Source organism: Stenotrophomonas sp. I18B00994 (assembly GCF_014145825.1).
Lineage (GTDB): Bacteria > Pseudomonadota > Gammaproteobacteria > Xanthomonadales > Xanthomonadaceae > Stenotrophomonas > Stenotrophomonas maltophilia.
The window spans coordinates 113,844-171,514 of record NZ_JACIUW010000011.1; the positions used below are offsets into that span (position 1 = coordinate 113,844).

48 protein-coding genes and 1 pseudogene (1 of these 49 only partly in view) are annotated in these 57,671 nt (G+C 66.7%); 22 read left to right on the forward strand and 27 right to left on the reverse strand.

The window, feature by feature from the left end:
- Positions 1-35, forward strand: the final stretch of a protein-coding gene (locus tag H4O10_RS13925; protein ID WP_049453350.1) for an NAD(P)-dependent alcohol dehydrogenase. The gene continues 1,024 nt to the left of window position 1, outside the view; only the last 35 of its 1,059 coding nucleotides appear in the window; its start codon lies beyond the left edge, outside the window; the stop codon is at positions 33-35.
- A 91-nt stretch (positions 36-126) separates the two neighbouring features.
- On the opposite strand, the gene H4O10_RS13930 is transcribed toward H4O10_RS13925, so the two are convergent.
- Positions 127-1,491, reverse strand: a complete 1,365-nt coding sequence (locus tag H4O10_RS13930) for a glutamate--cysteine ligase (protein ID WP_033835224.1) — start codon at positions 1,489-1,491, stop codon at positions 127-129.
- 152 nt (positions 1,492-1,643) lie between these two features.
- Here H4O10_RS13930 and H4O10_RS13935 point away from each other — a divergent pair, with 152 nt between their 5' ends.
- The 3 genes from H4O10_RS13935 to H4O10_RS13945 all read left to right on the forward strand — a co-directional run bounded on the left by H4O10_RS13935 (position 1,644) and on the right by H4O10_RS13945 (position 4,898).
- Complete coding sequence (locus H4O10_RS13935; RefSeq protein WP_033835225.1) at positions 1,644-2,348, forward strand: VIT family protein; 705 nt, start codon at positions 1,644-1,646, stop codon at positions 2,346-2,348.
- Positions 2,345-3,169 (forward strand): helix-turn-helix transcriptional regulator, encoded by an 825-nt coding sequence (locus tag H4O10_RS13940; protein ID WP_005411020.1) that lies wholly within the window; start codon positions 2,345-2,347, stop codon positions 3,167-3,169. The genes H4O10_RS13935 and H4O10_RS13940 overlap by 4 nt, the downstream gene beginning before the upstream one ends.
- Positions 3,170-3,926: 757 nt before the next feature.
- Positions 3,927-4,898: an MBL fold metallo-hydrolase gene (locus H4O10_RS13945; RefSeq protein ID WP_049453370.1), complete on the forward strand. Its 972-nt coding sequence runs from the start codon at positions 3,927-3,929 to the stop codon at positions 4,896-4,898.
- Positions 4,899-4,970: 72 nt separating this feature from the next.
- On the opposite strand, the gene yihA is transcribed toward H4O10_RS13945, so the two are convergent.
- Entirely contained in the window at positions 4,971-5,573 is a 603-nt protein-coding gene (gene yihA, locus H4O10_RS13950; protein ID WP_005411022.1) for a ribosome biogenesis GTP-binding protein YihA/YsxC, read from the reverse strand.
- A gap of 156 nt (positions 5,574-5,729) precedes the next feature.
- Here yihA and H4O10_RS13955 point away from each other — a divergent pair, with 156 nt between their 5' ends.
- From H4O10_RS13955 to H4O10_RS13970, 4 genes are all read left to right on the forward strand, one after another.
- A complete protein-coding gene (locus tag H4O10_RS13955) occupies positions 5,730-6,530 on the forward strand; it encodes a c-type cytochrome (RefSeq protein WP_033835228.1) in 801 nt (266 codons plus the stop codon).
- Positions 6,531-6,636: 106 nt separating this feature from the next.
- Positions 6,637-7,287 carry a thiol:disulfide interchange protein DsbA/DsbL gene (locus H4O10_RS13960; RefSeq protein WP_005411024.1) on the forward strand — a complete coding sequence of 217 codons (651 nt, stop codon included), beginning with the start codon at positions 6,637-6,639 and terminating at the stop codon, positions 7,285-7,287.
- Between the two features lie 106 nt (positions 7,288-7,393).
- Positions 7,394-8,230 (forward strand): thiol:disulfide interchange protein DsbA/DsbL, encoded by an 837-nt coding sequence (locus H4O10_RS13965; RefSeq protein WP_005414471.1) that lies wholly within the window; start codon positions 7,394-7,396, stop codon positions 8,228-8,230.
- Between the two features lie 53 nt (positions 8,231-8,283).
- Positions 8,284-9,021, forward strand: coding sequence for an endonuclease/exonuclease/phosphatase family protein (locus H4O10_RS13970; protein WP_176425407.1), 738 nt, complete (start codon positions 8,284-8,286; stop codon positions 9,019-9,021).
- A 111-nt stretch (positions 9,022-9,132) separates the two neighbouring features.
- Here H4O10_RS13970 and H4O10_RS13975 read toward each other — a convergent pair whose 3' ends face one another.
- Complete coding sequence (locus H4O10_RS13975; RefSeq protein ID WP_049453373.1) at positions 9,133-10,002, reverse strand: EamA family transporter; 870 nt, start codon at positions 10,000-10,002, stop codon at positions 9,133-9,135.
- Positions 10,003-10,074: 72 nt separating this feature from the next.
- Here H4O10_RS13975 and H4O10_RS13980 point away from each other — a divergent pair, with 72 nt between their 5' ends.
- The 3 genes from H4O10_RS13980 to fhuE all read left to right on the forward strand — a co-directional run bounded on the left by H4O10_RS13980 (position 10,075) and on the right by fhuE (position 13,449).
- The gene (locus H4O10_RS13980; protein WP_033835230.1) at positions 10,075-10,557 is read left to right on the forward strand and encodes an Lrp/AsnC family transcriptional regulator; all 483 of its coding nucleotides are present in this window, start codon (positions 10,075-10,077) and stop codon (positions 10,555-10,557) included.
- Positions 10,558-10,566: 9 nt separating this feature from the next.
- Positions 10,567-11,118, forward strand: a complete 552-nt coding sequence (locus tag H4O10_RS13985; protein ID WP_033835231.1) for a M23 family metallopeptidase — start codon at positions 10,567-10,569, stop codon at positions 11,116-11,118.
- Positions 11,119-11,289: 171 nt separating this feature from the next.
- A complete protein-coding gene (fhuE, locus tag H4O10_RS13990; protein ID WP_049432115.1) occupies positions 11,290-13,449 on the forward strand; it encodes a ferric-rhodotorulic acid/ferric-coprogen receptor FhuE in 2,160 nt (719 codons plus the stop codon).
- A gap of 108 nt (positions 13,450-13,557) precedes the next feature.
- On the opposite strand, the gene H4O10_RS13995 is transcribed toward fhuE, so the two are convergent.
- Complete coding sequence (locus tag H4O10_RS13995) at positions 13,558-16,419, reverse strand: TonB-dependent receptor (protein ID WP_049453375.1); 2,862 nt, start codon at positions 16,417-16,419, stop codon at positions 13,558-13,560.
- Between the two features lie 624 nt (positions 16,420-17,043).
- On the opposite strand from H4O10_RS13995, the gene H4O10_RS14000 reads away from it, so the two are divergent.
- Positions 17,044-17,931 (forward strand): hypothetical protein, encoded by an 888-nt coding sequence (locus tag H4O10_RS14000; protein ID WP_141097836.1) that lies wholly within the window; start codon positions 17,044-17,046, stop codon positions 17,929-17,931.
- Between the two features lie 55 nt (positions 17,932-17,986).
- Here H4O10_RS14000 and H4O10_RS14005 read toward each other — a convergent pair whose 3' ends face one another.
- Complete coding sequence (locus H4O10_RS14005; RefSeq protein ID WP_088470300.1) at positions 17,987-18,394, reverse strand: biopolymer transporter ExbD; 408 nt, start codon at positions 18,392-18,394, stop codon at positions 17,987-17,989.
- A 151-nt stretch (positions 18,395-18,545) separates the two neighbouring features.
- On the opposite strand from H4O10_RS14005, the gene H4O10_RS14010 reads away from it, so the two are divergent.
- Together H4O10_RS14010 and H4O10_RS14015 are read left to right on the forward strand one after the other, a co-directional pair.
- Positions 18,546-20,531: a transglycosylase SLT domain-containing protein gene (locus H4O10_RS14010; RefSeq protein ID WP_049453377.1), complete on the forward strand. Its 1,986-nt coding sequence runs from the start codon at positions 18,546-18,548 to the stop codon at positions 20,529-20,531.
- Positions 20,532-20,735: 204 nt separating this feature from the next.
- A complete protein-coding gene (locus tag H4O10_RS14015) occupies positions 20,736-21,956 on the forward strand; it encodes a multifunctional CCA addition/repair protein (protein ID WP_049453379.1) in 1,221 nt (406 codons plus the stop codon).
- A gap of 85 nt (positions 21,957-22,041) precedes the next feature.
- Here the strand turns inward: H4O10_RS14015 and H4O10_RS14020 are convergent, their stop codons facing one another.
- From H4O10_RS14020 to H4O10_RS14040, 5 genes are all read right to left on the reverse strand, one after another.
- A complete protein-coding gene (locus H4O10_RS14020) occupies positions 22,042-22,449 on the reverse strand; it encodes a hypothetical protein (protein ID WP_024957023.1) in 408 nt (135 codons plus the stop codon).
- Positions 22,446-23,399 (reverse strand): RHS repeat-associated core domain-containing protein, encoded by a 954-nt coding sequence (locus H4O10_RS22335; RefSeq protein WP_024957024.1) that lies wholly within the window; start codon positions 23,397-23,399, stop codon positions 22,446-22,448. The genes H4O10_RS14020 and H4O10_RS22335 overlap by 4 nt, the downstream gene beginning before the upstream one ends.
- 137 nt (positions 23,400-23,536) lie before the next feature.
- On the reverse strand, positions 23,537-23,971 hold the full coding sequence (locus H4O10_RS14030; RefSeq protein ID WP_005411035.1) for an SseB family protein: 435 nt from the start codon (positions 23,969-23,971) through the stop codon (positions 23,537-23,539).
- A gap of 49 nt (positions 23,972-24,020) precedes the next feature.
- Entirely contained in the window at positions 24,021-24,356 is a 336-nt protein-coding gene (locus H4O10_RS14035) for a hypothetical protein (RefSeq protein ID WP_049453382.1), read from the reverse strand.
- Between the two features lie 3 nt (positions 24,357-24,359).
- A complete protein-coding gene (locus H4O10_RS14040; protein ID WP_049453384.1) occupies positions 24,360-25,397 on the reverse strand; it encodes a S41 family peptidase in 1,038 nt (345 codons plus the stop codon).
- Positions 25,398-25,812: 415 nt separating this feature from the next.
- On the opposite strand from H4O10_RS14040, the pseudogene H4O10_RS14045 reads away from it, so the two are divergent.
- Positions 25,813-26,246 (forward strand): annotated as a pseudogene (locus tag H4O10_RS14045) (hypothetical protein).
- 209 nt (positions 26,247-26,455) lie between these two features.
- On the opposite strand, the gene H4O10_RS14050 reads toward H4O10_RS14045, so the two are convergent.
- The 6 genes from H4O10_RS14050 to H4O10_RS14075 form a co-directional block, all read right to left on the reverse strand.
- Entirely contained in the window at positions 26,456-29,497 is a 3,042-nt protein-coding gene (locus tag H4O10_RS14050) for an autotransporter outer membrane beta-barrel domain-containing protein (protein WP_180845695.1), read from the reverse strand.
- A gap of 299 nt (positions 29,498-29,796) precedes the next feature.
- Positions 29,797-30,864 (reverse strand): heparan-alpha-glucosaminide N-acetyltransferase domain-containing protein, encoded by a 1,068-nt coding sequence (locus H4O10_RS14055; protein ID WP_049453386.1) that lies wholly within the window; start codon positions 30,862-30,864, stop codon positions 29,797-29,799.
- Positions 30,864-32,012 carry an N-acetylglucosamine-6-phosphate deacetylase gene (gene nagA, locus H4O10_RS14060; RefSeq protein WP_005414488.1) on the reverse strand — a complete coding sequence of 383 codons (1,149 nt, stop codon included), beginning with the start codon at positions 32,010-32,012 and terminating at the stop codon, positions 30,864-30,866. Before nagA ends, H4O10_RS14055 begins: the two co-directional genes overlap by 1 nt.
- Positions 32,012-33,040, reverse strand: a complete 1,029-nt coding sequence (locus H4O10_RS14065; protein WP_005411044.1) for an SIS domain-containing protein — start codon at positions 33,038-33,040, stop codon at positions 32,012-32,014. Before H4O10_RS14065 ends, nagA begins: the two co-directional genes overlap by 1 nt.
- A gap of 7 nt (positions 33,041-33,047) precedes the next feature.
- Positions 33,048-34,115, reverse strand: coding sequence for a LacI family DNA-binding transcriptional regulator (locus tag H4O10_RS14070; protein WP_005411045.1), 1,068 nt, complete (start codon positions 34,113-34,115; stop codon positions 33,048-33,050).
- Positions 34,116-34,154: 39 nt separating this feature from the next.
- Positions 34,155-35,444: a sugar MFS transporter gene (locus H4O10_RS14075; protein WP_049453388.1), complete on the reverse strand. Its 1,290-nt coding sequence runs from the start codon at positions 35,442-35,444 to the stop codon at positions 34,155-34,157.
- 378 nt (positions 35,445-35,822) lie between these two features.
- On the opposite strand from H4O10_RS14075, the gene H4O10_RS14080 reads away from it, so the two are divergent.
- The 3 genes from H4O10_RS14080 (at position 35,823) to H4O10_RS14090 (ending at position 42,163) form a co-directional block, all read left to right on the forward strand.
- Positions 35,823-36,842 (forward strand): glucokinase family protein, encoded by a 1,020-nt coding sequence (locus H4O10_RS14080; RefSeq protein WP_033835241.1) that lies wholly within the window; start codon positions 35,823-35,825, stop codon positions 36,840-36,842.
- A gap of 143 nt (positions 36,843-36,985) precedes the next feature.
- Positions 36,986-39,694, forward strand: coding sequence for a TonB-dependent receptor (locus H4O10_RS14085; protein ID WP_049402427.1), 2,709 nt, complete (start codon positions 36,986-36,988; stop codon positions 39,692-39,694).
- 111 nt (positions 39,695-39,805) lie between these two features.
- A complete protein-coding gene (locus H4O10_RS14090) occupies positions 39,806-42,163 on the forward strand; it encodes a family 20 glycosylhydrolase (RefSeq protein WP_049453391.1) in 2,358 nt (785 codons plus the stop codon).
- A gap of 105 nt (positions 42,164-42,268) precedes the next feature.
- Here H4O10_RS14090 and H4O10_RS14095 read toward each other — a convergent pair whose 3' ends face one another.
- Together H4O10_RS14095 and H4O10_RS14100 are read right to left on the reverse strand one after the other, a co-directional pair.
- A complete protein-coding gene (locus H4O10_RS14095; protein ID WP_049402429.1) occupies positions 42,269-42,661 on the reverse strand; it encodes a membrane protein in 393 nt (130 codons plus the stop codon).
- On the reverse strand, positions 42,658-43,842 hold the full coding sequence (locus H4O10_RS14100) for an SAM-dependent methyltransferase (protein ID WP_033835245.1): 1,185 nt from the start codon (positions 43,840-43,842) through the stop codon (positions 42,658-42,660). Before H4O10_RS14100 ends, H4O10_RS14095 begins: the two co-directional genes overlap by 4 nt.
- Positions 43,843-43,901: 59 nt before the next feature.
- On the opposite strand from H4O10_RS14100, the gene H4O10_RS14105 reads away from it, so the two are divergent.
- On the forward strand, positions 43,902-44,639 hold the full coding sequence (locus tag H4O10_RS14105) for a pteridine reductase (protein WP_005411052.1): 738 nt from the start codon (positions 43,902-43,904) through the stop codon (positions 44,637-44,639).
- Positions 44,640-44,670: 31 nt separating this feature from the next.
- Here H4O10_RS14105 and folK read toward each other — a convergent pair whose 3' ends face one another.
- Entirely contained in the window at positions 44,671-45,156 is a 486-nt protein-coding gene (gene folK, locus H4O10_RS14110; protein WP_012481279.1) for a 2-amino-4-hydroxy-6-hydroxymethyldihydropteridine diphosphokinase, read from the reverse strand.
- Positions 45,157-45,248: 92 nt separating this feature from the next.
- On the opposite strand from folK, the gene H4O10_RS14115 reads away from it, so the two are divergent.
- Both H4O10_RS14115 and H4O10_RS14120 read left to right on the forward strand, forming a co-directional pair.
- Positions 45,249-45,992 (forward strand): hypothetical protein, encoded by a 744-nt coding sequence (locus tag H4O10_RS14115; protein WP_012481280.1) that lies wholly within the window; start codon positions 45,249-45,251, stop codon positions 45,990-45,992.
- 227 nt (positions 45,993-46,219) lie between these two features.
- Positions 46,220-46,357: a hypothetical protein gene (locus H4O10_RS14120; RefSeq protein ID WP_154213983.1), complete on the forward strand. Its 138-nt coding sequence runs from the start codon at positions 46,220-46,222 to the stop codon at positions 46,355-46,357.
- Positions 46,358-46,432: 75 nt separating this feature from the next.
- Here the strand turns inward: H4O10_RS14120 and H4O10_RS14125 are convergent, their stop codons facing one another.
- From H4O10_RS14125 to H4O10_RS14140, 4 genes are all read right to left on the reverse strand, one after another.
- On the reverse strand, positions 46,433-47,944 hold the full coding sequence (locus H4O10_RS14125) for a hybrid sensor histidine kinase/response regulator (RefSeq protein ID WP_033834543.1): 1,512 nt from the start codon (positions 47,942-47,944) through the stop codon (positions 46,433-46,435).
- Between the two features lie 4 nt (positions 47,945-47,948).
- Positions 47,949-48,389, reverse strand: a complete 441-nt coding sequence (locus H4O10_RS14130; protein ID WP_005411057.1) for a response regulator — start codon at positions 48,387-48,389, stop codon at positions 47,949-47,951.
- On the reverse strand, positions 48,386-50,203 hold the full coding sequence (locus tag H4O10_RS14135) for an ATP-binding protein (RefSeq protein WP_005411058.1): 1,818 nt from the start codon (positions 50,201-50,203) through the stop codon (positions 48,386-48,388). The genes H4O10_RS14130 and H4O10_RS14135 overlap by 4 nt, the downstream gene beginning before the upstream one ends.
- Before the next feature lie 234 nt (positions 50,204-50,437).
- Positions 50,438-50,821: a BON domain-containing protein gene (locus H4O10_RS14140; protein WP_005411059.1), complete on the reverse strand. Its 384-nt coding sequence runs from the start codon at positions 50,819-50,821 to the stop codon at positions 50,438-50,440.
- A gap of 170 nt (positions 50,822-50,991) precedes the next feature.
- Here H4O10_RS14140 and H4O10_RS14145 point away from each other — a divergent pair, with 170 nt between their 5' ends.
- Positions 50,992-52,035: an oxidoreductase gene (locus H4O10_RS14145; RefSeq protein WP_049452319.1), complete on the forward strand. Its 1,044-nt coding sequence runs from the start codon at positions 50,992-50,994 to the stop codon at positions 52,033-52,035.
- 289 nt (positions 52,036-52,324) lie between these two features.
- On the opposite strand, the gene gnd is transcribed toward H4O10_RS14145, so the two are convergent.
- The 4 genes from gnd to H4O10_RS14165 form a co-directional block, all read right to left on the reverse strand.
- A complete protein-coding gene (gene gnd, locus H4O10_RS14150; protein ID WP_033834559.1) occupies positions 52,325-53,230 on the reverse strand; it encodes a phosphogluconate dehydrogenase (NAD(+)-dependent, decarboxylating) in 906 nt (301 codons plus the stop codon).
- Positions 53,231-53,240: 10 nt separating this feature from the next.
- Positions 53,241-54,476 carry a hypothetical protein gene (locus H4O10_RS14155; protein ID WP_049453852.1) on the reverse strand — a complete coding sequence of 412 codons (1,236 nt, stop codon included), beginning with the start codon at positions 54,474-54,476 and terminating at the stop codon, positions 53,241-53,243.
- 17 nt (positions 54,477-54,493) lie between these two features.
- Entirely contained in the window at positions 54,494-55,084 is a 591-nt protein-coding gene (locus H4O10_RS14160; RefSeq protein ID WP_049453854.1) for a DUF2242 domain-containing protein, read from the reverse strand.
- A 244-nt stretch (positions 55,085-55,328) separates the two neighbouring features.
- Positions 55,329-57,506 (reverse strand): carboxy terminal-processing peptidase, encoded by a 2,178-nt coding sequence (locus H4O10_RS14165; RefSeq protein ID WP_033834547.1) that lies wholly within the window; start codon positions 57,504-57,506, stop codon positions 55,329-55,331.
- Positions 57,507-57,671 lie beyond the last annotated feature (165 nt).

Genomic DNA, 57,671 nt, shown 5'->3' on the forward strand with positions numbered 1-57,671 from the left:
TGATCGACATGGCGACGATGAAGGAAGCCGCCTGATCCAACGCAGATGTGGAAATGAAAAACCCCGGCAATGCCGGGGTTTTTCTTCTGGTAGTGCCGGCCGCTGGCCGGCACCCCCGCATGGCGATCAGTACGCGAATTCGCGGAACACCGGATCGACGTCGCCGTGCCAGCGGCCATGGAACAGCGCCAGCTTGCGCTCGGCCGGGGTCAGCCCGGATTCGACGATCTCCTGCAGCACGTCCAGGAACTTGCTCTCGTCCTGGCCGTCGGCATTGCGCGCCGCGCGGCGCTTGAGGCCTTCGACGGAAATCCTCACGGCTTCGCGGGCCAGGTCGCGCACCGTGCCATTGCGGAACGGCAGGCTCATCGCATGCTTCGGCACGCCGTCGCGCAGTGCATGGCGCTCGGCCAGGGTGAAGTCACGCACCAGGTCCCACGCAGCGTCCAGCGCAGCGTCGTCGTACAGCAGGCCGACCCAGAACGCCGGCAGCGCACACAGGCGGCTCCACGGACCACCATCGGCGCCGCGCATTTCCAGGTACTTCTTCAGGCGCACTTCCGGGAACGCGGTGGTCATGTGGTCCGACCAGTCGCGCAGCGTCGGCAACGCGCCCGGCAGCACCGGCAGCTTGCCCTGCAGGAAGTCGCGGAAACTCTGCCCGCTGGCGTCGTGGTAGATGCCATCGCGGTAGGAGAAGTACATCGGCACGTCGAGCAGGTAATCGACATAGCGCTCGTAACCGAAGCCACCCTCGAACACGAAGTCGAGCATGCCGGTGCGGTCAGCGTCGGTGTCGGTCCAGATGTGCGAGCGGTAGCTCAGGTAGCCGTTGGGCTTGCCTTCGGTGAACGGCGAATCGGCGAACAGCGCGGTGGCGATCGGCTGCAGCGCCAGCGATACGCGGAACTTCTTCACCATGTCCGCTTCGGTGGCGTAGTCCAGGTTCACCTGTACCGTGCAGGTGCGGGTCATCATGTCCAGGCCGAGCGAACCGACCTTGGGCATGTACGAACGCATGATCTTGTAGCGGCCCTTGGGCATCCAGGGCATCTCGTCGCGCTTCCACTTCGGCTGGAAGCCCATGCCGAGGAAACCCAGCTGCAGTTCGCCGGCCACCTGTGCCACTTCGTTGAGGTGGGTGCCGGTCTCCACGCAGGTCTGGTGGATGGTCTCCAGCGCCGCGCCGGACAGTTCCAGCTGACCGGCCGGTTCCAGCGTCACCGAGGCGCCATCGCGCAGCAGGGCGATCGTGTTGCCGTTCTCCTGCACCGGCTCCCAGCCGAAGCGGACCAAGCCGTTGAGCAGCGCTTCGATGCCGCGCTCGCCTTCGAAGGTCGGCGGGCGCAGGTCATCCAGGCGGAACCCGAACTTCTCGTGCTCGGTGCCGATGCGCCACTGCGCGCGGGGCTTCTCGCCGGAGGCGATCACCTCCACCAGCTGCGAGCGGTCGGTAATGGGGGTATCGGCGACGTGGCTGGGGCTCGACAAGGGAAAGGCTCGCTGGACGGTGGCGGGGGATGTGGGGCTCGCGGCCTTCCATCGCAAGGGCGCACTATAGCGTGGCACCCCGTTGCGTCATGCGACGGTGACGGGTTTCAGCATCCTACCGACGCCCTCTTGACCCTCGTACACTCAGAGCCATGAGCCGCCATTCACGACACCCCGAACTGCATCGCTCCGAGCGCGTCGGCTGGCTGCGAGCCGCCGTGCTGGGCGCCAACGATGGCATCGTCTCGGTGGCTGGCCTGGTGGTCGGCGTGGCCGCCAGCGGCGCCTCGGCTGCGACCATCCTGGCCACCGGCGTGGCAGGTACCGTGGCCGGCGCGATGTCGATGGCGGCGGGCGAATATGTCTCGGTGCAGACCCAGGCCGACACCGAAGAGGCCGATCTGGCAATGGAAAAGCGCGAGCTGCGCGACGATCCGCACAGCGAATTGGAGGAGCTGGCCGCGATCTACCGCCACCGCGGCCTGGAGCCTGCGCTGGCGCGGCAGGTGGCCGAACAGCTCACCGCCCACGATGCGCTGGGTGCCCACGCCCGCGACGAACTGGGCATCACCGATACCCTGCGCGCCCGCCCGCTGCAGGCAGCGCTGGCCTCGGCCGGTGCGTTCACCTGCGGTGCGGCGCTGCCAGTGCTGACCGCCCTGCTGGCGCCGGTCGACAAGGTCGCACTGATGACCACGGCCAGTACCCTGCTTGGCCTGTGCCTGACCGGCGCGGTGGCAGCCCAGGCCGGCGGCGCCCCGCCGGTACGCGGCGCAATGCGGGTGATGTTCTGGGGTGCACTGGCAATGGCCGCCGCTGCAGGCGTCGGTCGCCTGTTCGGCGCCCAGGTGACATGACCGGCATGCTGCCGCCAGTTACCGCACTGCTGGCCGAGATGGCCAGCCTGGCCGGCTGCGCACGCGCCGAAGGTTATGCGTGCATCACCGCTCGGCGCGAACATGGCGCCAGCTCGGTGGAGATTCCGCAACCGCAGTTCGCGATCCTGCTGGAAGGCCGCAAGCAGGTGCGTACCGCGCACCAGTCGCTGGAGTTCATCCCCGGCGACATCCTGCTGCTGACCCAGCGCTGCCGCATCGATGTGGTCAACACCCCCGACCCACGCAGTGGCCGCTACCTCAGTGCCATCGTGCCGCTGTGTGCCGAAGTGCTGGCGGCCGCACGCACGCTGTGGAGCGAGGAGCTTCCCGCGCCAGGCCAGGCGATGGCGCGACTGCCGTTGATCGATCATGGCGCGGTGCTGCGCCAGTGGCGGCAATCGCTGCAGGACGGTCGTTACAGCGAAGCGCGGCTGGCCCTGGCCTCGCTGGTACTGACCTTGTGCCGGCAGGGCCACGGCAACCTGCTGCTGCCGCAGGCACCGAGCCTGGGCGAACAGATCCGCGACCGCATCGCCGCCGAACCGGCCCGCGACTGGCAATCGCGCGATGTGGAAGAACAGTTCGCGTTGAGCGGCGCGACACTGCGCCGCCGTCTTGCCGCCGAAGACACCAGCCTGCGCCAGCTGCTCACCGAGGCGCGGCTGGCGCATGGCATGCAGCTGCTCTACACCACGGACCTGCCGTTGAAGACCGTGGCAGCGCGCGCGGGCTACCGGTCTGCGGCGAGTTTCAGCAAGCGCTTCGCCGAGCAGTACGGACTGGCTCCCACAGACATTTGAGGGGGTTCGGCAGGGCTGCGCCCTGCACCCGCCGAAGCGAGAGCAAGAGCCGGAGCAACAGCAACAGCAACAGCAACAGCGACAGCGTGCATTCCGTGGGATGGCGGGGCGGTGTGGGTGGGCAGGACACGCCGTAAACCCGTCCCTGGGGGCTCGATGGCGCCATCCATGGCGCCAACGGTCCTGCCCACCCACACCGCCCCGCCTTCGACAGGTTCACTCGGCTGTTGGCAACTGCGGCTTTGTTCCGCGCGGCTGTTGGTAGGTGTCGACCTTGGTCGACACATCTGTCAGATATCGAATGAAACTCTGGGGTCAGATCCGTTTTCCTGCGGAAAACGGATCTGACCCCACGAGCTGACAGATCTCGGAGATCTGTCGAAGGCGGGGCGGGTCCGGTTGCGGGAGTGTCCGCGGCATGGATGCCGCGGCCAAGCCCCCATGGGTGAGGGCGCTTTGCTTGCGAAGCACTGCTTCGCAAGCGCCCGAACGCCCAGCCGCCAGCGACTGGGCCGGACCGCGGAGCGGGGTTTACGGCGTCTCCCGCAACCGGACCCACCCCGCCATCCCACGGATAGCCCGCTGTCGCTGTTGCTGTTGCTTCGGCCGTTGCCCTGGCTCGTAGCGGGTGCAGGGCGCAGCCCTGCAGACAACACCCCTTCCCTGAGCATTCCGCGCAGTGGTTTGAGCGCCGTGCACACACCGGCCACGGCACTCTGGGCACAACGGAACCGCCCGTCATCCACCGAGAACCGCCATGACCCTGCGTCCCCTGCCGCTGCGCGGCGCCCTGCTGCTGGCCCTGTCGTCCCTGCCGCTGGTCGCGCTGGCCGAGGCCACTTCGCCCGCCCCCACCCAGCAGGTCCCTGGTGTCTATCACCAGCGCATCGGTGCGCTGCAGGTCACCGCCCTGTTCGACGGCGTGGTCGCGCTCGGCCGGCAGGAAGTGGTGGACGTGCCGCCGACGCTGGTCAGCCGCCTGCTGGAAGGCCGTTACGTGCCGGAAGACAAGAAGGGCCTGCAGACCGCGATCAATGCGTTCCTGATCCGCCAGGGCAACCACCTGACCCTGGTCGACACCGGCACCGCGCAGTGCTTCGGCCCCGGCCTGGGCCAGGTGCTGGGCAATCTGCGCGCCTCCGGCGTGGACCCGGCCGAGGTGGATGAGGTGCTGCTGACCCACGCCCATCCGGACCACCTGTGCGGCGTACTCGACGCGCAGGGCAAGCCGGCCTATCCCAATGCCACGGTGTGGCTGTCCAAGGCGGATGCCGATTACTGGCTCAACCCAGCCAGCGAGGCCACCGCGCCGACGGGCGTGCGCTTCGCCTTCCCGCTGGCACGCAATGCGGTCGCGCCATACCAGGCCAGCGGCCACCTGCGCACCTTCAGCCCCGGCGACGCCCTGCCCGGCGGCGCGGTGGCGATGGACACCCATGGCCATACGCCCGGCCATGTCTCTTACCGGTTCGACAGCCAGGGCCAGTCACTGCTGGTATGGGGTGATGTGCTGCACTTCCATGCGGTGCAGTTCGCGCACCCGGAGGCGGCATTCGAGGCCGATTCGGACCGCACAGCGGCCATCGCCAGCCGTCGCGGGCTGCTGCAGCAGGCCACCGCCAACGGCTGGTGGGTAGCCGGTGCGCACCTGCCCTTCCCAGGCCTGGGCCATGTGCGTGGCGAGGGCAAGGCCTATGCGTGGGTGCCGGCGGAGTATTCGCCGTTGTGAGGGTGTGCCGACCAAGGTCGGCACCCACCGATCGGGTAGCGCCCGGCTGCCAGCCGGGCGACCGGAAATGCCTTACTCCAGCCCCAGCCAGCCGCCGATCACGCCGCGGGCTTCGTCCACGCCGGTACGGTCTTCGCCGGAGAACACCTGCACGCTGACGCTGTCGCCGTAGGCCGATTGCAGTTCCTTGCGCACCTTCTGCAGGGACTGCATCTGCTGGCTGCGGCTGAGCTTGTCGGCCTTGGTCAGCAGGGCGTGCGCCGGCAGGCCGCGCTGCACGGCGTAGGACAGCATCTGCCGGTCGTAGTCCTTCAGCGGATGGCGGATGTCCATCACCACCACCAGCCCCTTCAGGGCTTCGCGGGTGCGGAAATACTTGTCGATGAAGGCCTGCCAGTGCGCCTGCAGGTCCAGCGGCACCTTTGCATAGCCATAACCTGGCAGGTCGACCAGATGCGCTTCCGGGGTGACCTGGAAGAACACCAGCTGCTGGGTACGGCCAGGGGTCTTGGAGACACGGGCCAGGGCGTTCTGGCGGGTCAGCGCGTTGAGCGCACTGGACTTGCCGGCGTTGGAGCGGCCGGCGAAGGCCACTTCGGCCCCTTCGTCGGGCGGCAGCTGCCGCACGTTGTGGGCCGAAAGGTGGTAACGGGCGCGTTCGATGAGCAATGACATGTGCCTAGGATCGCATGTTGCGGCGCCGCGCGCCCGTGCCGGCGGCCTCTGCGGGCATTTTGCTGCACTGCTGCGTTGACCGTGCGCGGAAACGGCGTTGATAATCCGGGCGATGCCGGCGGCCACCGCCCGGCCCGGTCCATACGGAGCTTCAGCATGCGCCACGCTCGCGTTCTTGCCGTATCCGCCCTTGCCACTGCTGTAGTCGTTGCCGCTGCTGCGTTCGCGCAGACCACGTTGACCCCGCTGCCCGACAACGGGCCGATCAACACCGCCTCGCTGGAGGTGGATTTCAGCAAGACCCACTGGGGCGATGCCAAGGCCGGCCAGACCAAGGCCTCGGCCTGCGCGGCCTGCCATGGCGCCGACGGCAATTCCACGGTGGAGATGTACCCGTCCATCGCCGGCCAGAGCGAACGCTACGTCGCCCAGCAGATGGCCCTGATCGCCAATGGGCAGCGCAGTTCCGGCGCGGCGGTGGCGATGGTGCCGTTCGTGCAGAACCTCACCCCGCAGGACATGCGCGATATCGGCGCGTTCTTCGCCACGCAGAAGGCCACCGCCGGCATCGCCGATGACACGGCAGTCGCTGACGGCCCTTACAAGGGCATGAAGTTCTACGAGATCGGCCAGCAGCTGTACCGTGGCGGCGACGCCAAGCGCGGCCTGCCGGCCTGCATGGCGTGCCACGGCCCCAGCGGTGCCGGTAATCCGGGTCCGGCCTATCCGCACATCGGTGGTCAGCACGCCAGCTATGTCGCGCGCCGCCTGCAGGAATACCAGGCCGGCCAGACCAACGAGACCGACAAGGCCCACTTCCAGATCATGGCGACCGTCGCGCAGAAGCTGAGCGAGCAGGAGGTGCAGGCGCTGTCGAGCTACCTGCAGGGCCTGCACAACAAGGCCGACGATGTGGCCACTGCCCCCCCGTCGGCGCAACCGGCTGCCGCCCCCTGACCACCACTGGTCGGCCCGGGCCGCCACCACGGCCCGCGCCTGCGGTATGTTTCCTTCACGCCGGCGACCGCGCCGGCGTTGCTTTTTTCAACGGAGATGCGTGTCGATGAGGTTGATTTCCCGCCTGCTGTTGTCCGTGCTGGTGCTGCTGCCGCTGGCAGCCTGCGCCGCTACCCCCGCCAATGCCCCGCTGGTCGAGGGCAAAGACTACGAGCGCATCGCCCAGCCGGGCCCGTTCCAGCCGCTGGCCGGCAAGATCGAGGTGGTCGAGGTCTTCGGCTACACCTGCCCGCATTGCGCCCACTTCGAACCGCAGCTGGAAGCCTGGGCGGCCAAGCTGCCGGCCGACGTGCGCTTCACCCCGGTCCCGGCTGCCTTCGGTGGCGCCTGGGATGCCTGGGCACTGGCCTACTACGCCGCCGACGAGGTCGGCGTGGCCAAGCGCAGCCACGCTGCCGTGTTCAAGGCCCTGCACGAGCAGGGATCGCTGCCGATGCAGAACGTCTCGGCCGATGAGCTCGCCACCTTCTACAAGGCGTATGGCGTGACCCCGGACCGTTACCTCCAGGCCCTGCGCGGCGACGCCGTACAGAAGAAGGTCGATGCCGCGCGCGCGTTCGCCCAGCGCACCAGGATCCCGGGGACCCCGGCGCTGATCATCAACGGCCAGTACCTGGTGCGTGGTAACAGCTTCGACGACCAGCTGCGCATCGCCTCGGCGCTGATCGCCCAGGCCCGCGCTGCCCGCGGCCGCTGAACCAACACCCACCACCGACACGGCGCTGTCGCCGCCGCATGTCATCATTTCCCTCTGGCCGGCGCCTGGCGCCGGCCCCACCATTCCAGATGCTGGAGACGTTTCCATGAAGATCCGTTACGCCCTCGCCCTCGCAGCGCTGCTGCCGATCCTGGCTGCCTGCAAGGCTGATGACGGCAGCACCAACACCACCGCGGCCCCGGCCGAACCGGCTGCAGCCCCGGCAGCCACCACCGAACCGGCTGCTGCGCCGGCGGCGGGCAGCGAAGGCGCCGCGCCGGCTGCCGCTGAAGGCGAGAAAGCCCCGGCCGAAGCGGCTCCGGCCACCGCACCGGCCCCGACCACCGCCGCACTGACCGGCCCGGCCCCGGTGGAAGGTGCCGACTACCAGGTGATCCCGAACGGCCAGCCGTTCCAGCCGGCCACCGGCAAGATCGAAGTGACCGAGATCTTCGGCTACGTCTGCCCGGCCTGCGCCGCATTCCAGCCGCTGGTCGGCCCGTGGAAGGCCGGCCTGCCGAGCGACGTGAACTTCGTCTACGTGCCGGCCATGTTCGGCGGCACCTGGGATGACTACGCCCGTGCCTTCTACGCCGCGCAGACCCTGGGCGTGCAGGAGAAGACCCACGAAGCGCTGTACGCCGCCATCCACTCGCAGAAGACCCTGAAGGGCGAGCGCGGCCGTGATTCGGTGGAAGACATCGCCAAGTTCTACGGTGCCTACGGCGTGGATCCGAAGCAGTTCGCCGCCACCATGGGCAGCTTCGCGGTGAATGCCAAGACCAACTCGGCCAAGCAGTTCGCGCAGCGCAGCCAGATCAGCGGCACCCCGTCGATCATCGTCAACGGCAAGTACCTGGTGAAGGGCAAGAGCTTCCCGGACATGCTGCGCATCGCCGACCACCTGATCGCCCGCGAACGCGGTGCGGCCCAGGCTCACTGATCCAAGAGAAGCGTTTCCCGGCCGTGAATTCCCCCCGTACACGGACCCTGCGCTTGCTGACGGCCAACATCCAGGCCGGCTCAAGTACCCGCCGCTACAGCGACTATGTGACCCGCAGCTGGTCACATGCGCTGCCGGCGGGTCGCAAGCGCAGCAGTCTTGACGCGATCGCCACCTTGGCGCGCGACCATGACATCGTCGGCCTGCAGGAGGCCGACCCGGGCAGCCTGCGCTCGGGCTTCACCAACCAGACCCACTATTTGGCCCAGCGCGCCGGCTTCAATTACTGGAGCCACCAGCCGAACCGGCGCATGGGTGGGGTCGCCTCCAGCGCCAACGGCCTGTTGAGCAAACTGGAACCGGTTGAAGTGCAGGATCACGCCCTGCCCGGCCGCATCGGCGGGCGCGGCGTGCTGCTGGCCAAGTTCGGCGATGGTGCTGATGGCCTGGCGGTGGCGGTGGCCCATCTGTCGCTGGGCGCGGGCTCGCGGATGTCGCAGCTGGGCTTCATCGCCGAGCTGCTGTCCGACCACCCGAACGCGGTGTTGATGGGTGACTTCAACTGCCTGGCCGAACGCCCGGAAATGCAGGTGCTGTACCAGAAGACCCGGCTGCAGCCCCCGGGCCGCATCGTGCCAACCTTCCCCAGCTGGCGCCCCGACCGCGCCATCGACCACATCCTGGTCAGCAGTGGCCTGCAGACTCGTACCGTGGAAGCCGTACCAGCCGCGTTCTCCGATCACCTCGCCCTGGCGATGCAGATCGACGTCCCGGCCGACGCCCTGCGCTGACTCGCCGTTACGGTAGGTGCGGACCGTTGGTCCGCACGCTCTGCGCCGGGCGCCGCCCGGCGCCCCCTAAATCGGGGCATAAACGACTTAATCCCCTCCGTCCCCTTTTTTTCAGGCGGTGACGGGTACCTTCAACCGCCGCGCGGTCATCGTGCTGCCCACCGAGGCCAACACCGTGCAGCCGATCGCCAGCCACTGCAGCCCGTGCAGGTGCTCGTGCAGCAACAGCATCGCCCACAGCGCGGCCACCGCCGGCTCCATGCTGATCAGGATGCCGAAGGTCTCCTTCGGCAGGCGCTTGAGCGCCATCATTTCCAGCGACATCGGGATCGCGCTGGACACCAGTGCCACCAGCAGGCCGGCCGCCAGGATCTTCGGATCGAGCAGCGCGGCACCGGCATGCACCACGCCCACCGGTACCACCACCAGCGAGGCCGCCAGCAGCCCCAGCGAGACCGAGTGCCCGGCATGCAGATGACCGGCACGCTTGCCGAACACGATGTACAGGCCCCAGCAGGCCGCAGCGCCCATCGCGTACAGCACACCGGCCGGGTCCAGCGCGGGGCCACCGCCGATCGGCAGGAGCAACAGCAGCCCCACCGCCGCGCAGCCTACCCAGAGGAAATCGATCGGGCGTCGTGATGACAGCATCGCCACCGTCAGCGGCCCGGTGAACTCGATGGCCACCGCGATGCCGAAGGGAATGGTGCGCAGGGCCATGTAGAACAGCAGGTTCATCAGCCCCAGAGTGAGCCCGTAGCGCAGGATGGTGATCGCATCCACGCGGCTGGTCTTCCAGCGCCATGGCCGCCAGAACAGCAGCAGCAACAGCGCTGAAAAGCCCACGCGCAGCGCGCTGGTGCCCTGCGCACCGATCAGCGGTAACAGGTGTTTTGCGTAGGAAGTGCCGATGGCCAGCGAGGTGACCGAGCCGAGCACCGCCAGCGCCGGCAACATCGGCGCAAGTCGTGAGGTCTGCATCCGCAAAGTCTATTGCGTCGGCGCCGAGCACTTGGCTCAATTGACAGCCTGTTCGTGCAACTTCTGCTCGCCATGGCCATCGCTCCCGTGCTCGACAGTTTCGACCGCGCCATCCTCGACCTCCTGCAGCGGGACAACACCCTGCCGCAGCGCGAAATCGCCGAGTCCGTGCACCTGTCCACCCCGGCCGTGCAACGGCGCATCAAGCGCCTGCAGGACAGTGGCGTGATCGCGGCCAACGTGGCGGTGGTCGCCGCAGCCAAGATCGGTCGGCCGCTGACCATCATCGTCGAGGTGCGCGTGGTCAGCGAGCAGTGCGACCGCGTGGCGCCGTTCAGGCGCCGCGTGCAGGACGACCCTGCGGTGCAGCAGTGCTACTCCATCACCGGCGATGGCGATTTCCTGCTGCTGCTTTCGGCGGCGTCGATGGAAGAGTACGAGGCCATCACCGAGCGGTTGTTCGGCGGCGATGACAACATCGAGCGCTTCCGCACCTCGGTGGCGCTGGGCACGTTGAAGCGGAGTTTCGAGGTCCCGCTGGCACCGGTTCTGTAGCGTCGAGCCATGAATACACCGTCCTCCCACGCCCACCGCCTTCGCCGCTGGTTGCTGCGTGGCCTGTGGCTGGCCATTGCGCTCGTCGCGGCGATGACGCTGTGGAACAGCCCATGGGCGGTCGCACCGAAGATGCTGTGGGCGCTCTCGCGGATGCCGCCGGCCACGCAACTACCGGTGCCGGTGGACGGCGTGCGGCCACGCCAGATCGCCGATACCTTCGGCGCGCCACGTGGCCGTGACCGCTCCCACGCCGGCATCGACATCTTCGCCAAACGCGGCACCCCAGTGCGCAGCGCCACGGCCGGTGTCGTCGCGGATGTCAGCGAACGCGGGCTCGGCGGGCGTCAGGTCTGGGTGATCGGGCCTGGGCGCGAACGCTACTACTACGCGCATCTGGAGGACTGGGCCGACGGCCTGGCACGCGGCCAGGTGGTGCAACCCGGCGATCTGCTCGGCCATGTCGGCGACAGCGGCAACGCCAAGGGCACGCCGCCGCACCTGCACTGGGGCGTCTACGGCACCGACGGCGCGCGCGACCCGCTGCCATTGCTGCGCTGACTGCCACTGCGCACCCGCAGACCGATCTGTTCAAGGTTTGTAAATAGGAATAGTTCGTATTACCATTTCTTTCGTTTCCGGTGGTGCCAGGACGGCCTGCCCGTCCGTTTCCCACCCGTAGCGCCTCGCCTCTGGATGCCGGCCGGGCGCGCGTGCTCGTCCAGGACCCCCATGACCCGTTCCGTCTTCCGTACGCCGCAGCCACAACGGCTGTCCGTTGCCGTGCTCGCCGTTCTCTGCGCCGTGGCCCCGGCCGCCTTCGCCGAAACCGCCGCCGATCCGACCAACCTCGACAAGGTGGTGGTGAAGGGTGAACGCGCCGAAGGCTATTCGGTGCGCCGCACCTCGGCCGGTACCCGCTTCGACCTGGCCCCGCGCGAGATCCCGCAGTCGATCAGCATCATCAGCCACCAGCGCATCGAAGATCAGAACCTGGACGACATCATCGACGTGCTGGCCAACACCACCGGCGTGACCAGCACCCAGTCCGACAGCGAACGCACCGAGTTCTACGCGCGCGGTTTCTACATCGATGCCTACCAGTTCGATGGCCTGCCGACGCAGATGGTGCAGAACTGGAGCTACGGTGATTCCGGCCTGGACCTGGCGCTGTACGACCGCGTGGAAGTGGTGCGTGGTGCCACCGGCCTGCTCAGTGGTGCCGGCAATCCGTCCGCGTCGGTGAACCTGATCCGCAAGCATGCCGACAGCGCCGAACTGAACGGCAGCGTCTCGGTGAACGTCGGCAACTGGGGCCGCACCCGCACCACCGTGGACGTGGGCAGTGCGCTGAACGCCAGCGGCACCGTGCGCGGCCGCGTGATCGGCAGCTACCTGGACACCGACGGCCAGATGGATCGCTACAACCAGCGCAAGACGCTGGGCTATGCGGTCATCGACGCCGACCTGACCCCGGACACCCAGCTGAGCGTGGGCTACGACTACCAGCAGAAGCGCGCCAACGGCGCGACCTGGGGCGGCTTCCCGATGCTGTACTCCGATGGCTCGCGCACCGGCTATGACGAATCGTTCAACGCCAGCCCGAACTGGACCTACTGGGACACCACCAGCAAGCGCGCGTTCGCCACCCTGCAGCACGCCTTCAGCAATGGCTGGAAGTTCAAGGTCGGTGCCACGCACGATGAGACCAAGGCCGACGACAAGCTGTTCTACCCGGCATACAACGACTGGACCACGGGCGCGTCGAACTTCGACAGAACCAACGGCACGGGCATCTCGCCTTCCGCGGGTTTCTACAACACCGAGCGCAAAGTCACCGGTGTTGATGGCTACGTTGACGGTCCGTTCCAGCTGTTCGGCCGCGAGCACCAGTTCATGGCCGGACTGAGCTACAACAAGCGCGACTATGCCAACTACGGCGACTACCAGGTCGGTGGCGCCGGCAAGACCTGGGACCCGTTCACCAGCTACCTGCACTGGACCGGCAACATCAGCGAGCCGAACTGGAACCCGCTGGCACTGGCCAGCCAGGGCACCATCACCCAGAAGGCCGGTTACGCCGCCGTACGCCTGTCACTGGCCGATCCGTTGAAGCTGATCATCGGCGCCCGCTACACCGACTGGAAGAGCGAAGGCGAGAACGACGACCGCGAACACAAGGTGACCACCCCGTACGCCGGCCTGGTGTATGACATCAACGACACCTACTCCGCGTACGCCAGCTACACCGAGATCTTCCAGCCGCAGACCGCCCGCGACCGCAACGACCGTTATCTCGACCCGGTCGACGGCAAGAGCTACGAGGTCGGCGTCAAGGGGGCTTGGTTCGACAACCGCCTGAATGCCTCGCTGGCGGTGTTCCGCATCGAGCAGGACAACGTCTCCCAGGTCACCAGCGAGCCGATCATCGGCCGCCCGGGTGAGTTCGCCTCGATCGCCGCACGCGGCACCGTCAGCCGTGGCTTCGAGTTCGAGGTGAACGGTGAACTGGCACCGGGCTGGAATGCCACCTTCGGCGCCTCGCGCTACGTGGCCAAGGACATCAACGACGCCGACATCAACACCAACCTGCCGCAGACCGCCCTGAAGCTTTTCACCAGCTACACCCCGCAGTCGCTGCAGGAACTGACCGTCGGTGGCGGTGCCAACTGGCAGAACCGCATCTACTACGCGGTGCCTGCCTACGGCCGCATCGAGCAGAGTGGCTATGCACTGGTCAGCGCCTTCGTGCGCTACCGCATCTCGCCGGAGTTCAGCGTGCAGGCCAACCTCAACAACCTGCTGGACAAGAAGTACCTGTCGCAGATCAACGGCTACGGTGCGTATGGCGATGGCCGCAACGGCTCGCTGACGTTCACCTGGTCGTTCTGATCCAACCGGCGTTGTAGCGTCGAGCCATGCTCGACTCGATCATCCAGGACAGTCGAGCATGGCTCGACGCTGCAACGGCGCCGGGCTGAGCCCGGCGCCGCTCTCACATCAGAACCGCAGATCCGCGCGCAGGTACCAGTAGCGGCCACGCGGGATGTCGTAGGTCGAAGCGTCGTAGCCGTTCAACGAGCACGACAGGCAGATCGGCGGATCCTTGTCGAACACGTTGTTCAGGCCGGCGGTCAGCTGCAACCCCTTCATCCAGTCGATCTTGTAGCCCACCTGCATGTCGTGGAAGGTGGTGGCCGACAGCGTGTTGGTGCCCGCTGCCTGGTTGCTGCACACCGGGAAGGCCGCGGCATCGCCACAGTTCTCGGTCAGCTCGGAGATGTGCCGCACCGTCCAGTTGGCGCTCCAGCGGTCCATCGTCCAGCCGATGCTGGCATTGCTGGTCCACTCCGGAATCGAGCTGTCGGCCACTTCCACGCCCGGCTTCTGCGGCTGCTTCTGCCCGGCCGCGCCGGTGGCCTCGTAACGGCCGACGAAGGTGTTCTTCCACGCCAGCTTGAACTGGCCGATGGAGGTCTGCGGCAGGGTCCAGAACAGATCCACGTCCCAGCCGTCGGTCTTGATCGACCCCAGGTTGGTCAGGCGGTTGTTGAAGCTGCTGACCGCACCGGTGCTGGCACGGGTGATGCCATCGCAGTAGACCGGGTCCAGCGTATCCACGCACAGGTCCAGCTGGGTCTGTGCGTTGATCGCCTGGATCGCACCATCGATGGCATGGCGGTAGAAGGTCACCTCCACATCGAAGCGCTCCGACCACGACGCATTGTTGCCGAACCACGGGCTCCACACGAAGCCGGCGCTGAAGCTGCGCGAGCGTTCCGGCTCCAGCTCGCGGTTGCCGCCGGTGGTCACCGAGATCTGCGAGTTGGCCTGCTGGAAGCCGGCCGGCACGCCCAGCGCGGCACAGTTGGCGGCGCTGCCACGTGGCGGAGTGCCGCCCAGACCCACCGAGCACGGGTCGAACAGCTGCAGGTCGGCACGCGCCGCCGAGCCGTACAGTTCACCGATCGACGGTGCGCGGAAGCCCTCGGCGTAGGTGGTGCGCAGGACGAAGTCATCGGTCACCTGCCAGCGCAGGCCGTACTTGGGCGTGAACTCGCCACCGAAGGTGGAGTAGTCCGAATAGCGGCCGGCCAGGCTCAGGTCCAGCTTCTTGCCGAACGAGGAATCGGCGAAGATCGGCACGCTCAACTCCAGGTAGGCCTCGTTGACGTCGTAGGAACCGGAGGTCGGCTGCGACGGCACGCCGTTGTAGTGGCCGATCACCGTCAGCGGATCGGGCTGGTAGGAGCCCTTGTACTTGCGGTACTCGAAGCCGGTGGCGAAGGATACCGGACCGGCCGGCAGCGAGAACAGCTCGCTGGACAGGTTGGCGGTGAACAGGCTCAGTTCGTTCTGGCTGCGGTCGCGCACCACCGGCTGGATCCACTTCAGCATGTCCGGGGTGATCGAACCGACGCCGCCGAAGATGTTCAACGGCACGCAGCCCGGCGTGGCCGCACAGACGGACGGATCGCCCAGCGCCATGTTCACCTTGTAGATGTCATAGCTGCCGTAGTTGGTCTGTTCGGCCTTGTTCTTGCTGTACATGCCGTTGACGTCCCAGTACCAGCTGCGGTCGGCGGCATGGAAATCACCGACCAGGCCGGTGGCGAAGTAAGTGGTGTCCACTTTCTGCTTGAACACGCGCGCACCGCCTTCCACCGGGCGACGACCGATCAGGCTCATGTTGTCGCCGGAAACCAGATCGAAGCCGAACGGGTTGTACGGATTCAGGCGCGAGACCACGATGTTGTCGGCCAGCGGATTGCCGGTGGCGCCATCGGGGCCGAAGAACAGCGGCTCCGGGCCGGCCTGGTTGGTCGACTCACGACGGTTGCCCAGTGCCTTGACGTACCACTGCACGTTGTCGGTGATGTCGAAGCGGAACTGACCGAACAGGCCTTTGCGCTCCGACGGCGTCAGCACCATGTTGTATTCGGCGAAGTTGAAGCGGTCGGCGGTGGTGAAGCAGTGGTAGTCATCCGTGCGGCTGCAGCCGGCGCTGCCGTCGTAGCGCGGATTGCTCACGCCGGTATTGGGCACGATGTTCTGCACCGCACCGGTGTTCGGGTCGGTGAACATGAAACGGCCCTGCGGAATGCCACCGCTGCCGAACGCCAGGCCGGTGCCGGGAATCGGGAAGCGCGACTGCTCGCGGTCCTTGGCAAATACCGGATCCTGCTTGGTCCAGCTGGCGCCCAGGAACAGGCTGAAGCGGTCGCCACTCTTGCCCCAGGCCAGGTCCACGCCCTTCTGCGTGCCGTCGCCCTTGCTGTACTCGCCGTAGTTCAGCGTCACCTGCGCACCATCGAAGTCACGGCGGGTGATGATGTTGACCACGCCGGCAATGGCATCGGAGCCGTACAGCGACGACGCGCCATCTTCCAGCACCTCGATGCGCTCGACGATGGCCAGCGGAATGGTATTGAGATCGGTAGCCGAGCCGACGCCGGAGGCGGACGACTCATTGACCCAGCGGATGCCATCGACCAGCACCAGCACGCGCTTGGCCCCCAGGTGGCGCAGATCGACCTGCGCCGAGCCGGCACCCACGCCACTGCCATCGGGCGGGAAACCGAAGTTGCCGGACGAGTTGAACTTGGCGTTGAGCGCCGAACCGGAACCGGTGAGCTGCTGCAGCACTTCGCCGATCGAGGTCAGGCCGGTGCGTTCGATGTCACCGCGCGTCAATGTCTGGATCGGCACCTGGCCTTCGACTTCAGCGCGCTTGATGCGGGTACCGGTGACTTCCACCGCATCGAGGTTGGTGGTGGATTGCGCAGCGGCACCCAACGGTGCCAGGGCCGTCACGCACAGCGCAACGGCAACCGCCAACGGGCGGTGATGCAGGTGAATCATTCGCTCTCTCTCCAAAGGAATGTCGGGACATGGGCTGCCGCGCTCCCCCTGCATGGCGGCAGCGTCTCCTTTGTAAACAAGTGGTAAAAATCACGGCGTGATGACCGGCACTCTTTCACGCGGAATTGACGCAAATGACGGTCATTTGCGTCAGATCGCTACACATGAAGACCGGACGATACTGTTCGCCGCGCGTCGTTGATGCCGGGTGCGACAGCGGTTTCCCGGCTTTCCCGCAATTGGGCAAGTGCTCTTGCCGATCCGTCCAACGACAATGCGCCTGCGCCATCGGCAGCATGATGATCGCCGTTGCCGTCGGTCGACGGTGTCGATCAGATCGCTTTCGAGCTGGAACTCATACCAAGATGGTGAGTAACCCGTATGGAGGAGCTCCTGCAATGACGGACTGCAGATCGCCGGGATCACCGTGCGAACGTGAGGCACTCAATGGCTGCTCTTTCGGCTCCTGCCATCTCGATGACAGAGCCATGCATCGACTAACTTTAATCTACGAAGCAAATTCAGACAACATTTAGGAATAGTTTGAAAACTGCCCGTCAAACGAATTTCCGAGGCCAACCAAGGTGAGACTGAGAGCCCCAGTCATTCTCATGAGGCTCAATTGTGAAAACAATCACCGTCATGATCCATGTCGCGATTGTCACGGCATTGCTTCTGTTCCCTGCAAGCGAATCGAGAGCGGGGGGCCTGATTGAATGCAACAACTGTGCCTCTCCCAAAGATGCAGCCCTGATGTCAGGCTCCGGGTTGGCGGTTGTAATGGACTTCGAAAAAGCCCGACTGAGCGCCTTCGAAGTTGAATATGATCGCGAGATCAGAAAGTGGCGCGCACTTTCGACACCGGTTCCCGCACAGATTCAAATGGCTTTCCTACGGATTCTGGATGCGACCTCAGCCTTTCGAGGGCCACCTGAAGGGGCCCACGCGATGGCAGGAGGCGGATCAGTGGTCGTGCTGCATCCAGACAATCCTGGAAACTCCAATGGAGTGAGGTTCCCCGAGTCTTACAAGTCCTCCAATACCTTTGACATCGTCGCCTCAGCCACACTGCGAACCCGACTTGGCCAGTATCTAGCCACAGAACTGGCAGGAGCCAATACGGGAAGCCCAACCTGGAACAGCATTGCGCTCTCGATTCAACAAGCGGCCCTGAACTGGGCAGGCCTCAAAGGTGGCGGATCCATAACAATAATGATCACATGGCGTGACGGATCGAAGACGCTTTATCGAGTAACACCGGACAACGTTGCCGAAGCGAAGTATCAGAAGGGCGAAAGTCGCGACAGCACAGGCAACAAGGTTCCTGACGAATCCATCGCCGACCCGATCTCCGCCCCTTCGTACGCCGGACAATACTATTTCGGCCAGCATGGCGACCTGGACAACTGGGTCAGATCCGCACAGATGTATGGAGTCCCCGTCCAGCGCGGAAGCAGCAGCCGCATCTCGTGCAGTTGGGATGGTCGCACAGTCTACTGCCAGCAATACTGACACCCTCATCCGCCGCTCATGTCGCAATCTCCCCCTGAGCGGCGGTTTAGATACGCTATCGCACGAAGGCGATGCGCTCTATGCCGGTAGCCTCGGCGGCGGCCAGGATCCGCGCCATGCCTTCGTACTCGGCCGACGGATCGGTGGCGATGCGCAGCTCCGGCAGGTTGCCCGCATGTTCGCCCGCCTGTGCCTGCAGGCGCGCCTGCAGCTCACTGATCGCCATCGGCTGGCCATTCCAGCTGAGCTGGTTGCCAGCGTCCAGGCGCAGCTCGATCGGCGGTGGCGGTTCGGGGCGATCGATCGTGCGATCGGTGGCCTGTGGCAGCTGCACGGCAATCGGCCGGGCCACGATCGGCGCGGTCACGATGAAGATGATCAACAGCACCAGCATCACATCCACCAGTGGCGTGACATTGATGTCCGCCAGCGGGCCGCTTCTTCCTGCGCTACTGAACGCCATGTGCCGCTCCGTGCAGCCGGGCCGTTCGCCCAAGGCCGACAGTACGTCGCCTTCCGTCACCTGCGGCAGTGGCCTGTACGGGTTCATTCAGCTGTCGTTGCCAACGCCCGGCGTGCACACAATGCGAAACTGAATTCAGCCAGCCCCCGCTATGCTGGGCGCCATGACCCGACGCTCCTCGACCACCCTGTCCCTGCTGCCCTTGGCCACCACGCTGCTGATCGGCTGCGCCAATGCCCAGTCCCTCGACGCCCAGAACGCGCAGCTGAAGGCCGCGATCGCTGCCGCCGAACGCGGCCAGTTCGATCCCGGCCAGGCCGCCGCACTCAGCCACCATCCGGCTTACGGCTGGCTGGAGTACGCCAACCTGCGCCGCAACATCGACAACGTCGATACCGCGCAGGCGCAGGCCTTCCTCAAGCGCTATGACGGCCAGGCCGTGGCCAACACGTTCCGCAGCGTGTGGTTGCCCTCGGTCGCACGCCGCCAGGACTGGCCCACCCTGCTCGCCAACTGGGCGCCCACCGACAACGCAGGCCTGCGCTGCGCGCAGCTGACCGCGCGCCAGGTGACCGGCAAGGTCGATCCGCAGTGGATCAGCGAGGCACAGGACCTGTGGCGCAAGAACGGCAAGTCGCTGCCGGACGGCTGCGACGCGGTATTCGCAGTGCTGCAGGCACAAGGCGGCCTGAGCGACGCCCTGCGCTGGGAGCGTATCGATGCCGCCGCCGACGCCCAGCAGCCGGCCGTGATGCGCAGCGCCGCACGCGGCCTGCCCGCCGCGGACCTGGCGCAGGCCAACAGCTACGCCGCCTTCGTCGACAAGCCCAATGCCAGCGCGTTGAACTGGCCGCGCAACGAGCGCAGCCGGCGCATCGCCACCGACGGCCTGGCCAAGCTGGCCAAGGCCGACCCGGCCGCCACCGAACAGCAGTTGCCGCAGTACGCCCAGGCGCTCGGCCTGAGTGCCGAGCAGCAGGGCCAGGTGCTGTACCAGATCGCGCTGTGGACGGTGGCTTCCTACCTGCCCGATTCGGCACGCCGCCTCAACGCAGTGCCGGAATCGGCGTATGACGAACGCCTGCACGAATGGCGCGTGCGCGAGGCGATGTCGCGCGGTGACTGGCCGGCGGCACTGACCGCGATCCGCAAGATGGCCAGCAAGCAGCGCAGCGACCCGCGCTGGCGCTACTTCGAAGGCCGCATGCTGGAGAAGACCGGCCAGGCCCAGCAGGCGCAGCCGTTGTTCCGCGATGCGGCGCGCGCACCGACCTTCCACGGTTTCCTGGCTGCCGACAAGCTGCAGCAGGGCTATACCCTGTGCCCCTGGAAGCCGAACGACAGCGCGCAGGCACAGGCGGTGATCGCGCGCGACCCGGCCATCCAGCGCGCGATGGCGCTGTACCAGATCGACCGCACCGGCTGGGCTGTGGCCGAATGGAACAGCGCGCTGTCGCGCTTCGATGACACCCAGCGCCGCCTCGCGGTACGCGTCGCGCAGGACAACGGCTGGTTCGACCGCGCCGTGTTCGCGCTCGGCAAGCAGCCGCAGGAACAGCGCCTGTACGACCTGCGCTTCCCGCTGCACCACGACGCCACCATCCGCCGCGAATCGGCACGCAACGCGATCGATCCGGCCTGGGTGGCGGCGGAAATCCGCGCCGAGAGCACGTTCACCCCGCGTGCGCGCTCGCCTGCAAACGCCATGGGCCTGATGCAGGTGCTGCCGGCCACCGGTGCCGGTGTGGCCAAGTCGATCGGCCTGACCGGCTACGGCGGCGCCGACAGCCTCTACGACCCGGACACCAACATCGCCATCGGCACCGCCTACCTGCGCCAGCTGATGAACAAGTACGACGGCCTGCCGTACGTGACCATCGCCGCCTACAACGCCGGCCCGACCCCGACCGCGCGCTGGCAGAGCCAGCGCCCGGGCTTTGACCCGGACCTGTGGATCGAGACCATCAGCTACAAGGAAACCCGCGAGTACGTGGCGCGCGTGCTGGCCTTCAGCGTGATCTACGACTGGCGCCTCAATGGTGATGCGCTGCCGCTGAGCGACCGCCTGATGGGCCGCCTGGTGGACAAGCGCAAGAACTTCAGCTGCGCCGCCAACGCCGAGCAGGGCGGGGATTGATCGCACTGCGGTAGTGCCGGCCGCTGGCCGGCATTCCCCGGTATCCACGCCCAGGAGTGAAACGATGAGCCTGCTGGCCTGGATCAGGCTGGCCGCTGTATCGGTAGTGCCGGCCGCTGGCCGGCAGCTTCGGGGTGACTGCCGTTGCCGGCCAGCGGCCGGCACTACCGGTGCATCTGCGCCGGGCATGCGATGATTCCAGCCATGAAGATCTATCTTGTCGGCGGCGCCGTACGCGACCGCCTGCTGCAGCGCCCCGCCGGCGACCATGACTGGGTGGTGGTTGGCGCCACGCCCGCGCAGATGGAAGCGCAGGGCTACACCGCGGTCGGCCGCGATTTCCCGGTATTCCTGCATCCAAAGACCGGTGAGGAGTACGCACTGGCGCGCACCGAGCGCAAATCCGGCCGCGGCTATCGCGGCTTTGTGGTCGATGCCGACCCGGGAGTGACGCTGGAAGAAGACCTGCAGCGCCGCGACTTCACCATCAATGCGATTGCCTGCGACGAAGACAGCGGGGCGCTGGTCGATCCTTACGGTGGCGTGCGTGATATCGAGCAGCGCGTGCTGCGCCATGTCGGCCCTGCGTTCGTGGAAGATCCGTTGCGCGTGCTGCGCGCGGCGCGCTTCATGGCGCGCTTCGCGCCGCTGGGCTTTACCGTCGCCGAAGAGACCATGGCGCTGATGCGCGAGATCGCCGCCAGTGGCGAACTGGATGCACTGGTGCCGGAGCGAGTGTGGCAGGAACTGCGCAAGGCGCTGGTCAGTGAGCGGCCCTCCGCCTTCCTGCGCACGCTGCACGATGCACATGCACTGGGCCCGATCCTGCCCGAGCTGGAAGCGCTGTATGGCGTGCCGCAGCGTGCCGAATTCCACCCGGAAGTCGATACCGGCATCCACCAGGAAATGGTCAGCGACATGGCGGCGAAGCTGGCCCCCGGCGATGACCTGGTCGGCTTTGCCGCGCTTACCCACGATCTCGGCAAGGGCCTGACCCCGCCTGCGGAGTGGCCGCGCCACATCATGCACGAACAGCGCGGTATCAAACCCCTGAAGGCACTGTGCGCGCGGTTGAAGATTCCTGCCGAACACCAGCAGCTGGCTGAAGCGGTGTGCCGCGAGCATTTGAACGTGCACCGCATCGACGAACTCCGCGGTGCCACCGTGTTGGAACTACTGGGCCGCTGTGATGCGCTGCGCCGGCCGGAGCGCGTGGCCCGCATCGCACTGTGCTGCGAGGCCGACAAACGCGGCCGGCTCGGCTTCGAGGACGCCGACTACCCGCAGGGCGAAACGCTCAAGCGCCTGCACCAGGCGGCACTGTCAGTACAGGCGCGGGACCTGGATACCACCCATCTGAAGGGCCCGGCCATCGGTGAAGCGTTGGCCAAGGCACGCGTAAAAGCCATCGCCGCCGCCCGCTGATCCGCAACCGCCGTGGCGGCCGCGCACCGACTCCCATGGGTAGTGCCGGCCGCTGGCCGGCAACCCCAGGTTGCCGCCACAGGAGTCAGTTCTCACCCAACTCCTGGACTTCAATTGCCACGACATTGCATCCACCCAGCAGCACGGTCCCTCGGGATCGCAGGTCCCCGATCAGTTTCCCCCTGATGGTCGCGTAGGCACCAGAGCGTCGTTCAACCTGGTCAATCATGCGCTTGGGGATCAAAAGCGACACACAGCTTGCTTCACTGTTGTACCGGCGGTACTCCGCTTTGCTGTCCCAGATGCCACGATCCTCGAACTGTGCCACCAGGTAGCCGCGAAGTTCCACCTGAGACCCATCCAGCTCCGCGCTTCCCTTGATGGCCTTGCTTGGCAGCAGCGCCGCCGGGTTGGAGGAAGGTGCCTGCCCGGAAGTTGCACACCCGGCCACGGTTGCGAACAACAGGAAGACGCCAGGCAGGAACCACTTCATCGCCCACTTCCTGGTAGGTAGAACAGCTCCTGCTGCTTGGTGATGTTCTGCTGGATGAGCCGCTGCTCGGTCGGCGTCATGCGGCCCTGAATCATCCGGAATTGCACCTTGCCGTCGACCAGCTCACGCACACCGACCCGCGAACCCGTGCTGTCCACCGTGATGTTGGGAACCCCCGGGCTCACGAGGGGACCCGAATCTCCTGGCGTCAGCCGATCCACCAGGCCACTCTGCTCCAGATGGCCGTGCATCACAGCCACGGTATCGGCGGTCGGCGTCAGTTCCGCATAGAACCCGGACGCATCCGAGGACGTCGCCATTGATGGATCCACCCGGATCGACTCGGTACCGTTGCTGCTTGCCTCGATGGTGACAGCCTTCTCCCGGTTGCCACTACCGACTCTCACCGAATCGGTGTTGGCCAGAGCGGTCTTCTCCGTCTGCGCCGAAAGCTGGATGTCCAGGCCACTTGATCGGCTCTGGTCGAAACGCCTGGCATCGATGCACGTGGACCGGCCGGCCCCTTCCGGGCATCGTCCATCCGGATCCGTGAACCGGTAGGGATTTCCGTTGGCGTAGTGGTAGCGGTTGAACTGCCCAACCGGCTGTCCATATGCCGTCACCGGGTCCACCGACAGGAATACTCCCAGCTGTGGGTCCATGTACCGCTGCTGCATGTAGCTCAACCCAGTAGCCGCGTCGCTTACATGCCCTGTATAGCCAGGACCATCGGCCACCCCTTCACCGATCGCGGCTCCGTAGGGTTCGTAGTCATAGCGTGTGATGACGGCGCCCGCCCCGTTGGTTTCAGCGACAACCGACCCGAGGGCGTCGGTATGGACGTAGGTGACGACCTGTGCGCCGGCAATGGCGCTGTACATCAGTGAAGTCGATGCGAACAACGCCAGCCGCAGCTTCGAAGCCACCATTCCGTTCTCCAGCAGGTCCATCCTGAACTGCCTCCCCCATGAGCGGGGGATGCCCCCTGGGTCCGCGCGTGCCCACTTTCCCTGCCGCTCGCCTGCCCTGCCCGTTTCGTGCAGAGCATTGCAGCCACATGCGCCCCTTGCCGAACGTGGTTCCTGGCTCAGTGCGCCATGCCGCGGGTGATCGCCGCGGCGCGCTGCTTCAGCTGGGCCACGGCATCGGGAATCATCTCCATGCCCACGTCCAGGCCGGGGTTCAGCACCAGGCCGACGCCGTCGCCGATCCCGGCCAGCAGCGCGTGCACCGCGATCGGCATGGCATGCGCGAACTGCGGCAGCTGCTCGTGCCACAGGCCCGCGCGCTCGGGCGCGGTGAACACCGCGAACATCGGCTCGCCGCTCTCGCTGGTCAGCACCAGCGGCGAGATGCTCTCGTCCCAGGCACCGTCTTCGCCGATGGCCTTGTCCAGCAGCACGAACGCCGTCGAGGTCAGCAGGCCATCGAGGAACTGCGATGCGGTCAGCGTGCCGTCCTGGGCCTGCAGCAGGCGCACCTCGAGGTCGTTGAGGGGTTCGAACGGGGTGTCGTGGTCCATGGTCGGTTCCGGTACGTGGTTGCAGGGCAGACTTTAACAGGCCCGCTCCTCAACCGAGGAATCCGTGCCGCCACAGCCAGCCCAGCGCGGCCAGCCCGGCCACGCCGACCAGCATCAACGGCAGGCCGAAGCGGTGCCGCCACGGGATCGGCACCCCGCCCAGCTGCTGGTCCATGGTCTCGGTATCCAGCACCCAGCCCTGCCCGCACCGGGTGCAGGCCAGCTCGTAGCGGCGCTGGTAGGTGAGGCCAAACAGCAGGTCGATGCGCGCCATTTTGTAGCGCAGTTGCGGGGCGAACTCGGTTTCCGTCTGGCAGCGCAGGCAATGGTGGGCTTCGGTTGGGCCGACCACCACCACCCGCTCCTGCTGGCCGATCAGGATCATGGATCAGCGGCCCTGGCAGGCGGGTTGGGCCAGCAGCCAGGCTTCGGCAGCGGCCAAAGTGGCGGCATCACCCTCGATACGCTGGTCGGGCTCGATCTTCAAGCCATCACCACGATCATTGCGGTCGCGCATCACGGTGGTGGTCAGCAGCAGGCGACTGCCATCGGCAAGCGTCTGCACGACATTGCCAGTGGAGACACCCGCAGTGGGCTGACCGAAACTCCGCGTCTGCGGACGACCTCGCCACGCCAGCACCGAGGCCTCGCCCGAACTGCCGGTGCGCGGCCCGAACAGCACCGCCACCGGCGCGCCGGGCTGCCGCAGCACATAGCCGGACTGGCCGAAGTCCAGCACCGACTTGCCTGCACGCTGCACGGCGGTCGCGGTCAACGTCCAGCGCTCAGGCCCCTGTGCAGTTTCGAAGGACCCCACATCTTCGTTGTTCACTACCGAGGTGCGCAGCAGCGGTGCCATGCCCAGCAGCATCGGCCACATGTTGCCACCGCTGTTGTCACGCAGGTCGACGATCCAGCCACAGCGCGCGCCGTCGTCCTTGCTGCGGATGACCTGCTGCCACCGCGCGGCACGCTGGATGTCCTGGCGGAATTTTTCCTGCGGCGTCGCGCCCGGCGTGGAGGCATAGCCCTCGATGACCACCCAGCCGATGCGCATATCCACCGCATCGGCCGCCTTGGCCCGGTCCACGGCGGCGGCGCCGGCCTGCTGCGCGCGCGCAAGGGATTCGCTCTGGCGCTGGGTCGTCGTCCATCCGCCATGATTGCCCGTGCTGACCGCAATGGCTTCGCGCAGAACGGCCAGCCGTTGCGCGGGGTCGCCCTGCGCCGATTGCAGGCGTACGCGGGTGGCGGCCCAGTCCACCCGATCGCGATACAGCGCCTGGCGTTCAAGCAGATTGAGGATCTCGGCCTCCGCCTCCGGCGAGGGCACCTCGACCGCGCCTGGCGTATCGGCCATGGCGCCGGTCGCCAGCAACACGAGCATCAGCGCGCCGATGCGACGCACTCCCTTGCGAACCTGCATGCGACGTTTCCTTGTCGTTGAGTCAGGCGCGCAGCATAACCGGGGCATGATCACTTTCGCCATGCGCGAACTGTCGTATCTGGCCCGGTCGCGGGTTGCAGCAAGACGGCTTGCACGCGATCAGTAGATTGCAACTTTGCCCATGTCATCGCCAAGCACAACGCGCCAAGGTGGCCCGTCGGCGCCTCCTGCGCTGGTCGGGATTGGCGTCCTGAATGAAGCTACCTGAAGTCGGGCTTGCGACCATGTCGTGGTCTCGAATACTGCACCGTCCGTCGTTCTGCGGTGGGCGGTGCGTGGGGATCCTTCCGATCCGCCGGCTTCGTTTCCTTTGGGTAGCTTCACCGGCACGCCAACCCGCACCGCCCGCCACCTTGCATCCCTGCAGGTGGCCCAGCCTTGTGAGGTTGCTGCCATGACCACGCTCCACCCCACCTATCCACGCCTGCATGTACTGCTCGGTGCCGCATGCCCGGCCTGCAGCTCTCCAATGCCGTAGCCGAGGCGTTGGAAGATGCGCTCACAGAAGCCCATGAACACGCTCCGCCGCCGGCCTTCTTCGCCCGGTTGTACGGCATCGCGCAAAGCCACGCCGCCGATGGTCAGGTCTGGCGCGAACGGCAGCTCAGCGATGTGCGTGGCCGGGAACTGGCCGAGGCGACGCGCTGCTTGGCAGCATTGTCTGCGTGCGGCGGGGTACTGCTGGCTGCACAGTCGGCGCGCGAGACGGACGATGCGCAGGCGCAGTGTCCGCCGCAGGTGGAGGAAGGCCTGCTGCACGCGGTGGTGGTGTTGGCCGATCATGCCGGCGCGCTGGTGGAACCGGATGCGTGCGCACCGCTGCTGTAGAGCCGAGCCGTTGCTGGGCTGCGCGGAGGTCATGGCATCGGTGGGATTCGTGCCGACCAAGGTCGGCACCTACCAGAGCAGGTCATGGCAGTGGAAAGCATCGTGCCGACCAAGGTCGCCACCCACCAGAGCAGGTCATGGCGTCGATTGGCCCTGTGTCGACCAAGGTCGACACCCACCAGAGCGGGTCATGACACCCGTACCGCGCGCTACCAGTCCGCGCGCAGGCCGATGTTGCCTTCGATGATGCGGCGCTTCTCGTTGCGATCGCCACCCAGTTCACGGGTGTAGTCGGCCACCGCGTACGCACTGATGGTGCGGTTGAGGCGCCCGACCACACCGACGCCGGCCTCCAGTGCACGCGAGCGCTGCGAATTGAAGATCACGTCATCGTCGAAGCGGATACGGTCCTCGCCAGAACGGCCATGCCAGTAGTTGAGCTTGAAGTACGGCTGCCAGCCGTTGTCGGCCAGCTGATAGTCGCCGGCAAGGCGCAGGCCGATGCGGCCGGTCCAGGCGTTGTCGTTGTCGAAGCGTACGCTCGACACCGCATCGCGGCGGTCGTCCAGCGAGGTGCGTTGCCAGATCACCTGCACCTGCGGTTCCAGCCACCACCCCGACTGCCCGAAGTGCAGCAGCGGTTTGCCCGCCTCCACCGACACGCTGGTGCCACCACCCTTGATCCCGAAGCCGAGCCCGCGCGAGGAACGTACGCGGCCGTCGTAGCGGCTCTGCATCGCCACGGCGTCGATGTAGCCGCCACTGCTGTCGGTAAACGTCCAGTACAGGCCCACGTGCTTGTCGTCCAGGCGGTTCTGGCCTACCTGCACGTTCTCCCAGCCCAGTGCCAGGCCGGTGGTCTTGCCCTGCGCGCGGGTGCGGCCGACGAACACGCCGATCTGGTTGCGGTGGTTGTCAGAGGCAGCAGCCCACACGTCGAGGCCGGCCTGCAGGCCCATCACATCGCCATCGAAGCCCGGCTGCGCATCGCCCTTCCAGTGGATCTCGCTGCTCTGCCCCACCAGACGGCCCCAGGCGGTGCGGAACGCACCCTGGTTGTACAGCAGGCGCTGCTCGCCCTGCCGCTCGTGGAAGGTACCCAGGCTGGCCAGCGAGGTCTCGCGCAGCAGCGGCGGCACCACGGCATAGGTGGCAGTCTCGACGCGGTACAGCGGCACCACCGCGCCTTCGGCGGGGCGTGCGCCCGGCGTCGGCGGCGTACCGGTTCCGGGTAGCGCACCGCCGGCCACCGGCACGTCCGGCACCGCGGGATCACTGGGCGGCGCCACAGGCGCCGGTTCCGGTGGCGGCGGCGGTGGTGCGGTCTCGCCGGCAGTCAGGTCTGGATCGGTGGCGCCTTCGGGCGGCGGCGGCGGTGCCGGGGTGATCGGTGGCGGTGGTGCGACGGGCGGCGTCGGCGTCGGCGGCGGCGGCGGCGGCACGCCATTGATACCGCTTCCGTTTGGCGCTGGTGCCGGGCCGGCCACCAGGGTCGAGCGCAGGTACCAGTTCTCGCTGGTACCGGCACTGACACCCCCCTTGAACAGGAAGTACTCGTAGGCACCGGCCGCGACCGGTGCGAACAGCGAAAACGCGCCCGGCGCGGTGCGGCCACCATTCAAGGCCTGCACCACCAGGATGCCATCGGCCAACGTGGCAGCGCCGCTGCCGCCGGGATTGAGCACGCCGATGCCGGTCGTGCCGGTGACGGCACCACCATCGATCACCAGGCGGTCGCTGGTTGAATTATCCGCCCCCAGAACGGTGCGCAGGTACAGACCACCACCGTCACCGCGGTAGTTGCCACGCACGGTGAACACGTCGCCGGCGCCAGTACCGGTCAGGTCGACGCGCCCGGCATTGACCATCTCCACCAGTGCACCGCTGTTGAACGGACGGACGGCATGGCTGCCACTGCCCGCGTAGACGGTGCTGGTGTCATCCACCGTGAGCGTGCCGGTGCCGGTTCCGCTGTCGCCCAGCACCAGATCGCCATCAAAGGTCAGCTCGGTGCTGTTGGCCAGGCTGATCGCCTCCCAGTTCTGGAAGCGGCCCACGCCCGTGGTCTTGACGTTGTTGAAGTTGAGCTGGTCGATGCCACTGCCGCCGTCGAACAGCGGCACCGCACCGAAGTTGCCCTGGTTGAGGCTGCTGAGGTTGGCCACATCGTTGTCCGGCCCCATGTCGATCGCGCCGTAGACGATGCCACCGCCGTTCCAGTTGAAGGTGTCGCTGCCGGTACTGAGCAGCACCTGTCCGCGCACGGTGCCGTCGGTGATGGTCACGCTGTCGTTGCCGCCACTGACACTGATGTTGCCGCCGATGTAGGCCGTGCCGGAGATGATGATGGTATCGGTGTCGAAGCCGGTCACCACGTTGCCGTCAACCGTACCGCCAGACTGGTCCCACAGGTTCTTGTCCAGCTTCATGTTGACGCGGCCGATGCGGCCAGCGGTCATCCAGGCCTGGTCGCCATCCTCGAACGCGCCGATGATGCGGCCACCGCTCATGCGGAAGGTATCGATGTTGTCGCCCTGCTGCAGCGCGCCGATGGTGCCGCCACTCATGATGAAATCATCGCGGCCACTGCCCTGCGCCACCACGCCGGTGACGGCGCCGCCGGTGACGGTCATCTGGTCATCGCCGCCGCCCTGGTCGACGCTGTCGATCGTGCCATCGCTGAGCAGCAGCACATCATTGCCATCGCCCTGCAGGACGCCGCCGGTGATGCTGCCGCTCTGCATCTCGAGGCGATCATTGCCCGCATCGAACTGTACGCCGGTGCGCCCGCTGATCGCTCCTCGATTGACCAGCACGCTGTCGCCCGCACCGACGAACTGCAGGGCGGTGTTGTTGCCGGTGCTGATGCTGCCGGTGTTGTCGACGCGGCTGCCACCCCCAAGCTGCACGGTTACACCGCCGACCGAACTGATCGCGCCCTGGTTTGACAGCAGGTGACCACCGGCGCCGACCAGCGCGATGGCCGATCCACCACCACTCTGCTGCAGCTGTGCACCGGCGGCGACATTGACGGTGATGCCGGCCGCACCATTTGCGGTAACGGGAGTGGTCTGCGGATTCGGCGCGTTGGTATCACAGGTGACCGTCTGGCCGGCAGTCGGTGCCGGGCTGTTGCAGCCGGCCCAGGCAACGCTGGCGGTCGTCAGAAGCAGGGAGGGAACGGCGAGGGCCTGCAACACGGAAACAGCAAGGCGGCGCGGACGGAACGCACACGGAACGGCACGGTACATGGGGCACTCCTGGGCGGGCAATCAGGAACTGCGTATGTGCGGCACGGCGCTTGCAGTCTGCCGTGTGGTGAACCATTTCGATAGGTGAACTTGCGTGCGGGAAATCACAGTTCAGATGTGAAATCGCCCAGCCCTCACGCCGATGTGATGTGGCTGAAATCGTTCATTTTTTCCGGCATCCGGAATCACGCGCAAAGCATCCATGCATGGCGTGGATCTACTGATCCTGCATCGCCAATCGATTCGCTCACGGCACCTGGTAAATCTACGTCATGCCTGGATGCCGTTGGCGGATGGGGTCAGATCTTCAGGTAGATCTTCCGCTTATCCAGCCACCACGCCACGCCCCACCACAGTGCGACGAACACCAGCGCCTGCAGCATCGACGCCAGCTCCAGCGCCTGCGGCATCGCGGTGGCCAGCTGCTGCCAGAGCCACCCCCAGATCCCGGTGGCCATCAGCACCACCGACATCACCGATGCCCCCAGGTACGCGGTGATCGCATTGACCCCGAAGCGCCGGCCGAGTGCCGGCCAACCCTTCTGGTCGATCAGCACGTGGCCCAGCCACAGTGCCAGCGCGGCCAGGCCGCCGGTCCACAGCATGTAGCTGGGCGTCCACAGCTGCTTGTTCAACGGCAGAACCACGGCCAGCAGCAGGCCCAGCACAGCGGTCGCCACGCCCAGCCCTGCCAATGCCGCCGAACGCCCGTTGCGCAGCAGGCCCCCGGCAAGCAGGCCGAGCACGGTACTGGCCAGCGCCCCCAGCGTGCTCAGCAACCCCTCCGGGTCATGGCCCAGTCCGGTATCGGCATGCCACTGGTAGATCCACGGTGCGAACAGCGCGGTATCCAGGCGGCTGGCCGGGTTGGTCCACGGCGCCAGGTCGCCGATGCCCAGCAGCAACACGGTGTACCCCACCAGCAGCGCGATCAAAGCGCCCACCTGCACGCGTGGTCGCGCGTAGACCGCCAGTACGCCCACCGACGCCGCACACACCGCGATGCGTTGCAGCACGCCCCAGATGCGGAAGTGATGCGTATCCAGTGCCCACCAGATCAGCAGGTGCAGCAGCGCACCGGCCACCAGGATGCGCAGCGCGCGCTCCAGCACGCCGCGCGCCAACGCGGGTCGCGCCGCCGCATCCTGCGCGCGCGGTGCCACGCTGAAGGCCATCGACACGCCCACCAGGAACAGGAAGAACGGGAACACCAGGTCGGTGGGCGTGCAGCCATGCCATTCCGAGTGACGCAGCGGCGCGAACACCGCACTCCAGTCGCCCGGATTGTTGACCAGCAGCATCGCCGCCACGGTGATGCCGCGCAGGGCATCGATCGAGCCCAGCCGGCGTGGCGGCGAACTGTTCATCAGGCGGCCTCGTACTGTCCGGCAATCCAGGTACCCCGCACCTGCAGGGCGTCGTCCAGCAGCACCAGGTCGGCCTGGTAGCCCTCGGCGATGTGGCCCAGGCGATCATCGACATTGAGGAACTGCGCTGGGTACGTCGATGCCATGCGCGCCGCTTCGGCCAGCGGCTGGCCAAGCAGCTGCACGGTGTTGCGCACCGCGGTGGCCATGTCCAGCGCCGAGCCGGCCAGCGAACCGGCAGCATTGCGCACCACGCCGTCGACGGCGGTAATGGTTTCGCCGTACAGCACGTAGCTGGGATCGTCGGCACCGACCGGCGGCATCGCATCGGTCACCAGCAGCAGGCGGCCTCGCGGCTTGGCCGCCAGCGCCACGCGCAGGCTGGCCGGGTGCACGTGAACGCCATCAACGATGATGCCGATCCAGCTGTCGCGGTCCTCCAATGCGGCGCCCACCGCACCGGGCTCACGGCCCTGCAGCGGCGACATCGCGTTGTACAGGTGGGTGAAGCCACGCACACCGGCATCCAGGCCGGCACGGATCGCTTCGTAGGTACCTGCGGTGTGCCCGGCCGCAACGATCACGCCACGCTCGACCAGCGCACGGATGGTCTCCAGCGGCACGCGCTCCGGCGCCAGCGTCAGCACGGTCACACCGTTGTCCAGCGATGCCGCCAGCGCGATTTCTTCTTCGTCCGGCACGCGGAACTTGCTGGCATCGTGCGTGCCCTTGCGCGCCGGTGCGATGTACGGGCCTTCCAGGTGGATGCCGATCACGCCTGGTACACCCTGCGTGATCGCCTCGCGCATCGCAGCGATCGCTTCGCGCATCACTGCCACGTCATCACTGATCAGTGTCGGCAGCATCGCCGTGGTGCCGAAACGGCGGTGCGCCTGCGCGATGGTGCGCAGTGCCGCCACGTCCGGCGTGTTGTTGAACAGCGCACCACCGCCACCATTGACCTGCACATCGATGAAGCCGGGCAGCAGCCAGCCGCCACCCAGGTCCACCTGCTCGGCGGCATGGCCGAGCTGCGGTGCGGCGTCGGGCAACAGCGCGCTGATGCGACCGTTCTCGATCACCAGCGCCAGATCATCGCGGAAGTCGTCGCCCGCCAGGATGCGGGCATTGCGCAGGACGGTCGCCATTACACGGTCTCCGTCACCTTGTTCAGGTGCGGCGGCAGGTCCGGGTTGAAGCCACGACGCAGCGCCAGCGCATTGATAGCGCGGTAGAAGCTCTGCACGGTCAGCAGCGGTGCGCACAGCGGGTGCGGCGCAGCAGCCACCGGCAGGTTGCCGCCAGCACCGGCCATCCATACCTGTGCGCCACGCGCGGTGAATTCTTCGACGACGGCACGGGTGCCGGCGCCGGTTTCATCCGGCTGGGCAAAGGCCAGCACCGGGAAGCCGCGGTCGACCAGCGCCATCGGGCCATGCTTCACTTCAGCCGAGCTGTAGGCTTCGGCATGCAGGCTGCAGGTTTCCTTGAACTTCAGCGCCGCTTCCTGCGCCGCCCCCAGGCCCAGGCCACGGCCGAGCACGAACAGGTTGGTGGCCTCGACCAGGCCTTCGGTCACCGCGCTCCAGTCGCACTGCCACGCCTCACGCAGCGCGTCGGGCAGCAGGTCCAGCGCCGCGCGCAGGCTGCTGTCCTGCTTCCAGTACGCGGCCAGCTGCAGCAGCGCGGCCAGCGACGCCAGGTAACTCTTGGTCGCCGCCACGCTCTTTTCGGCACCCGCGTGCAGCGGAATGACCGTGTCGGCCAGCTGCGCCAGCGGTGAATCCTCGACGTTGACCAGCGCGATCACGCGCGCACCGGCCGCCTTGGCGGCCTCGGCGTTGCGCAGCAGGTCCGGGCTCTTGCCCGACTGCGAGATGACGATGAACAGTGCGCCGCGCAGCTGCAATGGTGCGGCGTAGACCGACCCCACCGATGGCGAGGCCGACGCGACCACCAGGCCCAGCTGGGTTTCCAGCAGATACTTGCCATAGGTGGCGGCGTGGTCGGAGCTGCCGCGTGCACAGGTGACCACGAACGGCGGCGGTGCAGCACGCAGGCTGGCGGCCAGGGTTTCCATGGTGGCGTGGTTGCGCGAGAACTGGCGCGCGACCACGTCGGCCGCTTCAGCGGCCTCGGCGAACATCAGGGTGGACGTGGGGTCTGACAGCGACATGGCAGGCTCAGGCAGGATCGGAAGGAAGGGGGCGTGCGCCGGCGGGGCGCATCGGCGCGGTCGAACCACGCACAACCAGCTGCGGCACGAAGCCCTGGTTGTGCAGCGGCGCCGGCGCGTCGTCGTAGGCATCGCTGCGCAGCTGCGCGATCAGCAGGCGCGCGGCGTGGCGGGCGATGTCTTCGGTGGCCTGCTTGGCCGTGGTCAGCGGCGGCCACGACTGGCGCGAGAACGGGCTGTCCTCGAAACCGGCGATGGACAGGTCGTAGGGCACGTTCATGCCGGCCGACTTGGCGGCGGCCAGTACGCCGGCGGCGATTTCGTCGTTGGAACCGAAGATGGCGGTGGGCGGCTCGCGCAGCGCCAGCAGGCGGCGCGCACCGCGGAAACCGTCATCGAAGGTGTAGTCGCCCTGCACCACCAGATGCTTGTCCACGGTCATGCCGTAGTCCTTCAGCGCGGCTTCGTAACCGGCATAGCGTTCGCCCGAAGACCGGTGCGAGCTGCCGCCCCAGAGGAAGCCGATGCGCTGGTGGCCCAGCTGGATCAGGTGCTCGGTGATCTCGTAGGCGGCCTCGCGGTCGTCCACGAACACACATGCGCCATCGGCCGGGTCTTCGGTGGCAGCGATGATGCGCACCAGCTTGATGCCGCGCGCGGTCAGCGCCTGGATCAGGTCGCGGCGCTCGGACATCGGTGCGGTCAGCACCAGCCCGGCCAGGCGCGAACGCTGCACCCAGTCGGCCAGTTCATCGGCCAGCAGCGGCGAGCTGGAATCGCAGGGATGGATCTGCAGCCCGAACCCGGTCTCGCGGCAGGCGGCGAGCACGCCGTTCTGCACGCCGATGATGTGGTATGGGTTCGGGTTGTCGTAGACCAGCCCGATCACGAAGGTGGTGCCGCTGCGCAGGTTGCGCGCGGACGGATCGGGTTCGTAGTCGAGCTCGGCGATGGCACGCAGCACCCGCGCGCGGGTGGCCTGCATCACCGAGGGCTCGTTGTTGATCACGCGCGAGACCGTCTTCAGCGAGACCTTGGCTTTCTCCGCAACGTCCTTGATGGTCGCTCTGCGCATGGGTTTTCCCTGGGGTTGGCTGCCGTCCATCATCGCCGATCAGGCCTTGTCCTGCGGCAGGCCGGCGCGATGCCCGATCACCGAATAGAACAGGATGTACAGGTAGCACGGCACCATCAGCAGCACGAAGGTCAGCTGGAAATCGATGTGCTGCTTGAGCAGGGCGAACAGCTGCGGAATGATCGCGCCACCGGCGATGCCCATCACCAGCAGGGCCGAGCCGGTTTCGGTGAAGCGGCCCAGGCCACGGATCGCCAGCGGGAAGATGGCCGGCCACATCATGGCGTTGGCAAAGCCCAGCAGGGCCACGAAGGCTACCGACACATAGCCGTGGGTGGCCCAGGCGCCAAGGCAGAACACCACGCCCAGCACCGCCGAAATGGTCAGGTAGCGCGACTGCGAGACAACCTTGGGGATCAGCAGCAGGCCGACCACGTAACCGACCAGCATTGCGCCCAAGGTAAGCGAGGTGAACATCTTGGTCTGGTCCAGTGGCAGGTCGAAGCCGTGGCCGTAGGTACCGATGGCATCGCCGGCCATCACCTCCACGCCCACGTAGACGAACAGGCACAGCACGCCCAGCCACAGGTGCGGAAACTGGAAGATGCTGCGCCGTTCGGCGGCACCGGCCGCAACCGGCGTGGCATTGGCTTCGGACGACTTGATTTCCGGCAGCGGCGAGAACAGCACGGCCACCGCCAGCAGCACCAGCAGGCCGGCCATGGCCAGGTACGGCGCGTGGATCTTGGCGGCGAATTCGTTGAGCAGCTGTGCCTTGGTGGCTTCGTCGGCCGCGGCCACGCTGGCCGACAGGTCGCCGATGCCGTGCAGCACTACGGTGCCGATCAGCACCGGCGCCAGCATGCCGGCGATCTTGTTGCAGATACCCATCAACGCGATGCGCCGCGCCGCCGTTTCGATCGGCCCAAGGATGGAGATGTACGGGTTGATGGCCGTCTGCAGCAGGGCCAGGCCGCTGCCGATCACGAACAGGCCGCCCAGTGCGCCGGGGTACCAGCGCTGGGTGGCGAATTCGCCGAACAGCGCGGCGCCACCGGCCATCACCAGCAGGCTCAGGCTCAGGCCCTTCTTCATACCGGTGCGGCGCAGGATCCACGATGACGGCAGGGCCAGGAAGAAGTAGGACAGGTAGAACACCATCAGCACCAGGAAGGCGCCGACCTCGCTGAGTTCGAAGGCGAGCTTGACGAAGGTGATCAGCGGGCCGTTGAGCCAGGTGAAGAAGCCGATCAGGAAGAACAGCACGCCGACGATGGCGATGGAGGTGGCCACGTTCGGGCGCACGCTTGCAGCGGAGACGGCGGACATCGGGAAGGGCTCCTGCGGCGACGGCCGCAGCACGCGGCGTCGGAGAGTGGCTGGGAACAACGTTGTCACATTCTTTCGATGGACAACCGAGGTTTGTCAACTTCCCCGCGAGGCCGCGTGAACCTCGTGCTGCACTGCGCAACCCGATGGCAGCGGGTCGTGCTGAATGCGCCGCAGCCCTTGAGCCCCGTGCAGCAACGGTTCCAGCGTGAAACCCATGCTCACGCCATGTAAACGTTTACTGCACGCCGCATTCGTTGCGACGCAGCAACGAAAGTGTCACGAACTCGTTGACATCGTTGTCAGCGCGGTTACAGACTCCGCCCCAATCGCCGCCCTCGAACCTTGGGGACGGCCCCACCTGCAGCAGGAGCCCGCGTGACCGCCAGCCACCCCGCCCCGGCCCATGTCCTGTCCCGAATCGCGCCCTCGTTCCTGGCCGCCGACGTCGGTGGCACCCATGTGCGCGTGGCCCGGGTCCAGGCCAGCGGTGATGCCGCCCATCCGGTGCAGGTGCTGGAGTACCGCAAGTACCGCAACGCCGACCATGCAGGCCTCAGCGCGATCCTGTCCGACTTCCTCGGCGAAGGCCCGCGGCCCACGCACTGCGTGGTCGCCAGTGCCGGCTACGCCCGCGAGGACGGCACGGTGATCACCGCCAACCTGCCGTGGCCGCTGTCGGCGCGCCAGGTGGAAGCCGACGTCGGCCTGCAGCGGGTCTTCATCGTCAACGACTTCGAAGCCGTGGCCTATGCCGCCGCGCAGGTTGACGCCAGTGGCGTGCTGCACCTGTGCGGACCGGAAACCGCCGCCCGCGGCCCGACCCTGGTGGTCGGCCCCGGTACCGGCCTCGGCGCCGCGCTGTGGATCCCCACCGCGCACGGCCCGGTGGTGCTCCCGACCGAAGCCGGCCAACCGACCCTGGCCGCCAGCACCGAACTGGAAATGGCCATCGTCCGCCACATGCAGCGCGGCCGCGCGCACGTGTCGATCGAACATGCGATCTCCGGCCCGGGCCTGATGAACCTGTACCGCGCGGTGTGCGCACTGCAGGGCCAGGCGCCGACCCTGGCCAGCCCCGACGCGGTCACCGCTGCGGCCATGGCCGACAGCGATGCACATGCGCGCCAGGCGCTGGATGTGTTCTGCGGCCTGCTCGGCAGCACCATCGGCGACATGGCGCTGTTCTACGGCGCCCATGGTGGCGTCTACCTGGCCGGCGGCATCCTGCCGCAGATCCGCGAATACCTGCACGCCAGCACCTTCGTCGAACGCTACCTGCAGAAGGGGCCGATGGGCGAAGCGCTGGCACGCATCCCGGTGAAGGTCGTCGAGCACGGCCAGCTGGGCGTGGTCGGCGCTGCCAGCTGGTACCTGCAGCAGCAGTCGGCCGCCTGACACCGCAACAGGCTTCAACGCAATCGCAGCACGCAGTACGTGGCACGCCAACGCACGGGACTTCGCCGCCGCCCCGCGCATGTCATCGCAACCGTAATCGAACACCGCCGCCGGCATCCAATCGAGGGATGAGGAGAGACATCATGAACACCCGCAAGACCCTGCTTTCGGCCGCCATCGTCAGCTGCATCGCCTTCAGTGCACATGCGCAGCAGGCCGCCCAGACCGCCACCGACCTGGATACCGTGCAGGTCACCGGCATCCGTGGGTCGATGGAAAAATCGCTGGACACCAAGCGCGAAGCCAATGCGCGCGTGGAAGTGGTCACCGCCGAAGACGTGGGCAAGCTGCCCGCGCACAACGTCGCCGACACCCTGCAGCGCCTGCCGGGCGTGAACATCAGCTCGTCCAGCGCCGACGAAGGCGGCTTCGACGAAGCCGACCGTGTCAGCCTGCGTGGTACCAGCCCGAGCCTGACCCAGACGCTGATCAACGGCCACACCGTCGGCACCGCCGACTGGTTCGTGCTCAGCCAGGGCAACAACGTCGGCCGCAGCGTCAGCTACTCGTTGCTGCCGTCGGAACTGGTGCGCTCGGTGGAAGTGAACAAGTCCTCGCAGGCCAAGCTGCAGGACGGCGGCACCACCGGTACCGTCAACATCCTCACCCGCAAGCCGCTGGAATTCTCCAAGCAGCTCACTGCGGAAGGCTCCATCGGCATGGTGCGTTCGGACCAGGCCAAGTCCAACGACCCGCAGCTGTCGGCACTGTTCAACTTCAAGAACGACGAAGGCAACTTCGGCGTGATGGTGCAGGCCTTCAGCCAGAAGCGCGAGCTGCGCCGCGAAGCGCAGGAAATCCCGGGCGGCTTCTTCCAGATCGATCCGAATGGCACCGTGGCCAAGTCCAACCCGGACCTGGCCGGCGTATACGCGCCGGGCCTGCTCGGCTCGACCCTGTTCGAACAGACCCGCGAGCGCAAGGGCGGCCTGGTGTCGCTGCAGTTCAAGCCGATGGACAACCTGACCCTGGGCCTGGAAGGCTTCAGCTCGGAACTGAAGGCGAACAACTACAACCGCAACTTCATGCTGTGGGGTGGCCGCATCCTCAACGACCGCACCGTTGAAGATGCCAATGGCAACAAGATCCTGATTCCGGGCCAGGCCCCGAATCCGGGTTACGTCATCAAGGATGGCGTACTGTCCAACGCCACCTTCGCCGGCCAGGCCGACCGCGACTACGCGGTGTACGACATGATCTACCGCGAGTCGAAGGCCAAGACCAACTACATCACCTTCGATGCCGATTGGCAGATCAGCGACAACCTGGGCATGAAGTTCCAGGCTGGCAGCACCAAGGGCACCGGCGAAACGCCGCGCCAGTACATCGCCGAAGTCAACCTGGCCCGTGGTGGTGGCGCCACCTGGGCAACCCACGGCAACGGCTCGCCGATCGACTGGAACGTCGGTGGCAACATCGGCCCGAGCGGCGTGACCGACTTCGGCACCTGGGGCAACCAGCAGGTCACCGCGATCGACAAGGAAAAGTGGGCCACGCTCGATTTCAACCAGTACTTCGCCGACGCTGGCGTACTGAACTCGATTGATTTCGGCGCCCGCTTCGGCGACCACAAGCGCGAGGCCAAGTCGCCGGAAGGCGCAACCCCGGGCGCGATCTGGAATGCGCTGAAGAACGGCGCCACCGCCAACTTCCCCGGTGGCTTCGCCAACGGCATCGGTGGCAGCTTCCCGCGTGACCTGTGGTACTTCACCCCGGGCGCACTGAAGGAAGCAGTGACCAACAACTCCACCTGGCTGTCCGGCAATGACGGCCCGACCGGCCGTCACAACTACGGCGCCGAGTGGACGGTGTCCGAGAAGAACTTCGCTGCCTACGTACAGGGCAACTTCAGCGGCGACCGCTGGAGCGGCAATGTCGGCCTGCGCTACGTCAACATCAAGCAGGATATCGATACCTACGCCGCCGCCACCGGCTCGACCGTGCCGGACGTTAGCAGCCTGTTCGGCGCGTGGACCCGCGAAGCTTTCGAGAACAAGCACAACCGTGTGCTGCCGAGCGCCAACTTCAAGTACGACCTGCGTGACGACCTGGTGCTGCGCGTGGCCGCCTCGCAGACCCAGACCCTGCCGGACTTCTCGGCACTGGGTGCCTCGTCGTACGGTTCGGACCTGAACCGGACCGGCGGTGGCGGCAATCCGAAGTTGAAGCCGGTGGTGTCGACCAACTTCGACGCCAACCTGGAGTGGTACTTCATGCCGCGCGGCATGTTGTCGATCGGTGCCTACTCGATGCGCCTGAAGGACTACGTCGCCTTCAGCACCGAGAAGGAAATGCTGTTCAGCGAGCTGACCAACCGTCTCGAGGAATACAACATCTCCCGCCCGCGCAATGCCGACGGCAAGGTGCGCGGTATCGAAGTGGCCTATGAGCAGCCGATCGGCGAGTATTTCGGTGTCAATGCCAACTACACCTACGCCGATGGCAGCACCGACCACACCTGGGCCGATGGCAGCGACAACCTGCTGGGTACTTCGAAGAACACCTACAACGTCGGTGCCTACTTCGAAAACGATACCTTCGGTGCACGCGTCAGCTACACCCGCCGTTCGTCGTTCCTGATCGGCCTGTCCGGCGCCAACCCGTACTACCAGGATGACTTCGGCACCCTGTCGGCGTCGCTGAGCTACAAGGCCACCGACTGGCTGAGCATCAGCTTCGATGCGCTCAACCTCAACAACCCGACCTACAAGTACTACCAGACCGCGGCCATCCCGACCTCGTTCTACAGCAACGGTCGCCAGTACTACCTCAACTTCCGCTTCAAGTACTGATCCAGCGGCGGCAACATCGCCGAGTCGTGCACGCACGCCGGGCCTGGGTCATTCCGGGCCCGGCGTTTTTCATGTATAGCGTTCATCGCACCGATCCAAGGAGTCGTACCGATGGTCAAGCCTTCCCGCGCCCGGATGCGCAGCGCAGCGCTGCTGGGCAGCCTGCTCGCCCTGTTGCCGGCACTGCCGGCACTTGCCGCCGACCCCACGCCCGCCACTGAAGCACCCGGCCCCCTGCTGCGCGCCGGCAGCCTGATGCTGATTCCCGCCCCGGCCACCGTGCAGCGCGGCCAGGGCAGCGGCATCACCGTCCGCGCCGACACCGTGCTGCAGGCCGAAGGCGAAGCCGCGCAGCGCGTCGCCAGCCAGTTCGCCGATCTGCTGGCCCGCCGCGGTGGTCCGCGCCTTGCAGGAGCCAGGGGCAAGGCGGCAGGCACGTCGGGCAGCATCCGCTTCCAGATCGTGCCCACCTTCCGCGACAGCGGCGAAAGCTACACGCTGGAGAGCACCGCGCAGGGCGTGCTGATCCAGGCCGGCAACGAAACCGGCCTGTTCTACGGCGCGACCACCCTCGCCCAGCTCGCCACCGGCGGCAGCAATGGCGTGCTGCCGGCGGTGCAGATCCAGGACGCGCCACGCTTCAGCTGGCGCGGTTTCATGCTCGATTCCGCACGTCACTTCCAGAGCCTGGACGAGATCAAGCGCGTGCTCGACGCGATGGCCGCGCACAAGCTCAACACCTTCCACTGGCACCTCACCGACGACCAGGGCTGGCGCATGGAGATCAAGCGCTACCCGAAGCTGACCGACGTGGGCAGCTGCCGCCTGCCGGCCGGCGACGGTGGCATCGATCCGGTCACGGGCAAGGAGCATCCGTATTGCGGCTTCTACACGCAGGACCAGATTCGCGACGTGATCGCCTATGCGGCGAAGCTGCATATCCAGGTGATCCCGGAAATCGATGTCCCAGGCCACGCGACTGCCGCGATTGCTGCGTATCCGGAGCTGGGCACCATCGATACGCCGTTGAAGCCGATCAGCGAATGGGGCGTGTTCCCCAACCTGTTCAACACTGAAGACAGCACCGTCACCTTCTTGGAAAACGTGCTGGAAGAAGTGATCGACCTGTTCCCGGCCAAGTACGTGCACGTCGGTGGCGACGAGGCGGTGAAGGACCAGTGGGAAGCGTCGAAGCAGGTGCAGCATCGCATGCGTGCGCTGGGCATCAAGGATGAAATGGCCATGCAGAGCCACATCATCAAGCGCCTGGAGACCTTCCTGGAGGAGCACGACCGGCGCCTGATCGGCTGGGATGAGATCCTCGAAGGCGGGCTGCCACCGCAGGCCACGGTGATGTCCTGGCAGGGCACCGAAGGCGGCCTGGCTGCGGCCAGCGCCGGCCATGACGTGATCATGTCGCCGGTCGGCTACCTCTATCTGGATTACCTGCAGACGGCCTCGCCGAACGAACCGCCCGGCCGCCCGACCCAGGTCAACCTCGGCAAGCTGTACAACTTCGAGCCGGTGCCGGCCGAGCTGGCCGCTGACAAGCGCGGGCACATCCTCGGCCTGCAGGCCAACATGTTCACCGAGCACACACGCAGCTACGCACGCCTGCAGCACAACCTGTTCCCACGCCTGGCCGCCGTGGCCGAGACCGGCTGGAGCACGCCGGAACATCGCGATTTCCGCGATTTCCTCGCGCGCCTGCCGTCCCAGTTGCAGCGCTACCGTGCCTGGGGCCTGGCCTATGCGCAGACCCCGTTCGAAGTGGGCGTGGCCTACACCGACAATCGTGCGGACAACACGGTGACGGTGTCGCTGGCCAATCCGCTGGGCTATGAAGTGCGCTACAGCACCGATGGGCAACCGGTGAGCGCGCAGTCACCGCTGTACCAGCAGCCGCTGACCGGAAAACTGCCAACCACCGTGCAGGCTGCCGCGTTCTACCAGGGCCAGATGCTGGCGGCGAAACCGACCATTGCCACCTTCACCGCACAGTCGCTGCTCAGCCGCCGCAGCGATGAGCTGCTCAGCTGCGTGGGCAAGAAGGGCCTGGTGCTGCGCCTGGAAGACGATGGCCCACGCGAAGGCAACCGTGCGGTGTTCAACGTGGACATCTTCCAGCCGTGCTGGCGCTGGCCGCAGGCACAGCTGGACGGCATCGGCAGCCTGGAAGTCCGCGCGGGGCGTATTCCGTACTACTTCCAGCTTGCCCACGATGAATCCAAGCGTCGCTTCGAGAAGGCCAAGCGCGCGCACGGCGAGATGCAGGTGCGTCGTGGCGACTGCAGCGGCAAGGTGCTCGCGGAAGTGCCGTTGCCGGCCAAGCCGGATGCCGATGGCTTCGTGACCCTGCGTGCGGCGCTGCCGAAGGGGACGCAGGGCAGCGGTGACCTGTGCATCAACTTCACCGGCGACACGCGCCCGGCGATGTGGGTGCTGGATGTGGTGACCCTGGGGAAATGACGGCAGGCCTGTCCAGGTGGGTGCCGGCCTTGGTCGGCACCTCGGGCAGAGCATCCACGCATGGCGCGGATCTACGGGTAGGTGCCAACCTGGGTTGGCACGCCTTTACCCGCGCCAGCGCAGCAGCAGGTCGCGCAGCGGGGTCAGTGCGGTGGCCATGCCGGCGAGCACACCGACCGTGTTGGCGATGGCATCCATCGGGTCGGCCATGCGGTTGCTGGTCAGCGCACCCTGGGCAAATTCGATGCCGATGCCCATCAACACCAGGCCCACGCCCACCCACAGCAGCGGGCGGCCCCGACGGAACAGCTGCACCGCGCTGCCGGCCAGGATGAAGTAGGCGAGGAAGTGCTCGCCCTTGTCGCTGTTTTCCGGCAACGGAATCGGCGGCGGTGGAATCAGGCAGACCACGATCACCAGCAGTACTGCCGCCGCCCACAGCCCGGCCCACAACCGCGGCCGCCGCAGCGGCTTGATCGCCGGCAACACCTCGCTCACAGGCGCCAGCTCAGGTCACCCAGCTCGAAGGCCGGTTCGAAGTCGACGCCACGCTGCAGGCCGATGGCCTGGAAGCGCTCGCCCATCTCGGTCGGCAGGGTCAGCTTCTTCACCTGGTCGCGCAGCTGGATGCGGCCGACCTCATCGGTGCGTTCCTCGGCCAGCAGCAGCACCTGGTCCAGGCCATTACCGAGCAGGAAGCTGGCCTGGCTGCAGTAGCCGGCCAGCTCGAATCCGCCGTGCATGCCGGCCTCGGCCATCGCGGTGAAATCCACCGACGCGGTGATGTCCTGCAACCCCGGCCAGCGGTGCACGTCGTTGTGCACGTGGTGGCGGTAGAACGCACGCACGGTGCCATCGTCGCGGTCGTGCTGGTAGAACTCGCTGCGACTGTAGCCGTAGTCGACGAACAGCATCGCACCACGCTGCATGCCACCGGCCACCGCCTGCAGCCAGTACGGCAGCTGCGGCAGCACTTCAGAACGGTAGCCCTCGGCGAAAGGCTTTTCCAGGTAGCGCTCGATATGGCGCACCGCACCGTTGAGCAGGATGTCGGCCGGCTGCGCGCCACGGATGAAGTTGCCCTCGGCGTCCAGCTCGACGGTTTCCTCGTAGACCTCGCCATCCCGGATCAGGAAGCGCGGGGTCGGCAGCGCGTCGATCACCTCGTTGGCGAACACCACGCCTTCCCAGTCCTCCTCGAACGGGCGGTCGACCCAGTCCACGCGCGCGGCCAGCTCGGCTGGCAGGTTCTGCTGCAAGCGCTGCTGCTGGCGCTCGCGCAGATCGGCACTGGGTTCCAGGATGGCGTAGCGCGACGGCAGCGCATCCAGCTCGGCCAGGCGCAGCAGCACCGCCTCGGCAAAGGCGCCGGTACCGCCGCCCAGTTCCAGCATCCGCGCCTGCGCACCCAGCTGGGCAAACACCGGCGCCAGCGCATTGGCCACGCTGCCGGCGAACAGGCTGCCGAGCTCGGGCGCGGTGGTGAAGTCGCCACTGCCACCGAACTTGCTGGCGCCGGCGCTGTAATAGCCCCAGCCGGGGGTATACAGGCAGAGCTCCATGAAGCGCGAGAACGGCATCGCCCCGCCCTGGGCAAGGATCTCGGCGCGCAGGGCGGCCGCCAGCTGGTCGCTATGGGCCAGGGCATCGGCTTCGGGCAGGGGGAAGGTGGGCTGCATGGCGTCTTCGAATGCGGTGACAATGGTGCACAGGATAGCCGAGCCTTGGAGGACCCTCGATGAGCGATACCCACCCCGTGGTCCTGATCACCGGCAGCGCGCGCCGGATCGGTGCGGCCATCGCCCGCCAGTTCCACGCCTGTGGCTGGTCGGTGGTGCTGCACGCCAATACCTCCAGCGCCGAGCTGCAGCAGGCCGCGTTCGATTTCGACAACGTGCGCCCGGGCAGCGTGCTGGCCCTGCAGGCCGACCTGCGTGACGCCGACGCCCTGGCCGACCTGGTGGAACAGGCGGTCACCCACTTCGGCCGACTGGACGCGCTGGTCAACAACGCCTCCAACTTCTTCCCCACCCCGCTCGGCCAGGTCACCGCCGAGGCAATGGACGAGCTGTATGCGGTCAATGCACGCGCGCCGCTGCTGCTGTCACAGGCGGCGGCGCCCTACCTGCGCCGCCAGCAGGGCTGCATCGTCAACCTGACCGACCTGCATGGCACCGACCCGATGCGCGACCACATCGCCTACACCATGGCCAAGGCCGCGCTGGAGATGGCCACCCGCGCGCTTGCATTGGAGCTGGCGCCGAAGGTGCGTGTGAATGCGGTGGCCCCGGGTGCGATCCTGTGGCCGGAGCAGGGCAAGGACGATTTCGCCCGCGAGGCGTTGCTGGCGCGCACGCCGCTGGCAAGGATCGGCACGGTCGAGGAGATCGCCGAAGCGGTCTACTGGCTGGTGGCCGAAGCCAGCTTCGTCACCGGCCACACCCTGCGCGTGGATGGTGGGCGCACGGTCAGTTGAGGTAGTGCCGGCCGCTGGCCGGCAACCGCCATCATTCCAGGTCCACCACCTCGAACGCTTCGCCAAACTGCGCGTGCGCCCGCCACAGCGTGGCCAGGTCCTGCCCGCTGACCGGGTCGATGAAGCCCGGCGCGATGTCCGCCAGCGGCTTCAGCACGAAGGCATGCTTCAGTTCCGGGCGCGGAATGCGCAGGTGGCCGGGGCCTTCCACCACCAGGTCGCCGTAGAACACCACGTCGATGTCCAGGGTCCGGTCGGAGAAGCGCGGCCCGCTGCGATCGCGGCCATGCGCGTCTTCCAGCGCATGCAGCCAGTCGTCCAGTTCCTGCAGCGGCAGATCGGTCTCGATCGCCACCGCATTGTTGAGGAAGGCCGGGCCATCGAAGCCGACCGCGGCAGTACGGTAGGCGGGTGACACCTGCAGTGCGCCAAAGCGCTCGCGCAGGGCCGTCACCGCGGCGTGGAGGTAGCGGCGGGGCTGGACGTTGCTGCCCAGGCTCAGGAGCACGGTGGTCATGCGGTTCAGGTGACGGCACTTGAGGGGGCGTGGACATGCCGTCGTCACGGCGGCCTGCCTACAATCCGGGACGCACATGATAGGGCACCGACATGACCTATTGCGTTGGAATCGAGGTGGACGAAGGCCTGGTCTTCGCTGCCGACACCCGGACCAATGCCTCGCTGGACGATGTGCGCGTGCACCGCAAGCTGCACGTGTTCGAGTACCCCGGCCAGGCAGCCTACGTGCTGATGGCGGCTGGCAACCTGGCCACCACCCAGCTGCTGGTGTCACGCCTGGGGCGCGACGCCGGTGAACGGCGCACGCCCAACCTGCGCGACATGACCCATCTGTTCGAAGCTGCCGAGTACGTCGGCCAGCTGCTGGTGGACAGCCAGGTGCACAGCAGCCACAGCGAGCACGGCCATGACGGGGTCAACACCCAGGCGACGCTGATTTTCGGTGGCCAGATCGCGGGCGAGCGGCCCGGGCTGTACATGATCTACCCGCTCGGCAACGCCATCGCCGCTTCGCCGGAGACGCCCTATCTTCAGATCGGTGAGTCCAAGTACGGCAAGCCCATCCTGGACCGCATCCTCAGCCCGGCCACACGCCTGGAGGACGCGGCGCGCACGGCAATCGTGTCGCTGGATTCGACCATTCGCTCCAATCTGTCGGTAGGCCTGCCGATCGACCTGGCGCTGCTGCGTGATGGTGAACTGCGCATCGGGCAGCAGCTGCGGCTCGGCGCGGATTCAACGTTGTATGCGGACATCCACCAGAACTGGTCACGGCGCCTGGAGCAGGCGGTGGACGCCCTGCCACGCTTCCCCTGGGAAACTGCCGAACGGTAGTGCCGGCCGCTGGCCGGCAACCGCATTGATCCCACCACACAGGGATGCCAGCCAGCGGCCGGCACTACCGGGGCATCAGCCCAGCGCTTCGGCCACCGGGCGGAAGACCTGCTGCATCTGCAGCGGCTGGAACAGGCGGTGGACGCCCTGCCACGCTTCCCCTGGGAAACTGCCGAACGGTAGTGCCGGCCGCTGGCCGGCAACCGCATTGATTCCACCACACTGGGATGCCGGCCAGCGGCCGGCACTACCTGGCATCAGCCCAGCGCTTCGGCCACGGCGCGGAAGACCTGCTGCATCTGCAGCGGCTGGAACAGGCGGTGGACGCCCTGCCACGCTTCTCCTGGGAAACTGCCGAACGGTAGTGCCGGCCGCTGGCCGGCAACCGCGTTGATCCCGCCACACAGGGATGCCGGCCAGAGGCCGGCACTACCGGGGCATCAGCCCAGCGCTTCGGCCACGGCGCGGAAGACCTGCTGCATCTGCAGCGGCTTGTGCAGCACATGCACCTCCACGCCGTCCGGGAAGGCATCGGCCGCGACCGGCACTGCCGGGTCTTCCAGTACCAGTGCCGGGCCGCGATAGCCCAATGTCGCCATCTCGCCCAGCAGCTGGCTGGCCGGCAGCAGCTTGGAGCCGGCATCGGCAATCACCAGCGCGGGCATCGCCTCCTGCTGCATCCAGCGCAGCGCTGCCGGCCCATCGGAGGCCAACTGCAGCTGGTAGCCCTGGCTGGACAGCGCATTGCCCAGCAGCGATAGACGCGTGGCTTCGCCATCGACCACCAGGATCGATTGGCCGCTGCCCAAGGCCACCAGCTGTTCGATCGGCTCGCTGCCATCGATGGCGTCGTGCATCGGCAGGCGCAGTTCGAAGCAGGTGCCCTGCCCCGGCTGGCTGCTGACGTGAATGCTGCCGCCGGCACCTTCAACGATGCGCTTGCAGGAAATCAGCCCCAAGCCAGTGCCGTCGGCCTTGGTGGTGAAGAACGGATTGAACAGGTGCGACAGCGTGTCCGCATCCATGCCGATGCCTTCGTCGGCGACCCGTATGTGCATCCAGTCCACGCCATCGCGATGGCCAGCATGGCTGGCAGTCAGGCTCAGGCGGCCACCGTTGGGCATCGCCTGTATCGCGTTGAGCGCCAGGTTCAGCATCACCTGCTGCAGTTCGGTGTAGTTGGCGTCGACCACCAGGCCTTCGTCCTGCACCTGCAATTCCAGGCGCACCGCATCAGGCACGTTGCTGCGCAACAGTAGTGCCACCGCATCGAACAGGCCATCGATCTCGATGCGCTCGCTCGGCTTGCGCGAACCGCGCACGAACGACAGCATCGATTCGGCCATCTCATGGCCACGGCGGCCGCACTCGGCGATGACATCGGCCAGGTGGTGCAGCTGCGGATCGTCGGTACGCGCCTTCAGCAGGTCCGGCATGATCAGCAACGGCTGCAGGATGTTGCGCAGGTCGTGGCTGAGCCCGGCTGCGAGCAGCGACAGGCTTTCCAGGCGCTGTGCGCGCATCAGCTCGGTTTCCACCCGTGCGCGCTCGATCGCGCTGCGTGCATCGCGGATCGCACGTGCCACCGCCGACGGCAGGCGCGCCGGCTGGTGCTTGATGATGTAGTCATTGGCGCCCTTCTGCAGCGCCGCCACCGCATTCTCCTCACCCATGGTGCCGGAGACGAAGATGAAGGGTACTTCCGGCGAGGTCTCGCGCACGATGCGCAGCGCGTCATCACCGGAAAACCCCGGCATGCTCAGGTCGGACAGCACGATGTCCGGCTGGAACGCGGCCAGTGCCTGGCGCAGTTCGGCCTCGCTCTCGACACGCTCGAAGCGGGCCTCCAGGCCCGCATCGAGCATCTGTTCGGACATCAGCTCGGCATCTTCCGGTGAGTCCTCCACCAGCAGGATGCGCAGCGCCCCCAGGGCGGGACCGGTCAAGGGCATGGGCTCACTCGAGTTCCGGTGCCTGGTTGATCAACGCCCAGAACTTGCCCAGCGTCTGTACGGCGCCAAAGAACTGGTCCACGTCCACTGGCTTGACCACATAAGCATTCACGCCCATGTCCCAGCTCCGGGCCAGATCGCTTTCCTCGCGCGAGGACGACAGGATCACCACCGGCAGGCGCTTGAGCTCTTCGTGTTCGCGGATCTGCCGCAGTACTTCCAGGCCATCCATGCGCGGCATCTTGATATCCAGCAGCAGCACCGCCGGCAGGCCTTCCTCGCGGTTGGCGAAGGCACCACGGCGCAGCAGGTAGTCCATCACTTCCACGCCATCCTCGACGTGCACGATGGGGTTGGCCAGACGCGCCTCTTCCAGGGCGTCGATCGCCATTTCGGCGTCGGCCGGGCTGTCTTCGGCGAGAAGAATGGTGCGCAAAGTGGTCATGCAGAAGGCCCTTGTTTGTCCGCATCGATCGCGGGAGGCAGGTAGAAGTGGAAGGTGGCGCCGACGTCCGGTTCAGCCTCGGCCCAGATACGGCCGCCATGACGGGTGAGCACGCGGCGCACGCTGGCCAGGCCGATGCCGGTACCCGGGTAGTCGCTGGCCTTGTGCAGGCGCTGGAACACGCCGAACAGTTTGCCGGCATAAGCCATGTCAAAGCCTGCACCATTGTCGCTGACCGTGAACTGATGACCGCCGTCAGGCTGCGGCTGGTAGTCCACGCGGATCTTCGCCGGTTCGCGGTTGCCCGAGTACTTCACCGCGTTGCCGAGCAGGTTCAGCCAGACCTGGCGGATCATGTTCTCATCGCCGACCACGATCGGCAGCGGCGCGATGCTCCACTCCACCTGGTGCACATGGCCACTGTTCTCCGCCTCGGCCTGCAGGTTGGAATCGAGCATGGCGCGGGTATCGGCCACCAGCGACTGCATGTCCACCGCCTGCTGGCGCATCGCCGCGCGGCCCAGGCGCGAGTAGACCAGCAGGTCATCGATCAGCGCCGCCATGCGCCGGGCCGAACTGGAGATCACGTCCAGGTAATGACGGCTCTTGTCATCGGCAGCGTCGCCCAGGTGGCGCGACAGCTTGTCGGAGAATCCGGCGACGTGGCGCAGCGGTGCGCGCAGGTCATGCGAGACCGAGTAGCTGAAGGCCTCCAGCTCGCGGTTGACCTCGGACACCTGCGCGACCTTGCCTTCCAGCTGGCGGTTGAGCTCTTCAACGCGCAGCTGGACTGCGCGTTGCATGGTGACATCGCTGACCGTCAGCAGCACCACTTCATCATCGGTATCGGGCAGCGGCATGCGCCGTGCGTTCAGCAGCATGTAGCGCGCCATGCCGTCGGCGGTGCGCTGTTCGTGCTCGAAATCCCACAGCTCGCGGCCGCGCAGCAGCACGTCGGACAGGCGTTGGCGCACGACGGCGTCCTTCCAGGCACCGTCGCCGACGCTTTCCAGCAGCAGGCCATCGGCGCGTTCGTCCTGCAGCCCGTACAGCTCGGCGAAGGCGGGGTTATGCAACTGCACGCGCAGGTCGCGGTCGAGCAGCACAATGGGTTCGCGCACGGTCTGCAACACCGATGCCGCGCGTGCCGCCGAGCGCAGCGATTGGCGTTCGGCGTGCAGGCGCCGCCCGATCTGCCGCTGCAGGAGCCAAAGCACCAGGCCCAGCAGTCCCAGCTGGATCACCAGCGAACTCCAAGACACCAGCTCGGTCTGCTTGCGCTGGCGCGCCGCCTGCTCGGCCCGCAGTGTCAACAGTTGCTGTTCGCTGGCCTGGAGTTCTTCCACCAGGCCACGGATCGGATAGCGCGTGCTCAGGTCCTTCACCAGCTCGCGTTGATCGCTGTTGGGTTCAGATCTGGCCAGCTCGCGGGCAAGCGCCATCCGCCCTTCCAGCATCGATTCGATACGGCCGATGCGGATCAGCTGGTCGGGGTTGTCGCGGGTCATCCGCCCCAGTTCGGCCAAGCGACCGGGAATGTCGTTGGCTGCGGCCATGCGCTCGCGCAGCCCGGGTGCGTCCACGCCCTTGGACAGCGTCAATGCGGCCGATTCGACGTCGCGCACATCAGCCTGCAGCTGCTGCAGGGCCACGCCCACCGCCTGGGTATGGTTGACCCAGGCCATTGCCTGCTCGTTGTCCTGCTGCAGTTTGCGCAGGGTCAACCACGGCACCACGATGATCGCTGCGGCCGCCAGCGCCAGGGCCGGCAACCGCCAGCGGTCCCAGATGTCGTCACTGAAAACCAGCGCCATAGTTCCTCTTCAGCACGGCCGCAGGGCGTCGGCCGGACCCTGTCCGGCTGCGGCGGAACCGGCAATATAGCGCAGGCGGTCACAACGCAGGGGTTTCCCCCCTGGTTGGCTGAACAGGTTCGCAGTCCTCAGACCTGTAGAGCCGGGCCAAGCTCGGCTGCCTTGGAGTTCCAGCCGAACATGGCCGCGGCCCTACAGCTCAACGGGCGCCCCGCGAGGGGGCGCCCGTCAGCTTCAGCGCTTGGCGGCAGCGCTGACCTTCAATGCGGCTGCATCAACGCGGGTCACGCCCTTGATGCCCTTGGCGGTGGTGACGGCCTTGTCCTTCTCGGCCTGGCTCGCTACGGCACCGCTCAGGCTGACCACGCCGTTCACGGTTTCCACCTTGATTTCGGTACCCGGAACGTTGCTGCTGGCGAGCAGGTCGGCCTTCACCTTGGTGGTGATCCAGGTATCGGTCACCGGCTCGTTGGAATCGTGGCGATCAGCATGGGTCGCCGGGTGCGCGCTGGTCGGCGGGCTCTTCGCGGCCGGATCCTTGGCGAATGCGGCCGAGGAGGACAGCGCCAGGCCCAGCGTCAGGGCGGAGGCAATCAGCGTGCGGGTCGTATTGCTCATCGTGTCGTACTCCTTCGGAATGTGCTGCCAGTCTGGACAAACCGGCGTAGAGCAGGCGTGGCGTTGCGGTCATGCCGCTGTGAATCGGGCTACCTGCAACGACAACCGTTCAGCTTTGGCCCGTGAGCCCGCGTCGTTTACCCTGCCCTTCCCACTGCCGGAGCTCTGTCATGCGCCCCGACCTGCAACTGGCCCTGATCGGCTACGGCCTCGCCGGCCGTGTCTTCCACGCACCGCTGATCCAGCACACACCCGGCCTGGTGCTGCACAGCATCGTCAGTTCGCAGCGAGACACGTTGCTGCGCGCGTTCAGCGACGTGCACGTGCGTGCCACGCCGCAGGAGGTGTTCGACGACCCGGCCGTGGATGCCGTAGTGATCGCCACGCCCAATGAACAGCACGCGCCGCTGGCGATCGCAGCGCTGGCCGCCGGCAAGCACGTGCTGGTCGACAAGCCGTTCGCGCTGGATGTCGCTGAAGCCGAAGCCGTTCTGGCTGCGGCACGCGATGCCGGACGCATCACCACCGTCTTCCAGAACCGGCGCTTCGATGCCGACTTCCTCACGCTGCAGGCGCTGCTTGCGGACGGGACACTGGGCGACATCGCCGAGTGCCATGTGCACTTCGATCGCTATCGCCCGCAGGTGCGTGACCGCTGGCGCGAGCAGGACGGTCCCGGCAGTGGCCTGTGGTACGACCTGGGCCCGCACCTGCTGGACCAGATGCTGGTGCTGTTCGGCTGGCCCGAAGCGATCGATGCTGATCTGGCCGTGCAGCGCGATGGCGGCAGCGCCATCGATTACTTCCACGCCGTGCTGCACTACCCGCGGCATCGCGCGATCGTGCATTCCGGTTCCCTGGTGGCAGCTCCCACGCCGCATTTCAGCGTGCATGGCAGCAAGGCCAGTTGGATCAAGCACGGCCTGGATGTGCAGGAAGCGCAGCTGCGCCGCGGTGTGGCGCCCGGTGCGCCCGGCTGGGGCATCGACCCGCGGCATGGCGAGCTGGTGCGCTGTGATGCCGAGGACAACGTGCAGCGCGGCACCGTCGACAATCTGCCCGGTGACTACCGTCGGTTGTATGCGCAGTTCGCCGCGGCCATGCATGGCGACGGCGAAGCCACGGTCGATCCGGTGCAGGCGCTGCAGCTGATGCGGCTGCTGCAGGCAGGCATGGACAGTGCGCGCGAAGGGCGGCGGATCGCGTTGGGGTGATCGACAGGGCTGCGCCCTGCACCCGTGGTAGTGCCGGCCGCTGGCCGGCAACCTCAACAGCAACGACAAAAACCGGCAATCCGTGAGATGGCAGGATGGGTCCGGTTGCGGGAGCCGGACCCACCCCGCCTTCGACAGAGTCCCGCGCCCGACGGTAGGTGTCGACCTTGGTCGACACATCGACGTGGAAGCCATCGGAGACGGCTTTTGCAGAGTCGAGCCATGCTCGACTGCCTGCATGGGGTCAGAGCCCTTTCCTGCGGAAAGGGATCCGACCCCGGCTTCGTGCTTACGATTTCTTGATCGCGTGGCCGCCGAATTCGTTGCGCATCGCCGACAGCAGGCGGTCGGTGAACGAATTGGATTCGCGCGAGCGCAGGCGTTCCAGCAGCGACAGGGTGATCACCGGTGCCGGCACATCGAGCGAGATCGCTTCGGCCACGGTCCAGCGGCCTTCACCGGAGTCCTCCACGTACGGCGCGATGCCATCCAGCGACGGATTGCGCTTGAGGGCTTCGGTGCTCAGGTCCAGCAGCCACGAGCGCACCACGCTGCCGTGGCGCCAGACTTCGGCCACCTGGGCCAGGTCCAGTTCCATTTCCTGCTTGCGCTCCATCAGCGCGAAGCCCTCCGCGTAGGCCTGCATCATTCCGTACTCGATGCCGTTGTGGACCATCTTGGTGAAGTGGCCAGCGCCGGACGGGCCGACACGACCCCAGCCACGGTCTTCGGCCGGTGCCAGCGTGCGCAGCAGCGGTGCGATCTGCTCCACCACCGCCGCTTCACCACCGACCATCAGGCTGTAGCCTTCCTGCAGGCCCCACACGCCACCGCTGGTGCCGCAGTCGACGTAGCCCAGGTCGTCTTCGGCCAGCGCCTTGGCGCGACGGATCGAGTCCTGGTAGTTGGAGTTGCCGCCGTCGATGACGATGTCACCCTCGGCCAGGTGCGGAGTCAGCTGACCCAGGGTCTGGTCGACGGTTTCGCCGGCCGGCACCATCAGCCACACCACGCGCGGCACCGGCAGCGCGGCCACCGCGGCGGCCAGCGAATCGACCACCTCCAGGCCGGCCTCGGCGGCGCGCTGGCGGGCACCTTCGCCCGGGTCGTAGCCGACGACGCGGTGGCCGCCGCGATGCAGGCGCTGGGCCATGTTGGCGCCCATGCGGCCGAGGCCGATCATTGCAATATCCATTGTTTCACCTTCAGTTGGGGTCTAGGGTCAGGCTGCCTGGCCTGCCGGTAGCCGCGCAGTGGCGCAGCTGCGCCTCGCGCCAACGCCGGTAGAGCGTGGTATGCAGATTGTGCACCGCCAGGTCGATCGAAAAGGGGGTTCGCGGGTTGCGGTCAAGCAGGCGGGCGATGTGGTAGCCGATGGGACGTATACCGCGCGGATGCACATAGATCACGAACTGCTGGTAGAACGGATCGTCCAGCAGGTGGTCCATGCGTGCCAGCGTGGCGTGGTAGCGCGGTTCCAGCCGTGCACGAAGGTCCGGGTCGCGCTCGAACAACAGGCGTTCGAAGTAGCGCCGGCCGATACGCGGGATGTCCTGCGCCAGCGCCCACAGCTCGGCATTGCGCTGGTCGTACCAGGCAAGGCCGCCGTGCGCGGCCAACGCCTGCGCGGCCTCCTCGCCCACCGACACCACCACGAAGTTTTCGGCCTGGTTGCTCAGGTCGTCCAGCATGCCCTTGTCGTACACATGTTCGATGAAACCAGGCACACCGACGAAGGCCTGGCGGCCCATCGCCGAGGTGCGCACCGCCTTGCCATCGGCGAAGTAGTCACCGGCGTGTGCGCCAAGCAGGATGCTGTCGGTATCGTGCAGCGCGAGGAACGTACCGATCGACAGTTCTTCTGCGGAGAATCCAGCGTCGAAGGCCGCATCGCCATACAGCTCGCGCTGTGTGGCCAGTTGTGCGACCTGGCGACCGACTCCACATTCGGCGCGTACATTGCCGCTGTAGAACGCCTGCAGCGCCTGGCTGTTGCCCGTAATGGGCACGAAACCACGGCCGAAGCTTCGCGTGCGCTGCCAGCCTTGCGCGTGTGCGCCGTGCAGGCCGAAGCCGATCCAACCGAGCTGCAGGCCAGAGAAGCGGAATCCTGCATTGCCCTGCAGTGCAGCAGCGGCACGTTGCGTGGCTGCACCCAGCTGGAAGGCGTAGGCGCAAACCGTAGCCGGATCGTCCAGCACCTGCTGCAGCAACGCCTTGCGCGCTGCAGCGGGCATGTCCGCCGGCCATTGCACGCGCAGATCGCCTGCCGCCTGAGCCTCCGGCAGCGACGCGCGCGTGCACACAGGGCCACCATGCACCTGCGGTGCACCGATCGCGCGTGTTTCGAAGTGCCACCCCAGGCGCTGCAGCAGGCCTTGTGTACAGTCCAGCGGCGTGGCTGCCGTGCCCAGCGCGGGCAGCAGCAGGGCCACACCCATCCATCTGCCGCGCACGTTCAATCCTGGTCCGTGCTCGCCGGTGCGGGCTCCGGGGTTGTGACCACAGGCGGAACGGGCTTGCCTGCCTCCGCCGGAAGGTACTGTTGCAGGCGCTGGAAGAAGCGACGATAGAACTCAGCATCGGTAACCGTGCTGCTGGCCACTTTCACCAGCGAGTCGTCATTGCTGCCGAACGGCAGCGATACAGATCCGAGCGCACCGACGCCAACACTGGCCGAGGTCGGACTCTTCTTCAACGCATAGCGATCCTGCACGGCACTGACGAATACCAGTGTCTGGCTCCCGCGCGGTGCGCAGGAAATACGCAGCACCAGCTGCTCGTGATCGTCCTCGCGCGGCTGGAAGTTCTTGTTGCCTTCCACCTGCGCCGCGTCGGAACGGGCGATGGCATAGCCCTGGCTGAGCAGGGTGCGCCGTGCGGCCTCGCAGGCGTCACGGGGACGGCCATCGACGGTGCGCGAGAAGGTGTCGCCGGAATCAAAGGACTCACGCAGCAGGGTGCTGTCGGCGGCGCGGCCGCCACAGGCCGACAGGATCAGGGCGCTGGCGAGCGCCACGGCAACACTGGAAAGACGGGAGGCCCGCATGGGTACTCCTGCGAGGACGGTATCGCCAAGGGTAGTCCTGCGGCCGTGTGCGGCAGGTCGAAAGCACGCCCGCCAGCCCCCGCCGTTGCTGCCGGTTCATGCAGGAAAAGGGGACGGAGGGGATTAAGTCGTTTGTGGCACTTGGCCCCGCCACGCATGGCACGGCGCTACCGTGAACGAGGTCCCCCAAACGAAAAAAGGGCCGGCAATGCCGGCCCCTCGGGTATCACATGCCGTCGCCGGCTCAGTCCGCCCAGCGGCCGGCACCGGTGGACTGCGGCAGCACCTGCGCCGACAGCGGGCGGTCGTTGGCCAGCAGGTTCACCGCGTCGGCCAGGATCGAGGCTGACTCGCGCAGCAGCGGGTCCGGGCGCTTTTCGGCAGCCTTCTCGCGCGCGGCATCCTTGACGATGTCGCGCTCGTTGCCGGTCAGGCCGTCATCGCTGCTGTCATCGGCCAGCGGATCCAGGGCCAGGCCCAGCTCCTTGCGCTGCACCTGGCGCTCCTTGCGCTGGGTATCCTGGCGCTCGCGCTCAGCGCGACGGGTCGCCTCGTTGAGCGAGATGTATTTCTTCGCCGCTTCGGTGCGGAACTGCTGCACGTCCTCGTTCCACCACTGGAACTCCTTGTCGGTGGCGATGCGCGCGTCGTGACGGGTTTCCAGCTTCGGCAGCAACGGCGCGAAGTTGCCGTACTGGGTGTGCGGCACGGCGGCGATGCGGGTCCACGGCAGTGCGTTGTCGTAGGTGCTTTCGCCGAACTCGGTGGCATCGACGCTGGCCGGGAACGCCAGGTCCGGCACCACGCCCTTGTGCTGGGTGCTGCTGCCGCTGATGCGGAAGAACTGGGCAATGGTCAGCTTGACCTGGCCGAAGCGCTGGGTCTCGCCGCTCGGCCAGCGGTCAAGGTCGACGATGTTCTGTACGGTGCCCTTGCCGAAGCTGGTTTCACCGATCACCAGGCCACGACCGTAGTCCTGGATGGCACCGGCGAAGATCTCCGAGGCCGAGGCCGAACCACGGTTGATCAGCACCGCCAGCGGGCCGTCCCAGGCCACGCCCTGGTTGCGGTCGCTGTTGACGGTGACGCGGCCACCGGATTCGCGCACCTGCACCACCGGGCCCTGCTCGATGAACAGGCCAGTCAGTTCGATCGCTTCATCCAGCGAACCACCGCCGTTGTTGCGCAGGTCCAGCACCACGCCGTCCAGCTTGTCGTTCTTGAAGCCGGCCAGCAGCTTGGCCACGTCGCGGGTGGCCGAAGCATAGTCGGCGGCGTTGCGGCGACGGCCTTCGAAGTCCTGGTAGAAGGTCGGCAGCTTGATCACGCCGATCTTCCGTGCCGGCTCGCCGTTGGCGGCCGGAATGGTCATGGTCTCGCCCTTGGCGGCCTGTTCGGCCAGGCGCACCTTCTGCCGGGTCAGCACCAGGGTGTGGTGCTTGCCATCGGCACCTTCGGCAGCCGGAATGAACTCCAGCTTGACCTGGGTGTCCTTGGCGCCGCGGATCTTGGCCACGACATCGTCGATGCGCCAGCCAATCACGTCCTCGACCTGGCCGGACTTGCCCTGGCCAACGCCGACGATGCGGTCACCCGGCTTCAGCGTGCCGTCCACCGCAGCCGGGCCACCGGCGATGATCTCGCGGATGACCACCACATCGTCCTGGCGCTGCAGCTGCGCACCGATGCCTTCCAGCGACAGCGACATCGCCTGGTTGAAGTTCTCGGCGGTGCGCGGGGTGAAGTAATCCGTGTGCGGATCAACGGCACTGGTGTACGAATTCATGAAGAACTGGAAGACGTCTTCGCCCTTCAGTTCATTGACCGACTTCTCCAGCGTCGCGTAGCGCTTGTCCAGCGTCTTGCGGATGTCATCCGGCTTCTTGCCGGCCAGCTTCAGGCGCAGCCAATCGTTCTTCACCGACTTGCGCCACAGCTCATCGAGCTCGGCACTGCTGGCCGCCCACGGCACCTTCTTGCGGTCGTACTCGAAGCGCTCGTCGGTGGTGAAGTCCGGCTCCTGCTTGAGCAGCTTGCGCGCGTACGCCACGCGCTCGCCGACGCGCTGCTTGTAGACAGCGAACACCTGGAACGCCGGCTCCAGCTCGCCGCCCCGGATGGCGGAGGCGATGTTGGCCTCGAACGGTGCGAAGCGCGCCACGTCGGCCTGGGTGAAGTACTGCTTGCCGCCGTCAAGCGTTTCCAGATAGCGCTTGAACACGTCCTTGGAGGTGGCCTCGTCCAGCGCGCGCGGGCGATAGGCGTAGCGGCTGTCGGACAGCAGGCCGTACACCAGCTTGGAGGTGGTCACCTGGTCGGCGGTGGCCGCCGCGGGCAATGCGGGCGAGTCGGCCTTGGCCGCCAACGCCAGTGGCGCGACCAGCGCCAGGGCCATCAGGAATGCGGGGGCTTTGAATTTCATTGACGTGCTCGAAGGCGCCTTGCCAAGGGGGAGACTGCGGGGTGTTAAGACACCACGACAGTGCCGAAAGTTGCCGGGTTTGTCACCCGGCCGCGCTCGGTGGAAAACCAGCCTAGCCGGGCCGGTGTAGCAAATTGTGAATGCAGGCGAAGGCGGGGCCGAGCA

Coding starts and splice junctions, on each gene's coding strand:
- H4O10_RS13935 (WP_033835225.1), top strand. CDS start 1,644: ATGAGCCGCCATTCACGACACCCCGAACTGCATCGCTCCGAGCGCGTC.
- H4O10_RS13940 (WP_005411020.1), top strand. CDS start 2,345: ATGACCGGCATGCTGCCGCCAGTTACCGCACTGCTGGCCGAGATGGCC.
- H4O10_RS13945 (WP_049453370.1), top strand. CDS start 3,927: ATGACCCTGCGTCCCCTGCCGCTGCGCGGCGCCCTGCTGCTGGCCCTG.
- yihA (WP_005411022.1), bottom strand. CDS start 5,573: ATGTCATTGCTCATCGAACGCGCCCGTTACCACCTTTCGGCCCACAAC.
- H4O10_RS13955 (WP_033835228.1), top strand. CDS start 5,730: ATGCGCCACGCTCGCGTTCTTGCCGTATCCGCCCTTGCCACTGCTGTA.
- H4O10_RS13960 (WP_005411024.1), top strand. CDS start 6,637: ATGAGGTTGATTTCCCGCCTGCTGTTGTCCGTGCTGGTGCTGCTGCCG.
- H4O10_RS13965 (WP_005414471.1), top strand. CDS start 7,394: ATGAAGATCCGTTACGCCCTCGCCCTCGCAGCGCTGCTGCCGATCCTG.
- H4O10_RS13975 (WP_049453373.1), bottom strand. CDS start 10,002: ATGCAGACCTCACGACTTGCGCCGATGTTGCCGGCGCTGGCGGTGCTC.
- H4O10_RS13980 (WP_033835230.1), top strand. CDS start 10,075: ATGGCCATCGCTCCCGTGCTCGACAGTTTCGACCGCGCCATCCTCGAC.
- H4O10_RS13985 (WP_033835231.1), top strand. CDS start 10,567: ATGAATACACCGTCCTCCCACGCCCACCGCCTTCGCCGCTGGTTGCTG.
- fhuE (WP_049432115.1), top strand. CDS start 11,290: ATGACCCGTTCCGTCTTCCGTACGCCGCAGCCACAACGGCTGTCCGTT.
- H4O10_RS13995 (WP_049453375.1), bottom strand. CDS start 16,419: ATGATTCACCTGCATCACCGCCCGTTGGCGGTTGCCGTTGCGCTGTGC.
- H4O10_RS14005 (WP_088470300.1), bottom strand. CDS start 18,394: ATGGCGTTCAGTAGCGCAGGAAGAAGCGGCCCGCTGGCGGACATCAAT.
- H4O10_RS14010 (WP_049453377.1), top strand. CDS start 18,546: ATGCTGGGCGCCATGACCCGACGCTCCTCGACCACCCTGTCCCTGCTG.
- H4O10_RS14015 (WP_049453379.1), top strand. CDS start 20,736: ATGAAGATCTATCTTGTCGGCGGCGCCGTACGCGACCGCCTGCTGCAG.
- H4O10_RS14020 (WP_024957023.1), bottom strand. CDS start 22,449: ATGAAGTGGTTCCTGCCTGGCGTCTTCCTGTTGTTCGCAACCGTGGCC.
- H4O10_RS22335 (WP_024957024.1), bottom strand. CDS start 23,399: ATGGACCTGCTGGAGAACGGAATGGTGGCTTCGAAGCTGCGGCTGGCG.
- H4O10_RS14030 (WP_005411035.1), bottom strand. CDS start 23,971: ATGGACCACGACACCCCGTTCGAACCCCTCAACGACCTCGAGGTGCGC.
- H4O10_RS14035 (WP_049453382.1), bottom strand. CDS start 24,356: ATGATCCTGATCGGCCAGCAGGAGCGGGTGGTGGTGGTCGGCCCAACC.
- H4O10_RS14040 (WP_049453384.1), bottom strand. CDS start 25,397: ATGCAGGTTCGCAAGGGAGTGCGTCGCATCGGCGCGCTGATGCTCGTG.
- H4O10_RS14050 (WP_180845695.1), bottom strand. CDS start 29,497: ATGTACCGTGCCGTTCCGTGTGCGTTCCGTCCGCGCCGCCTTGCTGTT.
- H4O10_RS14055 (WP_049453386.1), bottom strand. CDS start 30,864: ATGAACAGTTCGCCGCCACGCCGGCTGGGCTCGATCGATGCCCTGCGC.
- nagA (WP_005414488.1), bottom strand. CDS start 32,012: ATGGCGACCGTCCTGCGCAATGCCCGCATCCTGGCGGGCGACGACTTC.
- H4O10_RS14065 (WP_005411044.1), bottom strand. CDS start 33,040: ATGTCGCTGTCAGACCCCACGTCCACCCTGATGTTCGCCGAGGCCGCT.
- H4O10_RS14070 (WP_005411045.1), bottom strand. CDS start 34,115: ATGCGCAGAGCGACCATCAAGGACGTTGCGGAGAAAGCCAAGGTCTCG.
- H4O10_RS14075 (WP_049453388.1), bottom strand. CDS start 35,444: ATGTCCGCCGTCTCCGCTGCAAGCGTGCGCCCGAACGTGGCCACCTCC.
- H4O10_RS14085 (WP_049402427.1), top strand. CDS start 36,986: ATGAACACCCGCAAGACCCTGCTTTCGGCCGCCATCGTCAGCTGCATC.
- H4O10_RS14090 (WP_049453391.1), top strand. CDS start 39,806: ATGGTCAAGCCTTCCCGCGCCCGGATGCGCAGCGCAGCGCTGCTGGGC.
- H4O10_RS14100 (WP_033835245.1), bottom strand. CDS start 43,842: ATGCAGCCCACCTTCCCCCTGCCCGAAGCCGATGCCCTGGCCCATAGC.
- H4O10_RS14105 (WP_005411052.1), top strand. CDS start 43,902: ATGAGCGATACCCACCCCGTGGTCCTGATCACCGGCAGCGCGCGCCGG.
- folK (WP_012481279.1), bottom strand. CDS start 45,156: ATGACCACCGTGCTCCTGAGCCTGGGCAGCAACGTCCAGCCCCGCCGC.
- H4O10_RS14115 (WP_012481280.1), top strand. CDS start 45,249: ATGACCTATTGCGTTGGAATCGAGGTGGACGAAGGCCTGGTCTTCGCT.
- H4O10_RS14120 (WP_154213983.1), top strand. CDS start 46,220: ATGCCGGCCAGCGGCCGGCACTACCTGGCATCAGCCCAGCGCTTCGGC.
- H4O10_RS14125 (WP_033834543.1), bottom strand. CDS start 47,944: ATGCCCTTGACCGGTCCCGCCCTGGGGGCGCTGCGCATCCTGCTGGTG.
- H4O10_RS14130 (WP_005411057.1), bottom strand. CDS start 48,389: ATGACCACTTTGCGCACCATTCTTCTCGCCGAAGACAGCCCGGCCGAC.
- H4O10_RS14135 (WP_005411058.1), bottom strand. CDS start 50,203: ATGGCGCTGGTTTTCAGTGACGACATCTGGGACCGCTGGCGGTTGCCG.
- H4O10_RS14140 (WP_005411059.1), bottom strand. CDS start 50,821: ATGAGCAATACGACCCGCACGCTGATTGCCTCCGCCCTGACGCTGGGC.
- H4O10_RS14145 (WP_049452319.1), top strand. CDS start 50,992: ATGCGCCCCGACCTGCAACTGGCCCTGATCGGCTACGGCCTCGCCGGC.
- gnd (WP_033834559.1), bottom strand. CDS start 53,230: ATGGATATTGCAATGATCGGCCTCGGCCGCATGGGCGCCAACATGGCC.
- H4O10_RS14155 (WP_049453852.1), bottom strand. CDS start 54,476: ATGGGTGTGGCCCTGCTGCTGCCCGCGCTGGGCACGGCAGCCACGCCG.
- H4O10_RS14160 (WP_049453854.1), bottom strand. CDS start 55,084: ATGCGGGCCTCCCGTCTTTCCAGTGTTGCCGTGGCGCTCGCCAGCGCC.
- H4O10_RS14165 (WP_033834547.1), bottom strand. CDS start 57,506: ATGAAATTCAAAGCCCCCGCATTCCTGATGGCCCTGGCGCTGGTCGCG.